The organism is Pseudoalteromonas rubra, assembly GCF_005887095.1.
Lineage (GTDB): Bacteria > Pseudomonadota > Gammaproteobacteria > Enterobacterales > Alteromonadaceae > Pseudoalteromonas > Pseudoalteromonas rubra_E.
On record NZ_PNCI01000022.1, the window covers coordinates 1 to 57,671 of the forward strand.

Here is a 57,671-nt window from a genome sequence, read left to right on the forward strand (position 1 = left end):
CAGCGCAACCCCTTTTTTGAAGAAAAGTGAGAAAAACGGTGCGTTCGGACAAAATACAACCAAAACACCTCTTTTTAGACCTTTATTGTACAAAAAGAGCGCTTAATCGCGCTCAATTTTCAATATCCAGCCTGCTTTATCCTGATACCCAGCTTCTAACTCCAGTTCGCTACGCATCAATGGGTGATCATGCAACCAATTATCAGGTAATGTCAGGGTCAGTGTCTCAGGCTCAGTTGCCGTAATATAGAGATCGGGCAAAACATCATTTTGACGACGCATGGATAGGATCACCGCAATCCGGAGTATCCTGACAAGTAACTCTATAAACCCTTGTTGATTACCAAACTGAGTAAAAGGCCCTTCTTCTACATCAAGCCTGTGGTTACCCACTAACGTCACTACCATCTGCTTTTGAACCCGGGAGTACCCTGGCATGCCGGTGTGTTTCAAAATGTAGGCGCTGTGTTGATGATAAGATTTGTAGTCAATAACTAAACCAATCTCATGCATTGACGCTGCAGCACGTAACAGGCCACACGCACTTTGAAAGTCAAACTGCATAGGCGCTTCTAATTGCTGAAGCAAAATTTTGCATATATCAAACACACGTGTAGCCTGCCCAGCATCAACATGATATCGGGACATAAAGCCATCGAGTGTACGTTTACGAATATCAGCCTGATTGAGCTGATCGATCATGCTGTACAGGATGCCTTCACGTAAGGCACCACCTGCCAGGCCCATTCGTTCAATCTGAAGCGCTTCGAACAGTGCAATTAATATTGCCAGCCCAGAGACAAAGACTAAACGGCGCTCTTCACTTAATCCTGGTAACTCAAGTTGCTCAATATTTTCAAACTGGATTGCTTGCGCACGAATTGCCTGAAGTTTATCCAGGGTCAGCATTTCATCTAAGCCGAGAGCCGCGAAAATCTCCTGAATTGCCTGAACAGTGCCGGATGCACCGATAGCAAGCTCCCAGCCAGAAGTTTTATACTGAGCTGCATAAGGTGCAACCACCTTATGAGCAGCCGTCGTTGCCGCATTAAAATTGCTCTCACTAAGCGCGCCGTCTGCGAAGTAGCGTTCTAAGTAGGTGACACAGCCCATATTCAGGCTATGATAAAGCTTTGCCTCAAAACCCTGACCAATAACGATTTCGGTGCTCGCTCCACCTATATCGACAACAAGCTGGCGCCCCTGACAGGCAGAAGTATGTGCGACGCCTTTATAAATAGAGCGGGCTTCTTCTTCCCCACTGATGATAGAAATAGGATGACCAAGAATTTGTTCAGCTTTTTGCTTAAACACATTCGCATTCGTTGCCAGGCGCAATGTCGCGGTGGCCACAATCCGTATATTGTCAGTCGGGATATCTTGCAGTCTTTCAGCGAACAAGGACAAACATTCCAGGCCCCTCTGCATTGCTTCTTCGCTCAGCAAATTTTGCTCATCCAGACCTGCAGCCAGTCGAACTTTACGTTTGACTCGCCCAATTGTATGCACGCCACCGGCCATATGTTTTGCAATCAACATATGGAAGCTGTTTGATCCTAAATCAATCACCGCATACACATTTTCATGTGGGGATCTCTGAACCACGCTTACTAACCTCTATCTACTTCTACCAAAATGCCCGATTAATTTCGCGGACGCGGTTTTTGGTAACTACCTTGTCGACGGTTACTACCATTGCGATTACCGCGCTGACCGGATGGATTTCTGCGCCTTTGTTGTCTGGCAGGCGCTTGAATGTCATCTAGTAGTGCAGACTTATCGTAGTGAGAAACCGGAATTGCATGGTCAATGTATTCTTCAATCTCATGTAAGTTATATGCATACTGCTCGCAGGCAAAGCTAATCGCATGCCCTGATGCGCCAGCTCGACCGGTACGACCAATACGGTGTACATAATCCTCACAATCGTCTGGCAGGTCAAAATTGAGTACATGACTCACCTCGGGAATGTGCAAACCACGTGCTGCCACATCCGTTGCAACCAGTAGGTCCAGTTCACCCTTAGTGAATTTAGATAAAATCGACAAACGCTTCTTCTGATTGACGTCGCCGGTTAACAGTCCAACTCGATGTCCATCATTTTTTAGCCATTCATACACGTTTTCACAACTGTGCTTGGTATTGGCAAATACAATGGCCTTATCGGGCCACTCTTCCTCAATCAAGGTAAGGAGTAAAGGAATTTTGTCCTCTTGCGACGGGTGGAACAGCTCTTCTTGAATACGTTTTCCTGTTTTAACATCTGGCTCTATCTGCACATGAATTGGGTTATGCATGTGTTCGAATGCCAACTCCTGGACACGATAAGACAGCGTTGCAGAAAACAGCAGGTTAAGTCTTTGCTGCGTATCCGGCATACGATTAAACAAGTATCGAATATCTTTGATAAAGCCCAGATCAAACATGCGATCCGCTTCATCCAACACAACAACTTCAATGTTATTAAGGTTATAGGCACCTTGTTTGTAGAAATCGATCAGGCGTCCGGTGGTACCAATCAGGATATCCACCCCTTTTTCTAATTGTGACCGTTGTTTTTCGTATTCTTCGCCTCCATATACTAAGCCAAGCTTTAACCCACACGCTGGTGCCATGATTTGGGCGTCTTTGTGGATTTGGATCGCAAGCTCGCGTGTCGGGGCCATAATTAACGCACGTGGCTGACCGGCAACCTGAGCATCAGGCTGGCTTTGCAACAGTCGATGGCAGGTCGCAGTTAAAAACGCAAGCGTTTTACCTGTACCTGTTTGTGCCTGACCGGCAATGTCTCGACCCTCACTGATGTAGGGCATGCACTTTGCTTGGATTGGCGTACAATATTCGAAGCCACTCGCTGTCAAACCGGCGACCACTTCCGGTGCTAAAGCAAAGTCGATAAATTTTTTATTGGTCAAATGTGTCTTAGTCATAGCAATTAAGCATAACGTTTAAACTTGCAATAAGAAACAAGAGTGTTTAAATACGCATTAAATAATTGACCTAATTCTAACGGAGAGCGCAATGAGCGACAAAATTATTCAATTAACTGATGACAGCTTCGAAGCAGACGTGCTTAAGTCGGATACCCCTGTACTGGTAGATTTCTGGGCTGAATGGTGTGGTCCATGTAAAATGATTGCACCTATCCTGGACGAAATTGCAGACGAGTTCGAAGGTCGCGCAACTGTAGCTAAGCTTAATATCGACCAAAACTCACTAACACCGCCTAAGTTTGGTATCCGTGGTATCCCAACTCTGCTACTGTTCAAAGACGGTGCAGTTGCAGCCACTAAAGTTGGTGCGTTGTCAAAAACACAACTGATCGAGTTCCTAGAGAACAACATCTAACTGAACACTTATATTAGGCATTAGCATACGCTGATAGCCGATAAGTCACAGTCTGAATGTATCAGGTAGCGCTGCATCGGCCCTACCTGATTAAATTTGTATAAAGACTGGACGACTGCTCCCCTAGCTGCTAACTTATAGAGCCACTAACCTTAAGCAATTTCAATTCAATCCCTCGTACCACGAGAGAACAACTTTTAAATAAAGAACCCACCAATATGCATTTACGCGAACTGAAAGACAAGTCAATCAATGAGCTTGTAAAACTTGCCGAGTCTATGGGACTCGAGAACGTTGCCCGTCTAAGAAAACAAGACATCATTTTCGCCATCTTGAAAGCGCACGCTAAAAGCGGCGAAAACATCTATGGTGGCGGCGTGCTGGAAATTCTTCAGGATGGCTTCGGCTTTTTACGCTCATCGGAAGCCTCCTACTTGGCAGGCCCGGATGACATTTATGTTTCGCCCAGCCAGATCAGACGCTTTAGCCTGCGTACCGGTGACAGCATTAGCGGCCTGATCCGCCCACCAAAAGATGGTGAGCGTTACTTCGCACTGCTAAAAGTGAATGAAGTAAACTTCGACAAGCCAGAAAACTCCAGAACTAAAATCCTGTTCGAAAACCTGACGCCAATTCACGCCAACGAGCGTATGGTGATGGAACGCGGTAATGGTAGTACAGAAGATATCACTGCCCGAGTACTGGATCTGGCATCACCTATCGGTAAAGGTCAGCGTGCACTGATTGTTGCACCACCAAAAGCCGGTAAGACCATGTTGCTACAAAACATTGCGCAGTCTATTTCTTACAACAACCCAGACGCAACGCTGATGGTACTGCTGATCGACGAGCGCCCGGAAGAAGTAACTGAGATGCAACGCCTGGTACAAGGTGAAGTTGTCGCCTCAACCTTCGATGAGCCAGCAAGCCGCCACGTTCAGGTAGCTGAAATGGTTATTGAGAAAGCGAAACGCCTGGTCGAGCACAAAAAAGACGTTATCATCCTGTTGGACTCTATCACGCGTCTTGCTCGTGCCTACAACACCGTAATCCCTTCGTCAGGTAAAGTGCTGACCGGTGGTGTTGATGCCAATGCACTGCATAAGCCAAAACGTTTCTTCGGTGCTGCACGTAATGTTGAAGAAGGTGGCAGCCTGACCATCATCGCAACAGCCCTGATTGACACGGGTTCTAAAATGGACGAGGTCATTTACGAAGAGTTTAAGGGTACCGGTAACATGGAACTGCACTTAAACCGCAAGATTGCTGAAAAGCGTGTCTTCCCGGCCATTGACTTTAACCGCTCAGGTACACGTCGTGAAGAACTGCTTACCAAGCCGGACGAACTACAAAAGATGTGGATTTTACGCAAGATCGTTCATGAAATGAGTGAAATCGATGCGATGGAATTCCTCATCGATAAGCTGTCTATGTGCAAAACAAACAACGAGTTCTTTGACTCAATGAAGCGTAAGTAATTATTCACGCTAGAAAAGAAAGCCTGCCGATGCAGGCTTTTTTTATGTCTCCGCTGCTGACACACTCCTGTAGGTGTTCTATATATATGTAGATGTGCACAGACACTAACAGCAGCTCAGGGCAAGTCCTGTCCCCCTGGTCTTTGTTTTTGTCTAAGCGCACTACGCGTACAACAAGACTCATCAAGCAAGCCCGAGAAAGGAAGAACACACCCATGCGTTTAGTAGCCAGTGCCATGGCCGTGACTACAGTGAATATAGCCGTCGTGCTGGCCTGTACAGCCATCTTTTCACTCCCTCTCAAAGTGACAGTCACGCTCACCTTCCTCATGCTGATTGCTTCTTTCTTCGCCGCCCTATGGCTAGACAAGAAACAGCAAAAAGGTGCCTATTTACATAGTTTTGTCAGTGCATTACACCATCAGGATACAATAGACCTGACTTTTCGTTTTGATGAAAAAGATAAAACCTTGCCCGAAGCCTGCCTGGCCATCAACGACAGTATGGCGATGATGGAGCATATTATTGGCGAAGTGTACGCCTCATCCTCACGGCTCTCACCTATGGCTGACAGCCTGCGCGATACCTACGCATCTATGACACAAAAAGCCACGATTCAGCATGCCCATGGTGAAGATCTCGCAACAGCGATTAATCACATGCTGACCGTTTCGAGAGAGCTGGATGACAGCCTGGAGAAAATTTACAGCTCAGTTGAAAGTGCCACACAAGCGGTAAAAAAAACCCGCATAGATACAGACAAAAGCCAGCAGAGCCTGATGACTCTGGCGGGTAATATTCAGGCGACCAGTGAACAGATCGCTTCACTGAAAGCCGATAGTGATGCCATTAGCTCTGTCATAGATGTCATCAATGCCATCGCAGAGCAAACCAACTTACTGGCACTAAACGCCGCCATTGAAGCCGCCCGGGCTGGTGAACAGGGCCGAGGCTTTGCTGTCGTGGCTGATGAAGTGCGTAATCTGGCAGCGCGCACCAGTCAGTCAACACAGGAAGTACGCAATATGGTCAATAAAATCCAGGCAGGGACCGACAGCGCACATGCCCAAATGCTTACCGCACTGGCAGAAACCGACAAAACCGTCAGCTTATCTGAGGCCTCCACAAAAGAGGTAGACCAAATTGAGCAGTCAATGATAGATATCAATGCACTGTCACACAGCATTCATACCCAGGTGAGCCAACAAAAGACAGTCTCCGATGAAGCTCAGTCCAGTATTGAATCAATGGTTGAGCTTAACTCTGATGCCCTTTCTGCCTCCAAGATTCAGGCTGTGTCAAGTAGCGACCTTATCAACCTGGCTGCATGTATTCATGAGAAACTGTCGATCTTCAAAGCAGAACGACCTCAGCCGGATGTGACTCACCGTACGGATACCAGCCGGTATAATTGTGACACAGAAACACAAGCCGTCACTTCAGACAAAAGCAGTCAAGCCAAAGAGCACAGCGCACTAGGTGACATCGAGCTGTTCTGAGTAGCTACACACTTTTAATTCGTCGCACAGGATCAGGAACAAGTCTTGATACAGGGCCGTTTGCTCTTGTTTTAGCGCCGCTTCGAACTGTGAAGCAATATCTGAGATATGAACGAATTCAAACATGCTTGCAGCACCATTTAATTTATGACAATGGTGCTGGAGTGCCTGCCAGTTTTGCTCCTGCCACAAATCAATCAACTTATATCTCTCTTGCTCCAGCGTTTGTGCAAAGCTCTGCTTGAGGTCGCTCATATCTATTGACAAATCCAGTGGTTGAGCTGCATGGATGCGTTGCAAAGACTGGGCAAGTGTTTGATAAAGCAGGTCGCTGTTGATTGGCTTGCTAAGATGGCCACTGAAACCCTGAGCCAGATAACCTTTGATTTCATGTTCCATCACATTGGCCGTCAGTGCATATACTTCCCCTTCAAAACCGGCCTGACGTAATAGTTGCAGTGCCTCCAGGCCATCCATTTCTGGCATCTGAATATCCATTAGTACAACATCCGGATAGGTGCTGAGACAGCGCTCTACCGCTTCCCGCCCATTGCCTACGGCATCAACCTCAAGACCCATCTTTTCTAACAGACGGGAGATCAGGGCACGATTATCATCGTGATCTTCAGCAAGCAGCACAGTGCCGGACAATTTCACATCTGACACCAAAGACTCCGGGGACGACATTTTTTCAAAGTCCTCAGGCTGACTGATATGACTCAGTCTGGCACAAGGCACACTCAGTTTAAACTGACTGCCCCGCTCAACTTCACTATAAACAGAGATCTCGCCCCCCATCATTTTAGCTAAATGCTGTGATAAGCTCAGCCCGAGCCCTGAACCACCAAACCGGCGCGTTATGCTGTTATCACCCTGCTGGAAGCACTCAAAAATCCTGGCAACCTGAGATTCCGACATGCCAATACCGCTGTCTTGCACGATAAATAAAATACCGTCCTCATGTTGTCTGATGATCAGCTCGACCTGCCCCTCCTGTGTAAACTTCACCGCATTGCTAAGCAGGTTGATTAAAATTTGCTTAAGGCGCACATAATCCAGCCGCACTAAATAAGGAGTAGGTAAGTTATTTTCGACCACTAACGCGAGCGATTTTTCCATACACGGGCGCTGAAACATATCGCAGACATCGGCAAGTAAACTCTCAATGGTAAATTCGGTGTACTCCAGCTCCAATCTCTGGGCCTCAATCTTACTCAGGTCCAGCACATCGCTGATCAGATCTTTTAAGTGATTCCCTTGCCTTGTCACCACCCCAAGTGATGACATCAAATGGGGATCATGTGCATAGTCTTGCTGCAGACTTTCCGCATGGCCCAAAATAGAAGTCAAAGGAGTACGAATTTCATGGCTGATATTCGCCAGAAACTGGCTTTTTATTTGATTTGCATTGCGCAATTCATCGGCAGTCTGTTGCAACTGCGCCGTTCGCTGGGCCACTTTTTTACTGAGTTCAATTTTCGCACGGCGCTCAGTCGCACGGTGGTAAAATGCAAAGACAGAAATCAGCGCCAGACATAAGATCAATCCACTCATCCATAACAATTGATTTTGCTGCTCATCCTGGAGTTTCTGCAACTCCTGTGCCTGCCTCATTTTTGCCAATTCTTGACTGAGCTGGCTTTCTTCAAACTTGCTCTGATACTTATTCAGGCGAGTGATCAGACCTTCATTCAGCAGGGCAAATTGCAGATCCCGGTAATAGTCTAGCGTTTCTGCCGCCGCCTGCATTTTACCTTTTGCTGCCTGAACCAGGGCCAGTAAATGCAAAAACTCTCGCTCCCGGAGGCGATCACCCAGCTTGCGTGTTAAGGTAAGCCCCTGATCGATACTCACCTCTGCAGCATCAATTTCTCCACGCATCAATTGCAGTCTGGCAGTCGGATGCAAGGCATGCATAACGCCAGCCTGGTTGTCGGCCTTCTCCGCGTAATACATGGCAAAGTTAACTTCCTGTTCAGCGGATGTGTAATCCCTGGTCAATAAACTTAGCTTTGCCATATTGACGTATTCAAACGCCAGGTGCCGGGTGTTATTGATACTGTGATAGTAATCAACGGCCGCTTTAACAGCGGTACGCGCTAGCTCAGGCCGGTTGGATTCTGTATAAATGACCCCTAGGTTACCTTGCGACAGCGCCACGCCATACTCATCACCCAGCCGTTCGAACAGTGTAATAGCGCGCTTGAGTAACTCCTCTGCTTTGTTGTAACGAAACTGGCGAATGTATACGCCGGCAAGATTCAGCAACATATCTGCTCTGTCTTGCTCATTACCATGTTGTTCGTACAACATATAAGCAGCCAGATAATGTTCCAGCGAGGCTTCCAGATCGTGGATCTGGATAAAAGACATACCCAGATTATTATGGATATCCGCCCGCTCTATTGGCTTGCCTCTTTGCTCAGCGACCACCAAAGCCTGTTGATAGTCGAGTACCGATGCCGAATAGTCCCCCTGGTAAAAGGCACTGATCCCTTGCATTTTAAAAGCATGGTATAAACTGTCTGACAATCCAGCTTCGCGGCTCAGGGCCTCAAGCTGTTCAAAGTAACGAATGGCCATCTCATAACGCGTGCTCTCAAGCGCGATCTTACCGATGGTTTTGAGCGTACTCGCCCGTTGTTCAGGCGTTAACTCTGGAAGCTGCAGTAAACGCTCCGCACCCAGCATCTGTTCCTGCCAGTTTGTCATCTCTGACAGCGCAGCAATTTGCTGCGTGATTGCAGGCGAAGAAACAGATGTGTCGGCATTAACTCTGAGTGACCATACTCCGATCAATAACACAGCAGTCACAGCCCACTTAAAACCCTTTGTCATCCCTGTCTGCCCCGTATTACTTGCAATAGACGTGTCAAAAAATAAGAATTGAACAAAGAAGATACACCATGTTTACAGGCGGAACAATGTTGAACCCCCTCCTTGATGCCACTTTTAGGATAATCACCCGTGAGCGCGCAACGCAATTACATCGACTAGCTAGCGCACTGGATAAAGAAATGGGGTTCCCCAGATTGGACGCTGACCCTGACAAAGCGCTTTTTAAGCGTAACTTTTTGTTGATGAATGCGCTCTATCAACTACAGCAAGAGTTTGCTGAGCAAGGGTATTATTTGCAGGTTGAGGCCATGGACATCCGCCTGCTTGAACAGCAAGCACACTCCACATTGCAAAAACAAGACCCTCTCAGGGATTATTATTTAGATTGGTGCAACTATGATACCAGTAAAGACGAGGTCGCCGCGCTGCTGACTCAATTCTGGCAGCGCTACATGAAACTGCCTGAGACGGGGGCCGAGCGGCACGTTGAGCTCATCAGTAAGTGGCAACTGCCATGCCCGTATTCCCGACGCCAGCTCAGTAAACGCTGGCGTACACTGGCATTTGCGGCTCACCCTGATCAGCAAGGGGAACAAGCCTTGTTTCAACAACTTCAAGAGGAATACGAGCTACTCAAATGCTATGCAGAAGCGGATGAATAATCTGCATCAATATGAATTGATATAACTACAGACTCATCCGTTTCGCTTTAAATTTTCGCCCCTTAAGCTTGCTCTCCTGTAATTTTCTGAGCGCAGGCTTGGCCCCTTCTCTGGCCACGGCAACAAATGCCTGATGATCCAGTAAATCAATGTTGCCAATCAGACTGGCACCGATCCCCTGCTCCGACGTCAGACAACCGACAATGTCGCCAGCACGAAGCTTGTCTTTCTTTCCCCCATCCACTTGCAAAGTAACCATCGGGGGCTTGAAGACGGGTTTGTCGAGCAAGCTCAAAGGCGGTGGTGTTACCGGTTCAAACGCCTGCTCATAGATTTCACTCAGTTTGGCGACTTTAAATGCTTCATTTTCGCCGTACAAGGAGCAGGCAAGCCCTTTTTTACCGCCCCGCCCGGTGCGACCTACCCTGTGTACATGGGTTTGCGGGTCCAGTGCCATATGGTAATTGACCACCATATCGACATCTTCAATGTCCAGACCCCGCGCTGCAACATCCGTAGCAACCAGTACTGACGCACTTTTATTGGCAAAGCGGATCAATGCACGCACCCGCTCAGCCTGATCCAGGTCGCCATGCAAAGTGACAACATTCACACCACTGCTCTTGAGCTCACTATATAACTTCTTCGTTTCGACTTTGGTGTTACAAAAGGCAATGCAGCTAACGGGCTTGTAATGCTGTAGCAACAGGCGCAGTGTGTTGAATCTCAGTTTGTTATTTTTGAGCGCAAAAAACTGCTGTTTAATTTGCCGGTTGAGGGTTTCTTCCTCTCCCTTAACCATGACAGGGTCACACATAAACTGTTGGGTCAGCGCCTCTATATCTTTCTGATAGGTGGCGCTGAACATCAATGTCTGACGCTCTGGTGGCAGATAAATGGCGATGTTTTCCAGCGCTTCAATGAAGCCCATTGCCAGCATTTGATCGGCTTCGTCCAGAACCCAGGTCTGCACCTGAGTCAGGTCGAGCGTCCCTTTATATAAATGCTCTTCAATCCGCCCTGGGGTACCAACCACAACGTGGGCACCATGCTCCAGTGAGCTGATCTGCGGACCTATGGGTTCACCACCACACACTGTCAGCACCTTAATATTCTGCATGCCACGCGCCAGTTTGCGGATCTCCGTGGCCACCTGTTGTGCCAGCTCTCGGGTGGGTGCCAGTACCAGGCTTTGAATAACCTGCTCTTCGGCCACCAACTTGTTTAACAAGCCAAGGCTAAATGCTAAGGTTTTACCCGACCCGGTTTTTGCCTGCGCTATCACATCCTGACGGGCAATAATGGCGGGTAATGCCTGCGCCTGAATGGGCGTCATGATGGTAAAACCGGCTTGCTGTAAGCCACTTTGAAGCTGCCGGGTCAACGGCACTTGATTAAACGACTGGGTCACACTATTACCTCGGAGAAACTCAATTTGCCAAGTTTAGCAAATCCCGCATAGCGCCGTCACTTCAGTAAGTAAAAACGCCCGTTCACCCCGAAAAAGTTTAATTTAACACCAATTGTTGCGACAATCTCAGGCGATGTAAATTACCAAGGGTTACTATGGATCAGACAATACGCTTTAGGCCTTTTAACAGGCTAATCAGCGCCGCCAGACACTGGCTGTTACCACTGTGTGCTTTAACCGCCAGTGCGGTTGCTCAGGCACAGGAATTCACACAAACACAACTCGAAGAAGTCGCCAAAGTGCGTACTCTGGCCAGTCAGAGCGATTTAAGCTGGCAATTGCTGGAATCGCTGACGACCGAGATCGGCCCACGCCTGCCCGGCACAGAAAACGACAAGCTGACGGTGGCCTGGGCAGAGAAACAGTTCAAGCGCCTGGGTTTTGACAAGGTCTGGCTGGAAGCCGCTACCTTTCCGGAATGGCGTCGCTATCACGAGTCGGCCAAGCTGATCGCGCCGAGCGAACAGCCACTACACATCACGGCATTGGGCAATAGCATCAGTACCCCTCAGCAAGGGCTGAGCGGAGAAGTCGTGTTGTTTGAAACCTTTGACGAACTAAAAGCTGCGCCAGCAGGTAGCCTGACAGGCAAAATTGCTTTCATCAATTACAAAATGAATCGGGATATTGATGGCAATGGCTATGGTCCGGCAGTCCAGGCTCGTAATAAAGGGGCCGTTGAGGCGGCAAAGAAAGGGGCCATCGCCTATATGATGCGTTCAGTCAGTACCGCTCATCATCGATTTGCGCACACCGGGGGCAGTCACTATGATGAGCAGGTCACTAAAATCCCGGCCAGCGCCATTGCAAACCCGGACGCCGATCAAATTGCGCGTCTGCTCAAGCATGGTCACACTCCTAGAGTCGAAATCAATATTCAGACCGAAGATCTCGGCGAAGGGACTAGCTTTAACGTGATTGGTGAAATCACCGGCTCAGAGTTTCCTGACCAATACGTCTTGCTTGGCAGTCATCATGACTCCTGGGATCTTGGTACAGGTGCCCTGGACGATGGCGCAGGTATGGCACTGACCATGGCTGCAGCCAAGCACATCGCATCAGTAACTCGCCCTAAACGCAGCATTCGGGTCGTCCTGTTTGCCGCTGAAGAGCTGGGGTTATGGGGTGCAAAAGCGTACTTTAAACGCCATGAAGACAAACTGGCGCAAATTGTCGCCGCTGCTGAATCTGACTTTGGTGCGGATGTGGTGTATGCATTTGAGTCCAAAGTGAATGCCGCTTCTCTGCCGCTGGTTCGCGCCATTGCTGAGCAGCTAAAGCCTTTAGGTGTTACCTACATTGGAGCCAATCGCGCACGTGGAGGTCCGGATCTGATCCCGTTAAATAACCTGACCTCTGCGCCGATTTTCGATCTGCACCAGGATGGCACCGATTATTTTGACTACCATCACACCGCAGACGATACGCTGGATAAAGTCGACCCAGCCAAGTTGAAACAAAATACCGCGGCCTATGCCGTCTTCGCACTGATGGCAGCCAATGGTAAAACGCGCATGCAGGGTAAATAAAGCACACTATTTTCTATAAGTAAGTGCATGCAGACCTCTGGCGTTGGGTATCTGAGACCAGCGCCATCTCCAAAACAAGCAGTGAACAATGGAGAAACTCACCGCAGGCCTGTTTACCTCTCAGATCTGATCAGCCGCTTTATGATCCGCTTTAAAAACGCGTTACTGCTGAAGATCATGATGCAGATACAGAGCAGCCAATCCAGCTCCTGAATCAGGCCGCTGCGCTGGGTAATCACAAAGCAAAAACACTACTCAGTGAGTTGTGTTCTAATACACGTTCGAGTGTTTAGCGGACGATACTCGCCCGCTCCGGGCGGCTGTGTTTTTGCTCCGCATAATTGAGTATGAACGCCTCAAATTGCGCTGCGTCTGCAGGCTTAGCATGCAGGAAACCCTGAGTGTAATCACACCCCAATTCCTGTAAAAAGTTAAGTTGCTCTGGCGTTTCAACGCCTTCCGCAATGACTTTCAAATGCAGCTTGCTCGCCATCGAAATAATGGCGCTCACCAATGCCCTGTCTTCTTCGTCATCAGGCAGATCACGAATAAAAGCACGGTCTATCTTTAACTTAGACAGGGGGAAGCGCTTCAGGTAACTCAGTGAAGAGTACCCTGTGCCAAAATCATCAATGGCCAATCCTACCCCCATTGCACGCAAGCTCTCAAGCTGACGCTGAATATGGCCGGAATTGTCGGCCAATACGGTTTCGGTGATCTCCAGCGTTAAAGCATCGGCTGCTAATTCGGTTTCTTTGAGTACTTTGGCAACCAGACTGGCAATGTCCTGACGCTTAAACTGTGTGCTCGAGACATTCACCGACACAAACAAAGGCTGACCGGTTTGCGTGATCCAGGACTTGGCCTGCGCGCAAGCCTGATAAAGCACCCATTCGCCAATGGTGATGATCAGCCCTAATTCTTCACAGATGGGCACAAAATCTGCCGGTGAGACCTGCCCCAGCTGAGGGTTATGCCACCTGAGTAACGCTTCACACCCGAGTCGCTCCTGCCCGACGATCGGCTGATATGCAAGATACAGCTCGCGATTAGTCAGCGCACGATGCAGCGCCCCTTCCAGCGCACTGCGCGCTTTGGCATGCTCATGCATCGCAGATGTGAAAAACTGAAAGCAATTACGACCATGCTCTTTGGCCTTATACATGGCACTGTCGGCATTTCTGAGCAGCACTTTGCGGTCTGCACCATCATCAGGATAGAAAGTAATACCCATACTACCGGACACAAAGGCTTCATGGCCTTCGAGAAAAAATGGCTCGCTCAGTGCGTGCAGTACTTTGGTTGCAAGCTTTTCCATATCGCTGATTTTTGCCATATCGGGCAATAAGAGGGCAAACTCATCTCCCCCTAAGCGCGCCACGGTATCTGAATTTCGGGTGCATTCGCGGATCCGGTTGGCCGCTTCAATGAGTAGCTGATCACCAATGTGATGCCCTAACGTGTCGTTTACCGCTTTAAAACGGTCCAGATCGATAAAACACACCGCCAGGCGGGTTTGTTTTTGTTTAGCCTGCGCCAACGCCAAGTCAAACTTCGTATGGTAATGATGGCGATTGGCCAGGCCAGTGAGGTTATCAAAGTTGGCTTGCTGCCACATCAACTGCTCATTGCGTTTGCGGGACGTAATATCGTTAAACAGGGCCACATACATGTCGATTTCGCCTGTGGCATCGAACACCGCTGATACCTGCAGCCAGCTGGGGTAGACTTCGCCGTTTTTACGCTTGTTCCAGATTTCGCCCTCCCAGTGACCCCGGGAAGTCAGTGCATCATACAGCTGAGCAAAGTAGGCGGCATCATGTCGGCCCGAGTTGAATATAGACGGGGTGTTACCCAGCACTTCTTGCGCTGTAAAGCCGGTGATATCTGTAAACGCCTGGTTGACCATCTGGATCTGATTATCACGATTGGAGACCAGCACACCCTCACTGGTCGTCGCAAAGACGGTACTGGCAAGTCGCTGTTCCTTCTCCCCGGCAAGACGCTTGCTGATATCCTGGATTAAATAAATCGACCCGGTTTCCACGCCAGTACTGTCCAGTACAGCCGTCTTACTGATCTCGACATCCCGACGTTGACCTGCCAGTTTGACTTCACATTCGATGGGCTCAGCCCCAAGATTATCCAGGCAGCTACATTCTTCCAGAATAAACCCAACAGGGCGCCCCTGTATGTTGCCTAAATCGCGCTTGGCTGCCTGATTTGCCGAAACCACAACATTGCTTGAGTTAGTGTAAATAAGATAATCGCCGATGGCGTTAAAAATGGCACTAAAGCGGTTTTTCTGTAACTCTGAGCGGCGTTTCGCACGTCGCAATCGCAGCGTAAACATCACTAACACCAAAATGGAACCACCCAAAATAGCAATGACACTGCCAAGCAAGATCAGCTGAACCGTATTGGCGTCTTTGAGTTCAGCGGTTTGTAGTGCAACTTGCTGCTCCAGGTTGGATTGATAGTGCCACAAATCTCGCTCTAGAGTGCGTTGCGCACTGATATCCTGGATCACCGATAGCAGCAGCGGCTGCCCCTCATCACTGGTAAATGGTGCAGAATACACACTCACCGTTCTGACTTCATCATTGGCAAGCTGGTGCTGAAATATAAAATAGTTGCGCCCTTCGCTCAGCGCAGACATCCGCTCCTGCTCCACCTGTTGAGGTGAAAACTGGTTGATCTGCTGGATCTGCATGTCTTCCAGTTGTGCCTGACTGTAACCGTAAAACAAAGCCGCGGCTTCATTCGCCTGAACGATATTTCCAGTTTTAGGTTCAATGAGTAACATCACGGCACTATGTTGCTCAAATGCACTTATCGGCAAAGCTTGCTGCGCCGCAGCACTTTTCGCTGCAGGAAAAAATAGGGCCAGGATGGCAATACATGAGCTGGCTAGTGTGGTTGTTATTTTCAAGCCGCCTCCAAACAAATACTGCGCAATGCAATCGACTATAACTGAAAGCAAAAAGCAAAGATACATAGAGGATCCAGACTATTGCGCCGAATCAATTATTTCTACCGATAGCATAATAGTAGTTAATAAAAGTACGAAACACACTCAGGGAGCACTTTTTCATCTGCTGTGCCCTGTGGCAGTAAACCAAACAGGCTCACCAAACGTAAATGTCTGTTCTACATCTGGCGACTTGTTATACTAGCGCCATTGAATCAGTGCAGCCCTAGATAGTGATGAAATATAAAGATTTAAGAGAATTTATAGCTCTGCTTGAAAAGCAGGGTGAGCTGGTGCGGGTGAGCCAGCCCATTTCCACCAAGCTGGAGATGACCGAAATAGCAGACCGTACATTGCGCGCCGGCGGGCCCGCTATCTTGTTTGAAAACCCCATAGGCTTTGACATGCCTGTACTCGCTAATCTTTTTGGCACACCAAAACGGGTTGCCATGGGGATGGGTCAGGATGACGTGGAAGCATTGCGCGAAGTCGGAAAACTGCTGGCGTTTCTGAAAGAACCAGAGCCACCTAAAGGGATCAAAGAAGCTCTGGGTCAAATCCCGGTATTCAAACAAGTACTCAATATGCCCACGAAGGAGCTTAAAAAAGCCCCCTGCCAACAGGTCGTATTGAGTGGTGATGAGGTCGACCTGACTCAGTTACCAATCCAGCATTGCTGGCCGGGTGATGCAGCCCCTTTGATCACCTGGGGCTTAACCGTCACCCGCGGGCCCAACAAAAAACGCCAGAATCTGGGTATTTATCGTCAGCAGCTGCTCGGTAAAAACAAAATTATCATGCGCTGGTTATCCCATCGCGGCGGTGCTCTGGACTTTCAGGAGTGGTGTCAGCAAAACCCCGGCGAACCTTATCCGGTCTCAGTCGCTTTAGGTGCAGACCCGGCAACGATCCTCGGTGCCGTTACACCAGTACCAGATACACTGAGCGAGTATGCCTTTGCAGGCCTGCTGCGTGGCAGCAAGACCGAAGTTGTCAAGTCAGTTTCTAATGATCTGCAGGTACCGGCCACAGCGGAAATCATTTTGGAGGGGTATATTCAACCAGGTGAAACTGCACCGGAAGGCCCCTATGGCGACCATACTGGCTATTATAATGAGGTTGATGACTTCCCGGTGATGACAGTCACCCACATCACGCATCGCGACAACCCGATTTATCACAGCACCTATACCGGCAGACCACCCGATGAGCCTGCCATTCTGGGCGTTGCACTCAATGAAGTCTTTGTGCCTATTTTACAAAAGCAGTTCCCGGAAATTGTCGACTTCTACCTGCCACCAGAGGGATGCTCTTACCGGATGGCCGTAGTTACCATGAAGAAGCAGTATCCTGGTCATGCCAAGCGCGTAATGCTGGGGGTGTGGTCATTCCTGCGCCAGTTTATGTATACCAAGTTTGTCATTGTGTGCGACGACGACGTCAATGCCAGAGACTGGAATGATGTGATCTGGGCCATTACGACCCGTATGGATCCTGCACGAGATACCACTATGATAGAGAACACACCTATCGATTATCTCGATTTTGCCTCTCCTGTGTCGGGACTTGGTTCTAAAATGGGCATGGATGCAACGAACAAATGGCCGGGTGAAACCGATCGGGAATGGGGTGAGCCCATCGTCATGGATAACGCGACAAAACAACGTGTCGATGAGATCTGGGATAGCCTGAAAATCATTAAATCGTAACGAATAAGACAGACTTTTTTCTGATTTGCTGATGATAGCCAAGTGGGAAACTGTCTGTCTCGGTGTGAAAGCGGTTACAGGGCAATCGCGAGTATGCTAAAGTGCACACACTTTCACCACCGTGCTTATTTTCTAAGGTAAAAAATGCAAGTACTCAAAGCCACAGTGGCCGAGATTTCGCCACTGACTGAATACGTATCTAAAGTTGTCTTAACACCCGAGCAGGATGCCGAATTTGCCGCTGGCCACTACCTGCAATTAGTACTTGGTGAAAAAGACAAACGTGCGTTCTCAATCGCCAGTAGCCCATCGAAGAAGCATGCGCTGGAGTTACACATAGGCGCATCTGGCGCAGACTCCTATGCCATGCAGGCGCTGGATCATTTAAAAGCAGCACACAGCAACCAAGCGCAGGTCAATTTAGAAGTCGGACTGGGCGTTTCTCAAATTCGTCCTGAACAGGCGCGCCCGCTGGTACTACTGGCAGGCGGAACCGGTTTTTCCTATGTTAAATCGATGGCCGACCACCTGGCGGAAATTAACTATGATCAGCCAGTCTTGTTCTACTGGGGTGTCAAAGAAGAATCAGCATTGTATGCCAGGGCCGAGATGGAAGCCTGGGCTAACAGCCGGGCAAACTTCCAGTTTATTCCTGTGGTAGAGCATGCATCAGAAACCTGGACAGGCCACACCGGCTATGTACACCAGGCGGTGATGAAGGACATTGTCTCTTTGGAACCATACAGTGTTTATATGGCTGGTCGTTTTGACATGATTGGCATCGTACGCGATGACTTCATCAACCATGGCGCACAGCGCGAATTTATGTTCGCCGATGCCTTTGCATTTATCAAATAATGCACCAGATGCGCGGTCTCTTGATCGCGCTTCAATCAAAAAAACCAATCGTTGTGATACAAATAATCCATTTTTAAAATAAACTTCGTTTATCCATACTGGGACTGTCACTTAACAGGAGAACCCACATGGCTAAACAATTTATCTCAGACATCATGTCTACCCAGTTTCCACTGATCACACCCGATACCGAAATCACCGACGCCATTGTCCAGCTCGAAAAATTCGCCCTATTTGGTGCGCCGGTACAAGATCATGCTGGTAAACTGGTGGGCTTTATTTCCGAACAACAGTTACTGGCCCCGCTGCTGCAAAGTAGTTATTTCTGTGATGGCGCCACGGCAGTCGGCCAATTGATGCGCACAGAGACCCTGTCGGTCAGCAAAACCACCACAGTGGTAGATTTAGCCATGCAGATGCAGCAGGACAAACCCAAGATCTATCCGGTCATTGAGCATGGCAAGGTGATAGCAGTGGTGACCCGCAGTCAGGTACTCAATGCACTAAAAGAAAACTACTTAAGCTGCTCAGCGCACTGAGCAGCAGGTATTTGAACGTACTTACGCCAGTTAGGTATATTTCTGTAACAGCGCCTGCTTATCCGAGTCACTTAAAAAAGCAATCTCAACCGCATTGGCTTGCGCCTGTCTGATATCCGCTTCACTGAGCCCTGCCAGTGGCGCGGCCCGCTCAAATTCGTTGTCCAGCTCCACCCCTTGTACTGCCGGATCATCTGTATTAATTGTCGCCAGAATGCCATGATCTAAGAATTGCTTGAGGGGATGGGTCTCAATGCTCGCGACGGTGCTGGTTTGCAGGTTACTGGTCAGGCAAGATTCAATGCCAATGCGGTTGTCGCGCAGATAATCCATCAGCTTAGGGTCTTCAATGGCTTTCACACCGTGGCCAATGCGCGTCGCTCCCAGCTCGTTGATCGCCTGCCACATACTGTTGGCACCCTCCGCCTCGCCTGCGTGAATGGTCACGCCCAGATACGCATCACGAACTTGTTTAAAATGGTCGTTAAATAATGTCCCCGGAAAACCGATTTCATCACCGGCCAGATCTACAGCAACTAAGTCATTTTTAAACGCCAACAGGGCATCGAGTTCATATTGGCATTTCTCAACACCAAAGGTACGCGACATAATACCAATCAGATTGACCTTAATATCACGCCCCTGAGTAGCCGAATGAATCCCGTCAACGACCGCTTCCACTACACCTTGTGGATGTAAGTCATGGGTTTTGGCCATATAATAAGGACTAAAGCGCAGCTCGGTGTAATCCATCTTCTGAGCAATGGCATCTTCGACATTTTCAACTGCAATACGGCGACAGGCATCATAATCGCCCAACACCTTGACGCCCCAGTCCAGCTTTGCCAAAAAGGCCATCAGGTTTGGCGCATTATCGAGTACCTGGACATGTGGCCTCAGGCCTTCCACATCGTGTGCTGGAAGCGGCATATTGAACTTCTGACCAAGGTCCAAAATGGTCTCTGGACGTACATTACCGTCTAAATGGCGGTGTAAATCAAGTAAAGGTAGTTTGGTATTGATCATAAGGCACTCGGATTGCAGATAAAATTTTTCAGATCATACGCAGCCTAAGTGTAGATTCAAGGACAAATATCCGCAAAGTCGATTATTTATACCAATCCACATTCATATATAGTCATCCCAATGGACAACTGCTTTTGCTACCGATTTTAAAAATTGTTATTGAGCGCGCACATAGCGCGTTGTTCCGAGGTTTTCTCAGATCAAGATAGGTGATATTACAAGCTGACGGGTGCCAGAGCAAAAAACCGGTCTGACGACCGGTGTTTTGCCTGTATAAATGATTTACTGGGTGGCCAGCAGGTAGGCCTTATCAAATTGCCCCGTTTTGGCATAGGCCTGTTCGGCTTGTTGCTGCCACAGCCCTTGCCAGGGTGATTGAGCCAATGTATCGAAAATCTTGGCTGCCAACTCATGCTCCCCTTGTGCATTAGCCAGACACGCCAGACAGAACAGCAGTTCAGGCTGATCCGGCTGTTTCTTTAACGCAGCCTGGATCAGTTTACGCAATTCAGGGTCCGAACTGGCGGCGTACTGTAACGCCTCTGCCAGTTGCTGATATTGACCTTTTTTAAGATATTTCAGTAGGTCGCCACGCACAGCATCAAATTGGCCATGACGCAGCGCTTGTTGGGTCAGCGCTGGCGCTGCTAAAGGCCGCAGCGCTTTAGGCAGCGCATTAAACGTGGTCTGCGCCGTGCTGTCATCGATTGCAAACAAAGCGTGCAGATACGTTTTCCAGCGCGCCTCTGACCAATCCAGCTGTTTGTACTTTTGCTGGAGCAATGCCAGTGCTTGTTCACTCTGCCCGGCCTGGATCAAAGCCTCAAGATAGCTTGCCACCACACTGTCAGACACCTTTTTATCGGCCATCTGTGCCCCCAGCAGGGTTAATGCCTGCTCACCCTGATTGGCTGCCAGCCAAAGTTTGGCAACCTGCCCTTGCGACTGGGGAGACATCGCCTGTAGATCTGCCAATGCCTGCGTCGGCTGCTGCTGTTGCAACGCAACCCGAGCCGCCATCGCGCGCTGCTGATCCTGCCAGTGAGTAGGCAAGTCACCGATCGCCAGGGCTTGTTGCAATTGCCCGTCATCGCCATTAATACATGCCCAGACAGCGGCTTCCAGTGCTTGCTGTTGACGTTTATTTTTGCGTCCTTTCAGCCAACCACGGCTGCGGGCGAAGGTTCGCCAGAGTGCACCGAGCAAGTTCAGCACCAAAGCACCGAGCAGCACAGCAAAAATCATCAAGACAGCGAGTGCAAACAAGGAGGTCTCTATGGTGTGGTTGTTCACCGCAATCAGCAGATAGCCTTTCTCGTCGATCAATAAATGGCCGGCTGCCAGCACGCCCAGAAGCACTAAAACAGAGATCAGTGTGCGTGTCATTGTAACCACTCCTTCACCGCCTGAGGGGTTTGTAACTCAAGGGTTGCAGGCGCTGCAAACTCTTTGCGTTGCAGTGCTTTCAGGCCAGCCTGCATTGCCACCACCGCACTGTCCTCAGTCCGGTAGTAACGCGCTAAGGTCGCGCCCGCCCCTTCCAGCGCGGTGAAATAAATACTCTGCTGTTGCTGCATCAATGCCGTCTGGGCCTGACGCAGATAACTACTCAGCTGAGCACGAATAAGCTGCTGTTCCTCGGCATCTAACAGCGGATCAATAACCGGTTTATCGTGACTGCGTACCTTTATGAACTGATCCTGGATTTTTAACCAGGAGCGCCAGGCATTGGCCTTCCAGTCACTCACCTGCTCTGTCAGTTCGCTTTGCTCAGATTGCTGCTCCGCTGGTTTAGTCATGACCTGTAATGGTAAGTCATCTGCCTGAGCCACATAGCCGTGCAGGTCCAGATACAGGGCTTCCAGCTGAGGTTTTGGCTGGGCATGCAACAGCGCCAGATCGGCAGCAATAGCCGTTTGCACCGCCGATGTATTGCTCTGCTCACGCATCAGATCGTTCAGACGAGTCAAGGTCGCGGCTGCAGCCAGGTAGTGCTTTTGGATATTGGCCTGAAACTCTGCACTGCGTATCAGAGAAGTTATCTCTGCTTTTTGGGCACCACCCAGTTGCTGTTTGGCTGCCTGCAGTGTGTTCTGTAAGCGTTGCTCGAGTTCACGCGTTTGCGCGTTAAGTTGCTGTGCAACCTGCTGCTCACGGTCAGTCACCTCGCCACGCAGCGCGCTAAGTGCCTGTTTGCTGGACGCCAATTCTGTACGTAACTGCTGATTTTCACTACCCAGTTGTGTCAGCGTTTGCTGATATTGGTGTAGCTGCTGCTGCCCCAGATAATACACTCCCCCCGCGCCGGCACCGGAAGCCAGTGCTACCAATAGAGCCAGAACAGCCGTTTTACTGATTTTTCCGGATGCATTGACGGATTTAGATGTTTTGCCCGAAGACTGAGGGCCTGAGTGACTTTGTTGTTGTTCTGTCATAGTTCCACCTTGGCGGGGCTGATTGTCCATAATGCAGGCCAGTAACGCATCGTTATCTGCCCCTGCACTGATGGCGATTTGTTTGTCCTCAATCGCGTATTGTTCGCGAAGGTATTCTGCACTGCGTTGACTAACCAGATAAAACCGGCGACTGCTAAGCCAGTTCAGTAATTCGCTCTGCTGGGTATTGAAGATGGCGTCAATGGCTGCATTGCTGGTGATCACTATACCGTCAATGCCCAGCCTTTGCCAGTGGTCCAACCAGATATCGGACCCTGTTGCAGCCGGGATCCGCTCATAGACTACACAATGCGATACCAGCGCACCACGCTGTTTGAGCATCTTACTGATCAGTGTGCGACCACCTCGACCCTTGACCACAACAACCCGTTTACCTTCAACCTGTTGCAGTGCCGATAAGGCAAGTAACCCCTCGGAGTCATGTTGCTCGGGCACGCAAGCCTGGCGATTAAAGCACGCTTCGATGGCTGCCGCGGTCTTTTCGCCCACCGCGAAAAACTGACAGTCGGCAGAGAAGTCGGGCTGATGCTGTGCCAGATAGTGCACCGCATCCTGAGATATGAAAATGAGTAGATCAGCATCTGTGACGGGAGCCAGTTCAGTATCACTGACCGGCAGCTTTACCAGCTCCAGCACGGGGGTGCAGTCACAACTGATCCCCTGTGCTTCGAGCTGATCGGCAAGCAGTGTTCCCTTGCCCGCCGGACGTGTGATGGCTAGTTTCACATTAGTTGTCCCGGTAAACCTCAGCCAAAATTTGGTCCGCACCTTGCGCCAGCAAAGACTCAGCGAGGCGGATCCCCAGCTGCTCAGCGTCGGCGACCGGACCGCTTTGCTCCCCTCGCAGGATCTGGCTGCCATCTACCGCGCCTACCAGACCACGCAAGGTCAATTGTTCACCGTCAATTTCGGCATATGCACCAATAGGGACCTGACACCCGCCTTCCAGGCGACGGTTCATGGCCCGCTCAGCCAACACACGCATGCGCGTTGCACTATGCTCAAGGGGAGCCAGCCAGGCCTGAACCTGTGCATCGTCACTTCGACATTCAATGCCTACGGCACCCTGGCCATTCGCGGGTAGCGAATCTTCAACCGTGACAAAACTGGCGATCCGCTCAGCCATTTCCAGTCTGATCAATCCCGCAGCGGCAAGAATAATGGCATCGAATTCACCGGCATCCAGTTTGGCCAGGCGCGTATTCACATTACCCCGTAAGTCTTTGATCACCAGGTCTGGACGTACCGCACGGATCTGACACTGACGGCGTAAACTGGATGTCCCCACAACGGCACCTGCCGGTAACTCAGCCAGCGATTGATAGGTATTCGAGACAAACGCATCGCGGGGATCTTCGCGCTCACAAATGGTATGCAGCTCAAGTCCGTCAGGAAACTCCACAGGCACATCTTTCATTGAATGTACCGCGATATCCGCACGCCCTTCCAGCATAGCCTGCTCGAGTTCTTTGACGAATAAGCCCTTACCACCAATCTTAGCCAGTGGCGTATCTAAAATCTTATCGCCTTTGGTCGACATAGGAACCAGTTCGACTTCCAGATCGGCGTGAAACTTTTCCAGTTCGGCTTTCACAAACTCTGCCTGCCACAGGGCCAGCGCACTTTTTCTTGTTGCGATACGCAACACATTCTTTTTCGTCGTCATGCTTTACTCAGTTTGCTCGCTATTGAGCGGTTGCAATAATTCTAAAAGTTTTCTGTGCCAACAGCCGGTCATCAGCGGTGATCGCTTCAATCCGCCACTGGCCACTTTGGCTTGGCATTATATTTTTGCTGGAGTAGGTCCGATGCCGATAGGCACTGATAGGCAGCTCAATTTCTGCCATCAACTGATCCTGATGAAACCACAGGTGCCGTATAGTTTGCCCCTGCAACCCTCGCACTTCGGTAAAGAAATACAACTTTTCCGAAAAGGCACTTTGCTCAACGCTGTCTTTAAGTACATTGACCGGCTCCCGATCAACAACCTCTGTGGTCAGTACCGCACGGCTCACGTGAGTGGTATCAACTTGTGCAGCCATGGCCACACTGGCAATCCGGGCGTCTTCAGCAAACTGTTTGGCCGTCTCACTGTCAAATCCATTGTCAGGTTCGTCCACCTGTACGCCTGCATGCGCCACCACGGCTTCATCGTTCAGCTCACCAGACTCTGACTCACCAGCCGCGATTGTCGCCGTTTCAGACTCAGTCGTACTAACGAGCTCGTCAGTCGGCTGGGCCACCAGCTCGGGGAGCAAATCTTCCGTGTCAGGCTGAACGTCTTCAACAGCTGCTACGCGTGCCGTATCAGTAACGAGCACATCGTCTGCAATAACGTCAGACACAGTGCTTGCTTGCTCAGGGCTCTGATACGCATCTACCACCTCAACGGGCTGTTCGTCCGCACTCACCGAGTTCACTATCCCATAAAACGTGGCTGCCAAGCCAATTGCAGCCACGCTACCAACCACACCAATGCGGCGCCAATGATATTGGTAGGTGACGGGCCTTGCCGGGACCTCGTTCGCTTTGGTTACTGCGGTTTTAATCACAATACGTTGTGTCATGGGTGCTCACTCTGTTGTCACGTTAGCCTGGCCAGTAACCAGGTGCGGATTGCCTCCAGCTCTTCCTGGCAAACCTGATGCTGCATCGGGTAATCCTGCCAGCTAACTTCGTAGCCTTGAGCTTGTAAGGTGTCAAAGGCTTGCCGTCCAGCCACCATAGGGACGACAGGATCTAAGCTGCCATGGGCCATAAACACGTTCAGGTCGGCCTGCACAGCTTCCTGTGCCAGCTTATCTGGTGCACACATATAGCACGACAGGGCCATCACGCCACCTAACCGCACTTTTAAACGCGGCGCCAGGTGCAATGCCATCACGCCACCTTGTGAGAATCCAGCCAGAATAATGCGCTCTGGTGGTATGCCAGCGTCCAGTTCAGCGTCAATCAGTGCCTGAACCAGCTTCGCAGAGTCTCTCACACCCGCTTCGTCGGCTCTTTTATCCAGATCAAAAGATTTGATGTCATACCAGGAGCGCATCACCATACCATTATTCACGGTCACTGACTGCTCTGGCGCGTGCGGGAAAATAAACCGCACACCCAGCTCGGCAGGTAGCCTTAACTCAGGTGCGATCGGTAAGAAGCCCTCTCCGGAATCGCCCAGACCATGTAACCAAATCACGCTTGCCCTGTGGGTTCCCTGGGCCGGGTACTCTACAAATGACAGCATCAGTCGTGCTGCCACTCTATGGTCTGACCCGCCTGGCGTGTTGCTGCATCGCTCATAAACTGCCAGAACTCGGCACCACTGCGGTTATCTATCCACTGCGTATCGCGCAGCTCAAAATGATGCCCGTTAAACTTAGTTGCAACCCACACCTGGTGCAGTGGAGCTTGCTTGTTAATCACTATTTTGCTGCGGTCCGGAAAAATGATCTCCAGGATCCCGGATGCCGATTCATAATCCAGGTCAACCTCACAGTCGTCAATTTGCTCCTCAATGGTCAACATTAACGCGTCGGCTAACTCGTGATACTCATGATCTGTCATAGCTTGATCCTTACTGTGCAAACCCCGAAAGTCCGCTACTTTAGCGGAATTAAATTTACTTTCTAAGCTGCTTTTTTTACCAATTCTGTTACTCTGCGATTATAAAGGCACTGACATCATTAATCTAATGAAAGCGACATACACTCAATTTAGCCTATTTACCCTGATCTTGACCAGCCTCTTGCTGCTAAGTGCATGCGGTCAGAGTGGGCCTCTATATTTACCTGAACAACGCCCCCAACCGACCAATGCGCCCGAGCAAGCACCTCAGCATGCTCAGGATATCGCACCGTCTGAGGACGATGATACGAAACAGGAGTCGTAAATGGATTTCTTTCACTACCAGGATAATCAGCTGCATGCAGAGCAGGTCGCCATTCGGGACATCGCCGAGCACTATGGCACGCCCTGCTATGTGTATTCTCGAAAGACGCTGGAGCGCCACTACCACGCGTTCACCGACGCGGCCGCAGGGCACCCACATTTAGTCTGTTATGCTGTTAAAGCAAACAGCAACATCGCGGTACTGAATGTACTGGCAAGGCTGGGTGCCGGGTTTGACATAGTCTCGCAAGGAGAGTTAGCTCGGGTGCTCAAAGCTGGCGGCGATCCGGCCAAAATCGTGTTTTCCGGCGTAGCAAAAACCGCACAGGAAATCGCTTTTGCACTCAAAACCGGCATTAAGTGTTTTAATGTCGAATCCGAGGCAGAATTGCGTCGTATCAGTCAAGTGGCCAGTGAACTCGAATTGCTCGCGCCGATTTCAATTCGGGTCAATCCGGATATAGATGCCAAAACACATCCTTATATTTCGACCGGGCTAAAAGAAAACAAATTCGGTATTGATATTAAAGAAGCCTTCAATGTCTATCAGCTTGCCTGTGCTTTGCCCGGCATTGATGTTGTGGGCATTGATTTTCACATTGGCTCCCAGCTCACCGAAGTCACTCCGTTTATTGCTGCTCTGGATAAAGTGCTTGCACTGGTAGAGACACTCGCATCGGCTGGCATTACGCTCAGGCATCTGGATATTGGTGGCGGTCTGGGCGTGCCCTATGACAGCGAAAAGCCACCCCACCCCAGTGCCTATGCCGCTGAGGTTAAAGCCCGGCTCGCCGAGTACCAACATCTGGAACTGATCTTTGAGCCAGGCCGTGCTATTGCCGCAAATGCCGGGATCCTGGTTACCAAAGTTGAATACCTTAAACCAACCAAAGACAAGCACTTTGCCATTGTTGACGCCGGCATGAATGACATGTTGCGCCCTTCTCTGTATCAGGCGTGGCAACAGATCATTGCCGTGACACCGCGCCAGGATGATACGCCGCTGTACACCTATGATGTTGTAGGGCCGGTGTGCGAGACAGGCGATTTTATTGGTAAAGATCGACCACTGGCAATTCAGCCTGGTGACTTGTTGGCCCAACGTGGTGCCGGTGCCTATGGCTTTACCATGAGCTCGAATTATAACTCACGCCCGCGCATTGCAGAAATCATGGTCGATGGGGATGCCTGTCACCTGATCCGCGAAAGAGAGACGCTGGAATCCTTGTGGCAAGGCGAGCAAGTGCTTCCGTAATGACGCGCGGCATGGCAAAGTAAGGTTATCACAATCATAAAATAGGTGCGGTACCTGCTGGCCACCGGCACCAAATATAGATAAGGCTTTATGTTTGTAAATTTTTCTAAGATGCATGGTTTAGGCAATGATTTTGTGGTCGTTGATAATGTGACCCAGAATGTTTTTTTGTCACGCGACCAGATCCGTAAACTGGCACACCGTAATTTTGGCATCGGCTTTGACCAGCTGTTACTGGTTGAGCCGCCCTACTCACCTGATCTGGATTTTCATTATCGGATCTTCAATGCCGACGGTACCGAAGTAGAACAGTGCGGTAATGGCGCTCGCTGTTTTGCGCGCTTTGTCCGCATGAAAGGCCTGACCAATAAGCATAAAGTGAGTGTGTCTACCAAAGGTGGCAATATTACTCTGTTCACCGAAAAAGACGGCCAGGTTACGGTCAATATGGGCAAACCCGAATTTGCACCAACGCAAATCCCATTCAAAGCAAAGCAACAGGAACAAACCTATATTCTGCGTGCACAGGAACACACTGTCTTCTGCGGTGTCGTGTCTATGGGTAATCCACATTGTGTAATAGAGGTTGAAGATATCGACCAGGCAGAGGTTAACACGCTTGGTCCCCTGCTTGAGCAACATGAACGTTTTCCAAAACGTGCTAATATTGGTTTTATGCAAATTATCAACCGTGAGCACATTAAATTGCGAGTCTGGGAGCGGGGCGCGGCTGAAACATTAGCCTGCGGCAGCGGCGCATGTGCCGCAGCAGTCGTCGGTATTGCTCAGGATAAACTGGCCAGCACCGTGCGGGTCGATTTACCGGGCGGTAGCATTCAGGTGCGCTGGAATGGCCCGGGCCAGAGCGTTAAAATGACCGGTCCTGCGGAACACGTATTCGACGGACAAATCGCCTTATGAGTAATGACGCAGGCTCACTGACACATCAGCAGGTTCAGGACTTTCTCCACCACCACCCCGAGTTTTTGCTGCAACATCCTTACCTGTTGCTTGAGCTGAATCTGCACAACGAATCTCAGGGCGCACCTAATCTGGCTTTATTACAGCAGCGCACTTTGCGTGAGCGCAATCAGCAACTTGAAAAACAGATCGCACAGATGGTTGCGCATGCAAATGAGAATGAACAGATTTATCGTCTGTTTAGTGAGTGCCAGCGACGCCTGTGGCAGTGTCAGGATGTGTCTTCACTGACCGATTTACTGAGTCATGAGTTGACTCAATTACCCAAAGTCAGTCATTGCCAGCTGATCAATTTACAAGAAGACAATGAACAGGTGCGTGCCGTCAGCGCATTGCAACGCAGCCGTCTCAAAGATTCGAGCTGTTATCTGGGTCGCCTGAGCAAGACCGAACGCACCGGGCTGGTCGAAGACGCTCAGTGTCAGTCCTTTGCGTTATATACGTTAGGTGACAGTGAGGCCCCCAAAGCCCTGCTGTTATTTGCCAGTCATTGCGCCGATCACTTCGCCCCGGGTAACGGCGACCTGTTCGTCAGTGAACTGGTCACTTCCCTGGCACTTCGATTACACCATCTGGCATGAGCAAACCGCATCTCGATGTGAATCCAAATGACCTCGGTCCGGGCTGGCTGGAACCGATTGCTGAGTTTGCTGCTTACCTGCAGTTTGAACGTCACTACTCGGCACATACGCTGGGCCAGTACCGACGTCAACTGTTGCAGGCCGCCGCTTTTTTTGCACCTCATTGTGACCACTGGCTGGCAGTCAGCAGTGAGCTGGTCAGGCGCTATTCGATGCAACTGCGCACCCGCCAATACAACCCGCGCAGTATCAACCTGAAACTAAGCTGCATACGAAGCTTGTATAAATTTTTACAGCACAAGCACCAGGCCCACGCCGAAACGCCGAATCCGGCTCAGGGGTTACGCGGTCCTAAATTTCAAAAGCCCCTGCCAAAAAGTCTGGATGTCGACCAAATGGCGCAGCTTCTGGATATTCAGGACGATGATGTTCTGGCACTGCGAGACAAAGCCATTATGGAGCTGATGTACTCCAGCGGACTGCGTGTCAGTGAGCTGGTTAATGCCAACCTTCACGACATCCGTGATGGCGAGATCCGGGTGCTGGGTAAGGGCAATAAAGAACGTGTCGTACCGGTTGGCACCAAAGCGCTGGAGGCCATCACACTCTGGCTCAAATATCGCCCTCAGTTTGCCACGGCAGAGGAGCCTGCGTTGTTTGTCAGTAAGCGCAAAACGCGCATTTCAGCGCGTCACGTGCGTGCCAGAATGCAGGAATGGGGGATCCGTCAGGGGATCTCAGGCACCATTCATCCTCACAAACTGCGCCATTCCTTTGCCACCCATTTACTCGAATCCAGTGGTGACCTGCGGGCCATTCAGGAAATGTTAGGTCACGCCAGTTTATCCGCCACTCAGGTTTATACTCATGTCGATTTTGGCCATCTCGCCAAAGTGTATGACAACGCCCATCCCAGAGCACGCAAACAGCGTAAAGACTGAGTAGGTCTTTGACCATTAATTAGGTAAACTCTGGCAGACTTTCAGTAAAGAGAAGTGTTATGCGATTTAACCGTGCCATTGATGAGATCCAGGTTCTGAGCTTCGACCTGGATGATACTTTGTATAACAACCACCCAGTGATCGCCGCTGCGGTTCAGGCCATGAACGACTACGTCAATACACTTGCGCCCTGGCGTGCTCAGGGGCCAGAGTTTTGGTTAAAGTGCCGTAAACAGGTTGCACTTCAGCACCCTGAATTGACCAATGACGTTACCCGCTGGCGTCAAGTGGCATTGCGCTTTGGTTTACAGCAAGCCGGCTTCAGCCCTGCTGAAACAGAGACGCATGCCGAAGCGGCCTATCAGGCGTTTGCAACAGCACGCAGTCAGATAGACGTTGATCAGTCTGTGCTTGACCTGTTAGCCAGCCTGAGAACACGATTCCGGCTGATCGCCATCACCAATGGCAACGTCGAGGTGGAGCGTTTTAACCTTGCAGGTCAGTTTGAGCAGGTACTGATGGCCGGCAGAGATGGTCGCGCCAAACCCCATACTGACCTGTTTGATGCAGCCTGCCAGCACTGCAATGTGGCGCCTAATCAGCTACTGCATATTGGTGACAGCCTGGATACCGATGTGCAGGGCGCAAACCTGGCGGGTTGCCGCAGTGTGTGGCTCAATAATCAGGGAGTCCGGTATCGTTATCAGGGGCTGGCAGATATTGAAATCTGCGATATTCATGCCCTGTCGTTATTACTCACTTAACACTATCCGTCGGTTGTGCGCTCGGCCACAGGTGACCCTACTTCTGTTGCAAACTTTTAACAAATCACGTACTAATAAGACTTTCGTATAATAAAACAACAATCGGAAGTCTATTATGTCATCGCAGGATACTCATCTTGATACGGGGTTTTTTGGCCACCCGAAAGGCTTATCTACGCTTTATTTCACTGAAATGTGGGAGCGAATGAGCTACTACGGCATGCGTGCGCTCTTGGTGCTTTTTATGACCGCCTCTTTACAAGAAGAGGGCCTTGAGTTCACCGTTGCAGCGGCTGCCGCTATCTACGGATTGTACACCGGTGCGGTGTACTTTCTGGGGTTGCCCGGAGGCTGGATAGCAGACCGTCTGCTGGGCGGTCAACGCACAGTCTGGTATGGCGGTATCATCATTATGTGCGGCCACATTGTACTGGCCATTCCAGCCCATGAAACTTTTTTTATCGGTCTGATCCTGGTTGCAGCGGGTACCGGCCTGCTGAAGCCGAATATCAGCGCCATGGTTGGTCAGCTGTATCGCGATGAAGATGAGCGTCGTGACGGAGGCTATGCCTTGTATTACATGGGGATCAATGTGGGCTCAGTACTAGGCTACACCATTTGCGGTTACTTTATGGAAAACCTGGGCTGGCACTGGGCATTTGGTGCCGCCGCAGTCGGCATGGGCGTTGGCCTGATCCAGTATCGTAAAACATTGGGTTATATCGCACATGTTGGCGATAAACCCAGCAGCCCGCTGCCTCCAGAGAAAGCCCGTAAAGCCTGGTCAGTCATCATTGCCGTTATCGCCGCCGTTGCCGGTGTGGTGGCACTGACCTACACAGGTGTGCTGGTCATCAATCCGGTTGTTGTCGCCCAGTACGTCGCAATCGCTTTTACCCTTATCTTTTTGGCCTATTACGGATTTATTTATTTTGCGGGCGATCTGGAGCATGATGAAAAGCGTAAGATGTGGGCACTGTTCCTGGTCTGCGTGGCCTCAGCCTGCTTCTGGTCAGGGTTTGAGCAAGCCGGTTCTTCATTGAATCTGTTTGCCAGAGATTATACCGACCGACTGCTTGGCGGATTTACGATTCCGACAGCCTGGTTTCAGTCCACTAACTCCTTTTTTATCATTGTACTGTCTCCGTTTTTCGCCGCACTGTGGATCAATCTGGCTAAACGTATGATCTCGCCCTCATATACAGTAAAATGCGCGATTGGCCTGGTGATCATGGCCAGCGGTTTTATTGTTATGTTTTTTGCAGCTCAGTATGCAGCTCAGGGCCTCAAAGTTGCACCTATGTGGCTGGTAACCACCTACTTCCTGCATACCGTCGGTGAACTATGCCTGAGCCCGGTAGCCCTGAGTGCGGTGAGTAAACTGTCTCCTAAGCGGTTTGCTGGCCAGATGATGGGCGTGTTCGTTTTAACCTACTCGATAGGCAATATCATCTCTGGTTTGCTGGCAGGAAATTTCGATCCGGAAAATGTCGAGCAAATGCCAAACTTATATCTTCAAATTAGCCTGTTTTGTATCGGCGTGGGGATCCTGGTTGGCCTGTTTGGCTTGCGTGCCAAAATCTGGGAAGGCCAGAACCAGCAACAAACCGCATAATGTGCGAGGGCCGGTTCAAACCGGCCCTTTCTTAGCGTTTGTAAATGACACTACCAGCAACGACTTTGTCATGTTCCACAAAAAAGTGTCCAAACCAGACATCATTCTTGATGGTGACAACACCATCTTCGAGTGTCTCCAGCGCTTCCCCCAAGCTTGCTGCATTCGCATTATAATACAGCTCTCCCAATAGCCAGGGGTTCATACTAAATAAGGTATTAGCCTGCCACAACTCTGCATTTCGAATGTTGATTGGCTCCAGTAACTCTAGCTGTTTGATTTGCGCGAGAGAGTTCATTGTCATGATTTGGCTACAGCCTGTCATATAGATGCGATAGCCTTGATGTGAAACGATATTAACCAGATCAGGCTTATGTTGTTGTATATACTGCTCAATGGAACCACTGTCATAACAGTGTGGGTTGGACCACTGCGGAGGGAGTGCTGGCAAACGGCCAATTTGTAATGCTTCAAGCCGAATACCGGTTTCGTCATCGGATAGCTTTACACGAGAAGCACTGACCAATGGGAACATTTTTTCAAGCTGCAGCAATTGATGCTCATTCAGGAACTCTTTATGAGGAGATTGAATAGCGTCGCCAGACACATCAATTACGAAATCCAGAGGGTGCATTTCAATTAGATTGTGCACAGATGTCGGGAACAGGAATTTTGCATATTGATAACCAATCAACTTATCCTGTTCGAAAAAAAGGACATGATTGCGGCCAATCGCAGCCATGCGCAAATCGGCTGCAAACTGCCAGGTCAAACTAAACCGCCCCATCAGTTGCTCGACTTGGTCATAGCTAGTGCCCAGCTCAATACCAAATACGCTATTGACTGTAATCTGCGTTTCAGGCACCGTGACTGTTTTAGGAGAGTCCAGCACTTGCAGTGACATTTGGTGATCTATACCGTCAGACTTTTGTGCCAAGAATCGATCATTTAGCTTGGCTGCTGATGAAACAAGGTGATGACTGCGGCACTCAACCACCGGCTCAACCGTTAGTGCCCCTTGTATAATGGCTTTGTTGATCCGGGATGCCACAACTGCATGGCTAGTAAAATACAATGAATCAACTTGAACCCCATTAGGGAACTTAGTTGACTGACTGAGTAGCTGCTCATACAGCATTTCCTTCACTATTTGTGTGACTTCAAGATCATTCTGAGAAAGGCGCTGAGTATACTCTGCACGAAAGGTAATCGGCTTTTCCGTGTCATCCAATGTACAATCACTACCTATGGAGTAAATGCTCTGGGCCGAAGTTGCGCCTGAAAAAACGAGAAACAACATGCTAGATGCGAAAAAATTGTGTAACTTCATAGTACTTCCTTCTACGTTGTTATTTTTGATTTCCAAATTTTAATAGAACATAATTTATTCAACGAATCAACGGAGTTGTCATGCAGACCATCGCCATCACCGGCGCGACCGGGTTACTGGGACGCACGCTTGTCAAAACGTTAGAAGCCCATTACCACATTGTTGGCTGTGGATTTCGCCGGGCCACCCCACCTCTGGTGTCTCTGGACTTATCAGACAAAGACGCGGTCAGCGCTTTTCTGGATGAGTACGTGCCGGATGTACTCATCCATGCCGCCGCAGAGCGCAAGCCAGATGTTTGTGAAAACGACCATGCGCAAACGCTCGCTTTGAATGTCGCAGCCAGTGAACATCTGGCAAAACAGTGCAACCAGCGTGGCATCCGATTGTTTTTCATCAGCACCGACTATGTTTTTGATGGCGTAAACCCGCCATATGTCGAACAAGCCACGACCAACCCGCTCAATTTTTACGGTCAGAGCAAACAACAAGCCGAGCTGGCCGTTTTAGCAAGCGATCCCACACATTGCGTTATACGAGTACCTGTCTTGTATGGTGATGTCGAATATCTGGCGGAATCCGCAGTCACGGTGATCGCCGAACAACTCAAATCGGACCCACACAGTGCCCTTGACGACTGGGCGATCCGCTACCCGACTCATGTTGAGGATATAGCTTTGACTCTGGCAGATCTGATTGCATTGCCAAAAGCGCAATTAGGTGGGATTTATCATGTGTCCGATACTCAGGCACTGACCAAGTATCAGATGGCTCAGCTCATTGCATCCGCGCTGGGGTTAGACGGATCAAGCCTTGTTGCCTTACCTGAGCCCACACAAAGTGCGACTCGTCCTCATAACTGTGCACTCAAAGACACCCGTTTACACACACTAGGCATAGCGCATCACCGAGACTTTGCTGCTGCGATAGGTGCCGTGCTTAACCAACATTTGCAGGGATAATACGTCATGCGGGTGAAGTCTGCGCTTCTGGGCCTTTCTTTGGCACTCAATGGTTATCTGGGCTGGCAGCTATATCACTCATCAACAGCGGTGCCCCCCGGTGCCAAAGTCCCGCTACCGGCTGCGCCTGCCCCCGTTCTACCTGCCAGCTCAGACCGAATACCTGCCTCACTTACTCAGGCCCAACAGGCATTTCAGCAGGGTCGCTATGAACAGGCGCTGGCCTATCTGTTACAGACACATCAGACCCACCCTGGAGCATCAACCCGTCATGCCAAGCAATGGTGGCAATGGATCACTGCACACCTTGAGCAAAGCAGCGAGGCGCAGCTGTTTGCCCAGTTAGCTCTGGTGCAGGGTTACCTCAGGGTCGATCCACAAGCGCTTGTGGTACAGCGCCTTGAAATTCGCCTTTATCAGTCGCTGCAACAGCCCGATGAAGCGCTCACGCGACTGATGGTCGCCTACCGAAGCAACCCCACGTACTCTCACTGGCAAACTCTGATTGATGACTTGCTGATACCTCGTCTGGTTGAACTGAATCAGCAGCAGAAGTGGCATGAACTACTGATGCTTGCAGCGCCCTGGTACGATGAAAAGCCGCATATGCTGGCACTACTGACGCACCAGATAGAGGCGCACCTGGCATTGTTGCAACCTTCCGAAGCGCTGTTTTTGATTGCACAGGCAAACGATACATTGCGCCACCACCAGGATATAGAAGCGCTTTACAATCAGGCTCTGGCACTACAACAGGGTGTGACGCATGTGCCGCTACGCCGTCTGGGCAGTCACTTTGTGCTTGAAGCTCAGCTTGCAGGCAGCACCATTGAGCTGATGATCGACACAGGGGCCAGCGTGACCTCACTTACCAAGCAGCAATTTGCCGCATTGGATCAGGCAGTTGAATATCTCGACACCAGAACGGTGTCCACGGCCAATGGCCTGACTAATGTGGAGTTCTATCAAAGTGAGCACATGCAGATTGGTGACCAGATCAAAGGCCCAATGCAGTTTGCAGTGATGGATGAGATGCGCGCTGGTCCGGGACTACTGGGCATGAACTTCCTGCGCCATTTTGATTTTGACATAGACCAGCATAATGCCGTGCTGATTTTGCGTCCTCGCAGTCAACCTTGATATACTGAACTTTTTGCTCTCAGGCCATTTCAATTATGCAGCCAATGCGCTTAGCCAAATACCTGAGCCACTGTGGTGTTTGCTCCCGCCGCCAAGCTTCTCGTTTGATCGACGCTGCTGAGGTCAGGGTGAACGGTCACCCGGCAAATCACATTGATCATGTTACCGACGCCGACCATATTACTGTGAGTGGCACACCGATCACAGGTCCAGCCCCTAAACAATTATATCTGTATCACAAACCGGTGGGCATCGATTGCAAACTGCGCGCAGATGACCCCAGCAGTCTGATCCACCACCTTCCACCTGGTGCGCGGGTCTACCCCATTGGTCGCCTGGATAAAGACAGTCGCGGACTGTTACTGCTTACCAACGACGGTGAACTATGCAATCGCCTGATCCACCCGGACCACCACCAGGAAAAAGAATATCGCGTCGTCGTCAACAGACCATTTGATCCACACTTTTGCGCCCGTATGAGTGCCGGTGTCCCCGTCGATGGGGTGATGACGCAAGCTTGCCGGGTAGAACCGCTCACAGAGGATACCTTTACTATCGTATTGAAGCAGGGAATGAATCGTCAGATCCGCAAAATGGCACGGCATTGCGGCTATCGGGTGATCGATTTATATCGAACACGTATTGCAAACCTGGTACTGGATGCAGAGGCTCTGCCTGCGGGGCAGTATCAGCCCATTCCATTCACTCAACTGGTATTAGAAGAAAACAAAAAATAGTACCGCCCAACCAACATACTGGGCGGTAAAAGTAGCATCGGTTCACAGTATAGCGAGCTGCTGACAGCAACACACTGCGGCATATTGTCGCACCACTATTTTTCCTCATTATGCTGAATATTTTTCAAGGCACTGGTAATTCGCACCTTGCCCGGTTAGTTTCTGTGTTCCGATATCATCAGAGTTCATACCCTATGGAGTGGATAGCGTTTACCTGTCTGGCCGCATTTAGTCAGGCCTGGCGTAATGCCCTGCAAAGTCGCCTCAGTGAACATGCCAGTGTGGCCAGCGTGACGCTCGCCCGCTTTCTACTCGCCACCCCGCTGGCTGCCCTGTATCTGCTGGGTCTGTATCACTGGCAAGCAGCTCCGGCGCTGACAATATCGGCGCCATTGCTAGGCTATGTACTGGGTGCCAGTATCATGCAGATCATCGCCACAGGGCTGATGGTGATGCTGTTCAAACGCAACAACTACGCCGTCGGTGTGGGCCTGGCTAAAAGCGAAGCCCTGCTTGCGGCAGTGCTGGGGATGGCTTTTTTCGGCTCACACCTTAGTCCATTGGGCTGGCTGGGTGTCCTGCTCGGTGGGGTGGCAGTCCTGATGCTTAGCGGCGTGACATTGCGCCACTTTGCCCCCGCCACCGCACTACTCGGACTGGCCTGCGGAGGCGCATTTGCGCTGACCTCTTTGTGGGTCAGAGAGGGCAGCCTCACCGCGGGGCTGCCCTTTCCACATAGCGCTGCCTGGGTGCTGTTATTGGTACTCTCCTGTCAAACCCTGTTGCTGGCCAGCTATCTGAGTTATGCGGAGCACAACTCCTGGTACACGTTGTGGCAGCAGCGTCGGCTCACCAGTGCCATCAGTGTTACCAGCTGTATCGGATCTATCGGCTGGTTTAGTGCGATGAGCCTGCAGCATGTGGCCTATGTCAAAACACTCGGTCAGATTGAGGTCTTCTTCACTCTCGCCATCGCGTTTTGGTGGTTAAAAACCCCCGTTGCCAGACGTGATACTCTCGGACTGTTGCTTATCGCCCTGGCTGCCATTTTGGTAATGATGGGCTAGGTTTCTGGTGCAAAGTAAATTTTCAGGGAAAAATAGCCGGCACTTTCTATACTGAAGATATCGCAACAATCATGACTGAGTGCCTTACGTGCCGATTGCACAACATTTTTATAGTCAGCCTGATGAGGTTGAACTGGTCAAAGTGAAACTGTTTAAGCAGGTCGCTTATTACTGTTTATGCTTACACCTGCTGTTTATTTTTGCCTTCTGGTACAGCCATGTTTATATTCTGGCCATCGCCAATATCGCCAGCGTTGCCGCCTGGGCATCAGGTATACATCTGCTCAATCGGGGGCACAGCCACCTGGCCCTCAGGGTGTTTTGTATCGAAGTGACCGTCCACTCCGTGCTGGTCTGCGCCACGCTCGGTATGGACTATGGTTTTCAGTATTACCTGTGGACCATTGCCTGCATGTTACTTCTGGATCTGCAATTAAAGCTGCGACTCGCCATCACTTTGTCTTTAAGCTTAATTGTGTTGTTTGCTGTCCTGTTTGAACTTTATGGCACGGTCAATACCACCTTTGTATTCCACGACTACGCCCGACCCATCCACTTTATCAATGTATTTATCTGCGGCCTGCCCATGATTTACGTTATTGGGCAGATCCGCGAAAGCACCTTTATTCAGCGTCGGCAGCTGGCGACTCTGGCCGCGAGAGATCCACTTACTAACTTATTCAATCGCCGCTATGCCAAGGAGCTGATCTTAAGGGCCCATGCCAGTTGTGCGCACAACGACCAGTCGCTGTGTGTGGTGATGGCCGATCTGGATCATTTCAAACAAATCAATGATCAGCTGGGTCATGATATGGGTGACGAAGTACTGCAAACCGTGTCAGATATTCTGCACAAACATGTGACCGATCAGGATATTGCTGTGAGATGGGGCGGAGAGGAGTTCCTGTTGGTACTGGTCGACTGCAATCTGGAACAAGCAGTTCATCGTTTGGAAACACTGCGCCAGACTCTTGAAATGCAGCAGTTCAACGGCAATGAGCTCACCGCAACCATGAGCTTCGGTGTGGCTCTGTGGCACACCGCCCTGCCCTTTTCAGTGGCGCTACAATTGGCCGATGACGCGCTGTATACCAGCAAGGCACAGGGCCGCAATCGTGTGACCGCAGCCCAGGCCAGTTAGTTCATGGGGGTAAAGGTGATACGGTGGCTGATTTTACCCGGTAACAAGGGCACCGCTTCACCTCGTGCGTAACCATTAAATCCAGCCCGATAAAACGGCGATAATGGATGACCACTTTGACCACCAGCAACGCTCATGATCGCTTTATCAAGGTGCCCGGGCTGAGCTATAAATCGTTGGGAAGCGCCAAATGCGGGTTTTTGTACTGCTGGCATATAGCTGTCACCAAACCCCGGGACCACTGGCATATCCAGCAAACCGCTGAGCAGTGGGATCTGTCGGCTAAATGGGTGTTTGACTTCAAGCTGATTTACTCGCCCCCACTGCCATGCTGCCATTTCGCTCCCTTCAGACTCCCGCAGTTGTACTTTGGCCGCCTCATAGGCCGCGAGTAACAGGGCGTCCCAGTCACTGTAGTTTTGCAACCACTGCGAAGGTTGCTGAGATACCAACTGCCACACGGCTGGCTCAAGATATCGTTTAAGAGGCGACAAGCTGCCATCAGCCTGTTGCAGGGTATTTTCTACCGGGGCAAACAACAGGTCAATTGTCTGATCTCGAAATCGCCTGACCAGTGTATAGCCGACCGAGTCTGGACAGGCACAAGCCTGCCAGTCAGCCAAATAGGCAAGATCGCGTGAGTAGCGCGCTTTACGACTCTCAAGTAACTCGCTCAACAACTGGTGCCAGGGCATCAGAAAGCGCGCCTCATTATCGAGCTGTAAACGCATAAAATCGGCTTCGTTAAACTGGGATTGTGCCATCAGCCGGTCGCGGATCTGCTGAGCCCGAGCACCCAGTGCGTAACCCCCATCACCAAATCGCTGGTGTTGTTGTGCCGATACAACCCGGGAGTTCGCAGTCCAGATCTTGCCATCCGCGGGATTTTTCACGACCGGACGGTGCACTTCGTTACTTTGCCAGTCCATACTGTAATCCTGGCTGGCAACGGCCAAATCACTGGGGGACTGTCGGGCTGGCACAGCACCGGTCGGCCGCCAGGCCGCATTTCCGCTGGCATCGACAACCACCAAATTCTGAACCGGAATAGCGATATGTTCAGCCCGCCGTAGTGCATCATCAACAGACACGGCTTGCTCCAGCCCGGTCAAGCCAAGATTAACTGCGTAATCCCGGTGTGCCACCCAGCTCAACGCATACGCGCCGTCCTGGATCTGCTTAACAGGGCCGTAGTCACTTAACGTCAAAGCAAATTCCTGACGCTTCCCATCGGGTAATCGCAGCACTTCTGTAACCTGCCAGGTTTTATCAACATCCGGATTGAGCTTGATCCAGTCTGCGGTATCCAGATAGCCATTGGTGAATCCCCAGGCAATATGATTGTTACTGCCCACCACAATAGCTGGTGCACCTGGTAAGGTCACACCAGATACCTGGACGGGAATGCCAGCGGCAGTGTTGTAATTAAGTTGTGCCCGATACCAGATGGCTGGTGTGTTCAGGCCTAAATGCATATCGTCCGATACCATTGCTGCCCCCGTATCAGTATGATTCCCGGTCACCGCCCAGTTGTTACTACCATAAAGCGGTAGCTCCTTAATCTGATACCAAACATCAAAGTGTGCAATGTCACTTATTTTTGGTATAATAACCCCATCTTGATGGACTTCACTCCCATCGAGTGCAGCCTGGTAGTTACTGGGTTGAATAATAAAATCCACCATTTTCTGCCCAAGTAAAGACTCAACTAAAATAAGCGCCTCATCCCTTTTCAAGGTACTTTCTTGTAAATCCAGGTACATACTAAAAATGACCAGCAGACTATCCTCTGCTTTCCAGGGCCTGGCCTCTGCACCTAACAAGAGATATTCAAACCCTTTCATACCACTTTGTGCTTGCCCTTCATTTACGCCCTGGGCATAGCGCGCAAGCAAGGTCTGATCTGACTTGGGTAGCTGCTGCAAGATAGTCTGGCTTCGAACACGAAACTGGTGAAACCGTAAACGCTTGTCAAGCTCAATGGCCGCTTCTCCAAATAATTCACTCAGTTCTCCAGCGGCATTTCGACGCAATAAATCCATTTGAAAAAAGCGATCCTGACCATGTGCAAAGCCCAACGCATAAGCGGCATCCTCGCGGTTTTGCGCCGTAATCACACTTTGACCCAGCGCATCTCGTTCCAAGGTTAACGGTGCACCTATCGCCGTTGACTGACCCTGCCCGTCGAGCGCAGGCAAGCTTAATGATAAGATCCCGTACACGACCGCACTGCCAGCCAGTGCCAGCAACACCAGAGTCGCAACAGTACGTCTTAACCAAGTCAGCATACTCTCTCCTTATTGTGAGTGATTAATGACCTAGCCAGCTTAGCGCTAAATACCCTGTATTGCATTACCGTATTGCATGACAGATCTGTGAATCCCGTTTGGAACATGTCGTCACTGGCGATAAAAAGAGTCGCCGCAACAAGTGCTTTGGTTCGCGCTCGATACCACGGTGGGCGTACCATCAGCGTCGGCAGGATTTTTCAGGTATAAATTACCTTGGGTCTTGGCGAGTTTTCATACAGACAACTATAGTTAAATGATTCAAGGATACTTTTTCACGTTTACATGCAGACCATACACGTGCTGTCGTCAAGGAAAGCCTTTTTAACCCGCTTTATAGTGGGCGCACTTTTATTGGTGATCCTGGCAGCAGGCTGGTACATCGATGGCATCAACGAACGCCGCCTGATTGAGATTGAGAAAAACCGCACTTATGAAGAGCTCAATGTTTATCGCACTCAGATAGAAGGCACGTTGGCTGCGAATATTCAGTTGGTTCGGGGGCTCGCCATTGCCCTTGCGCCTCAACCAAATCTGGATCAGACACAGTTTGAGCGCTTTGCCGCCCCCTTGTTCGAAACCAGCAAAGTATTGCGTAATGTGGGCGCGGCACCCGATATGGTACTGCAAATGGTGTACCCGCTCGAAGGAAATGAAAAAGCGATTGGGCTCAATTACCTCACCCACCCACAGCAAAAGAAAGACGCCACTAAAGCCAGAGACACTCGTAATATCGTCCTGGCCGGACCGTTAGAGCTCATTCAGGGCGGCATGGCGCTGATCGCACGGATCCCCGTGTATGTTGATAACGACAGTTTTTGGGGACTTCTTTCGGTCGTTATTGATATGCCCAAACTGTATGAACAAGTGTCACTAAATAAGCTCGAAGGAGATTATCTGATAGCGATCCAGGGCAGAAATGGCCTGGGCGATAGCGGTGAATACTTCTATGGCTCGCCTACCATTCAGGAGCATAATCCGCTGGCATTTACCATTCATGTGCCATCGGGTAGCTGGGTAATGTACGCAGCTCCGCGCTACGGATGGCAGGCTTCATCAGCCGCATTATGGCCTTTTCGACTGGCACTGCTGACCATAGTGATATTCTTTTTCTGCGCATTTTCGTTTTATACACGCTTGCTTTCGGAGTTAAAAAACAAAACCAATGCGTTGACCAATATGGGCTCGCTGGCGAAAGTGGGTGCCTGGTCGGTTGACCTGGCGTCTCATCACATCACGCTGTCGGATGTAACACGCCAAATCTTTGCCGTACCATCACACTTTCAGCCCACCTGGATGAGTAGTACCGAGTTTTTCAAAGAAGGGCCCCATCGCAAGAAGTTTCAGGATCATATGACTCAGGCGATCAAATATGGCAAACCCTTTGAGGATGAATTCATCGTCCAACCACACAAAGGGCAAGAATGTTGGGTGCTCATCAAAGCTCAGGCAAAACAGCACAATGGCTGGACCACACAGGTATTTGGCTCAGTGCAAAACATCAATGATCGTAAGCTAATGGCGATAGAGCATGAAAAAGTGGCCAGAAATAATGAGTTGCTGGCCCAACTCAGTACCCATGAGGCCATCCTCAACAATCACACCGATCGCGCCCAGGAATTATGTACAGATGCTGTTTGCCAGGCCGCTCGCGCATCTCGTGCCAGTATCTGGCTACTCAGTGACGATCATACACTGCTTTATCCAACCTGTTTCAGCAATACCCGTCGAGACAGCTTGCAGCACTTCCCCCCCTGGCGCAAAGCGACCTTGCCAGGCCTGTTTTCTGCGGTGCTCAGCAAGCAAATTATAGAGGCCAGTACAGCAACCAAACACCCAATCACCCGACCTCTGGCCGACCAATACCTCGACCCTTTTGAAGTCGAAGCCATGCTCATCACGCCCATTCTGCATCGCGGCGCTGTGTGCGGGATACTCTGTACTGAATATGGTGATCCTTACCCGGACTGGACGGACAGTGACAGGCGCTTTGTGCATGCCATTGCCGCAATGCTGGCCAGTTTATTCAGCGGGCAACAACAGCAGCAGGCTAAACGTAAAGCGATTATAGAAAAAGAGCTGGCTGAACAATCCGCCAAAATTAAGGCCGACTTTCTGGCCAGTATGAGCCACGAAATCCGCACCCCGATGAACGGCATTATTGGTATGCTGGAGATACTTGGTAATTCGCAACTCACAGACACACAACAGCGTAATCTGTCGCTTGCTCAAAGCTCAGCGGAGTCACTGCTCACTATCATTAACGACATACTGGATTTCTCCAAAATTGAAGCCGGCAAACTGAATATTGAGCAAATTGAATGTGACCTGATCCAGATTATCAGTGACTGTTTTGCGGCCTTTGCGCCACGAGCCAATGACCAGCAGACTGAACTCTTTATCGATAGTCGAAATATGCAATATCAGTACGCTAAGACTGATCCGCACAGGCTCAAACAAGTGCTCAACAACCTGCTTAGCAATGCCGTCAAGTTTACCGAAGGCGGTAAGGTGACTCTGACATGTTATACCGAGCGCACCAGTGACCAGTCACGCTTATGGTGCAGTGTCGAAGACACAGGCATTGGGATTAGCAAACAACAGCTGAGTAAAATTTTTGATTCTTTTACACAGGCCGATCCCTCAACCACGCGCAAATTCGGTGGCACGGGGCTGGGGCTCACCATAGCCAGACAGTTATGTGAACTGATGGGCGGCGCTCTCAACGCTTACAGCAAGCCCAGTATTGGCAGCACCTTTACGTTTTATATTGAGCTCAGCGATCCACAACCCATTCGGGCGTTGGACGCCAAAAATGACAGCCTGTATGTTATTGATGCGCACTCACCTTCCGATCTGGCTGCGCGGCATATGCTGGATGCCTGGCATATCCCAACTGAGCACTTTGAGAACGTGGCGCAAATGCTTGAGTTTTACAACACCAAAGAATCGCATAAGCCTGCTCTGATCATTGCCACAAAAGTGCTCAGCCACTCGTCGGACTCAGACATACAGAGCCTGATAAAGCTGATAAAAGTCAAGCAGCTCAACTATGCGCTGCTGTGCCACACCATGCAGGAAACTGAAGCCTGGCCTCAGTTTTCATCCAATAACCTGCTGCTTGCGCCCCTGACCCCAGCCAATGCCTTATCTTTAGTGAAACGCAAAGAGCCCATTGCCGCAAAAATCGCAGAAGACGTCTGTCTGGATGTCGATATTCTGCTTGTAGAAGACAACAAGATAAACCAAACCGTAGCAACCACCCTGCTCGAAAAGCTGGGCGCCCATGTCACGTGTGCTCACAATGGTCTGGCGGCGATTGGCCACCTCAAGGTACGAGAGGAGCCTTATGCTATCATTCTCATGGATTGCCAAATGCCAGAGATGGATGGCTACACAGCCACCAAAGAGATCCGTGCAGGCATAGCGGGCGAGCAACACCAGCAAACACCTATCATTGCCCTGACGGCGAATGCCATGGAAGGTGATGAAGAAAAGTGTCTGGCTGCCGGTATGGACGCCTACCTTAGCAAGCCCATCAATTTTAATGCCCTGAGCAAAATGTTACAGCGCTGGGTCGATGAAGCCAAAACCTGCTGATAAGGCTAATGAAAGTGCACTTCATTCATCTGAGGCCACTAGGCAAGGCCGCTCAAATCGCATAGAGTTAAGCCATGAAAAAACCTGATCTGCTGCACACGACCGGCAGCACATTATACTAGGGAAGAGATATGAATTTATCCAAGATCGAACAGCGGATCATTGGCTGTCTGCTGGAAAAACAGACGACAACGCCAGATCAGTACCCACTCTCACTCAATGCACTGACCAATGCGTGCAATCAGAAATCGAACCGGGAACCTGTGATGTCTCTGACCGAATCTGACGTACTGGACACCCTGGCTCAGCTTGAACAAAAGCGTATCGTCGTGTGTGACGAAGGGCTATCCGGCAGGGTAAACAAATATCAGCACCGTTTTTGTAATAGCGAGTTTGGTAGCCTGAAACTGACCGAACAACAGCGCGCCATTGTCTGCTTGTTGTTGTTACGCGGGCCCCAGACCCCCGGAGAATTACGCACCCGCAGTGGCCGTCTGGCAGAATTTGCAACGGTTGGCGAAGTAGAGGCTGCACTGAATGAACTGCAACAACAAGAGCTCGCCATGCGCCTGGCCAGAGAGCCCGGAAAACGAGAATCACGCTACCAACATCTGTTCGGTAACCCAGAGGATTACGAACAAACAGAAGTAAGTACATCAGAAGCAACTGTGAATCTGGATGAACTGCTGCAGGAAATCGATCAGCTCAAACAGGATCTACAAACCATTAAGCAGCACCTGGGCCTGTGAAAAACAGATCTAATCTGTAACAAATTCAAGTAAACTTAGAACAATCAGACATAATTGGACCAGCCGTAGAATACGGGTGGTAAGAGGAAACACCATGCGTGAAGCGATCATCGCTGAAATGAAAGTTCAGCCTACCATTGATGTCGCGGCGGAAGTCGCCCGACGTGTTCAGTTTATTAAACACACGCTGATTTCAGCCCACTGCCATAGTCTGGTTTTGGGGATCAGCGGCGGTGTTGACTCCTCAACCTGTGGCCGCTTGTGTCAGCTGGCGATTGACGAGCTGAATGCCGAGCAAGGTTGTCAGGATTATCAGTTTATTGCCATGCGCCTGCCATACGGTACTCAAGCTGACGAAGACGAAGCGCAGCAGGCGCTGGCGTTTATTCAACCCAGCAAACGCTTAACCGTTAATATTAAGGCGGCTGCTGATGCTATGCACGAGCAGGCACTTCAGGCTATGCAAGACAGCGACACAACAGTGCCCAACGCCACCCTGGTTGATTTTGTCAAAGGCAATGTCAAAGCCAGACAGCGTATGGTTGCACAGTATGAAATCGCTGGCCTGACAAGAGGTCTGGTGGTCGGGACCGACCACAGTGCGGAGAACATCACCGGCTTTTATACCAAATTTGGCGATGGCGCCTGCGATTTAGCACCGCTGTTTGGCCTTTCAAAACGACAAGTGCGGGCATTGGCCGACTACCTGGGTGCGCCACAATCACTGGTACATAAAACCCCGACGGCTGATCTGGAATGCGATCGCCCAGGGCTTGCCGATGAGGAAGCACTTGGCCTGAGCTATGATGACATTGATGACTTCCTGGAGGGCAAACCTGTCAGTCTAGATGTTGAGCAACTGCTGATCGGTATTTATCAGAAAACACAACACAAACGTCAGCCAATCCCCACCATCTACGACAGTGAATAAGTGACAGATGCAAGGCCCTGTGATCTGGTCTGCGTTATCTCACGTACAAGGCCAGACGCACAACGCGGGGCTTAACTCGGGTGCCAGCGCTGCTGCGCGCCCGATTGCGCACTTTACTCGTTAAACCTGCAAAGAAGGATACATGCCAATGACATCGCCGATTTTGATTACCGGAGCCGCACAACGTGTAGGGCTGGCGATGGTTCAGCACTTTATTGCTGAAGACATCCCCGTGATCATGACATATCGCACAAAACACCCGATCATCGATACGCTGATTGAACAAGGCGTGACCTGTATTCAGGCCGACTTTAATCAGCCGGGTGCCGTTGCAACACTGATCGCACAGGTCCAGCAGCATACCAAGGCGTTAAGCGCCGTCATACACAATGCATCGAGCTGGGACTGTGAATCGAGTAATCCGGATCACAATGCACTCTTTGATGCCATGATGCACATACATGCCAAGGTCCCCTATCTGCTTAATATGGGCCTGGCACCTTTGCTGCAAAACCATGAAAGTACGGCCGATATCATTCATATTACAGATTATGTGGTCGAAAAAGGCAGCCCAAAACACATTGCTTATGCTGCCAGCAAAGCAGCACTGGATAACCTCAGCCGCTCCTTTGCAGCTAAGTATGCACCTAAGATTAAAGTGAACTCAGTGGCACCGTCGCTGATCATTTTCAACGAGGATGACAGCGAAGAATATAAAGCTAAAACATTGAAGAAATCCATCATGGGCATTGAGCCGGGCTGTCGAGAAGTGATCGACGCCGTCGAGTTGCTGCGTAAAAGTAATTACATCACCGGTCGCACCCTGGCCGTTGACGGAGGCCGCCACCTGAAATAGCAGGCCTGAGCGAATCAACTACAGTGAGTTTTATTATGCATGAAGAATTAAAAAGCAGTTTCCAGCAAATTATCACCGCCGTTGGCGAGGACAAAGATCGTGAAGGGCTGCTTGATACCCCGAAACGTGCAGCTAAGGCCATGGAATATCTGACTCAGGGCTATCGCCAGGAGTTGAGTGATGTGACCAACAATGCCGTATTTAGCTCTGATGCTGATGACATGGTTCTCATCCAGGACATCGAGCTTTATTCAATGTGTGAACATCACCTGCTACCCTTCGTTGGTCGTGCACACATCGCTTACATTCCCAATGGCAAGGTGTTAGGCTTATCTAAGTTTGCACGCATTGTGGATATGTACGCACGCCGCTTCCAGATCCAGGAACAGCTAACCCATCAGATTGCGAAGGCAGTCGAAGAGGTTACCGGAGCCCGCGGTGTGGGCGTGGTGATCGAAGCCAAACACATGTGCATGATGATGCGTGGTGTTGAAAAACAAAATTCACAGATGCGTACTTCAGTCATGCTGGGTAACTTCCGTGAAGACGCCAAAACACGCAATGAATTCTTACAACTACTAAAACGCTAAGGACCACTTATGCACACGGCGATCATCAATATTACCAATCTGAGGTTACGCACTTTCATCGGGTTCAATCCCGAAGAAAGAGAAAAAAAGCAGGATGTTGTGATCAATATCGAGATCCATTACCCCGCCGACGCGGAGTGCTTATTTCATGATGAAGTCGGCCATGCGCTGAACTACAAAACCATCACCAAAGCCGTGATCGCCAAAGTGGAAGACGGCCACTTTTTGCTGCTGGAGAAGCTGGTTGCAGACATTTTGACTGAGTGCCACCAGCATCCGGATGTCAGTTATGCCAAAGTCAGGGTCGATAAGCCACATGCACTGCGCTTTGCGGATTCCGTGTCCTTAACACTAGAATGGCGCAAACCTGCATGACCTTTTCTGGCAGCGGTTTACACTAAGCCAGCTGCCAGCCCTATCACCATAGCATAGCGTAAGCCCTTACCAAGAAATACCAACAACAAGAAAAGCCCAAATCGAACGCGAAATACGCCCGCAATCAGGGTCAATGGGTCGCCAACTATGGGTAACCAGGCAAACAACAAGCTAAAGGTGCCATACTTTTGAAACTGCCTTTGCGCTTTATCCATGGCTGATCTGGAAACCGGAAACCAGCGCCGTCCCTCAAACCTGCTTACTGCGGTCCCCAAATAGTAGTTGACCACACTGCCCAGTACATTGCCCGCAGTCGCACTTAGCCACAATAACCACAGCGCGCCTTGTTGCTGTACAACCAGTCCTGTCAGCAACAGTTCCGAAGAAGCCGGTAGCAAAGTAGCGGAAATAAAGGCAGATAAAAACAACGAAGCATACAACATAATAATGGACGTCTACCAATGGCCGGTGTAATTCTGAGTTGGGTCTGTTTCTGAGGAGGGCAAGCGGATACATCGCTGAAACTTGCGCTCACCTGAAAAATACGCATTAATGAGGGTATTGTAACGCAAGGAACGTAATAATGATAAAACGACTCGCAATGGCTACTTTGGTTGTCGCACTCGGCGCTCAACTCAGTGCCTGTAATGCTACACCTAATCCCGTTCCCCACAGCAAAGGCTATGAAACCTATATCCACTCTGGAGAGCTGTTCAAACATACTCAACTGACCACTATTGATGGTCAGTCTGTCCAGCTGGCTGAGGGTAAAAAGCTGGTTATCCTGTTCGCCACCTGGTGTTCTGATTCCCAGCGTACCTTAACTGAATTGAAAGCCTCTCAATTACTGACGGATCCCACGCTCCAGGTCGTTGCCATTGGCCGGGAAGAAGACAACAAAACACTCAAAGCATTTCGTGAGTCATTCGGCATTGACTTTGCGTTGGTTGCGGATCCGGATAGACAGATTTATCAGCACTACGCAAACAAAGGGATCCCTCGTCTTATTCTGCTGGATGAACACAATAAAGTGGTAAAAACACTCATTGGTGAGCAGCCTGGCATTATCGATCAGGTCCGCTGGTAATGAATACTGATGTTGTCAGCATACTGACCATGGCGAAGGTGATCCAAACTGCCGTAGCCCCGGTGTTTTTAATCACCGGTATCGCGGCCACATTAGGCGTATTATCCAATCGCCTGGCCCGCATCACCGACCGCGCCAGATTGCTGGATCGCAAGCTCAACAATAGTCAGGATACACATAAAAAAACCGCCCCGGGAAACCCGGGGCGGTTTTTCAACTAATGCTTAGTTAGTTGCTTACTTACGCTTACGGCGACGTAGTGCTGCAAACGGTGCTGCAAGTAACGTCAACCAAGCCAGTGAACCTGAATCGTCGTCGTCATTGTCATCACCACCGGTTACGTTAGTCACGTTAACACGTACAGTTACAACTTCTGATACAAATTGTGCAGAGTCTTTCGCCTGAACCTGGAAGCTCACTTCTTTTTCAAATTCGAAGTCAATTTCGCCGCTCACACGGATGGCGCCATCAGCGTCAACAGTGAACAGGTTAGTACCAGTTACGATGAACTCAGTCACAGGTGATACGTCTGCATCTGGGTCAGAGTAAGCCAGTCTGCCAACAACAGTGCCCAGCTGAGCGTTCTCAGTTACAGAGAAGATTTGACCGTGGTCAACCACTGGTGCGTGTAGTGAAGGATTCAGTACAACATCAACCGTTACTTCAACCATCTCAGACTTCAGACCGACGCTGTCTTCAACCATCACTTTGAACGTGTAGCTTGGTACTGCCAGCTGGTTGATTTCACCTGTTGTTACCAGTTCACCTTTGTCGTTGATTTCGAACAGGTCTGTGCCTTCTACTTCACCGCCAACAATACCGTCAGCTGCACTCTCAAATACAGAGTAGTCAAGCATACCAACCACAGTACCCACTGGTGCACCGTCCATCATACTGAACGTTTGACCGTGTGCAACCACTGGCATTTCGTCGTGCTCATTGGTCACTTCGATTTCAATGTCAGTCATAGCTGAAGAACCCATAGTGTCCATCGCCATCACTTTCAGCTCAACGCTCTCAACGCCCATCTCAAAGTCTAGGTACTCAGAGCTTACCAGTGAGATAACCCCTTTGCTGTCGATAGCGAAGCTGTCTGCATGCATGCCATCCAGACGATAGCCCAAGATTGGGAACGCAGGAGACTCATCACCGAAGCTCACAGTTGCAACAGGCATTGGCTCAGCGTTTTCGCTTACGCTCAGGTCACCGTCAACAACCAGCTCAGGTAGTGCAGGCACTTCCAGGTCACCAGGTACAACCGCAATTACGTCTGTGCCTGAAGTTGAAGTAAATGCAAACGGCATATCGAACTCAACAGTCGCTTTCGCACCAGGTGCCAGCTCTTTCAGCGCTTCGCCTTCACCGTCTTTCAGTGCCACAGTTGGGTTCATACCGAAGATGAAGCCACCGCTCGCTGAATCCGTTGGCGTGCCCCAGATACCAGACTGCCAGTGTGCTTCACCAACGAATGCATCAACACCAACTGGCATACCAACCATATCTGCACTCATACCTAACAGGTTAGAACACGCTGTGAAGGTCACAGTGTCTTCACCTGACTCGTGCAGCATAGGTGTGCCCCATTCCCACTGGTCATCGCCATTGACGATTGAACCAATCAGCGTACGGCTGCGACCACGTACAGCAGGAGTGTTACCTGTGTCGTTCAGCTTCGTCATGAACTTGTCAGCGATGCCGTCGTTGTTGAAGTCGAACTCAAGACGGTAACCGGCCTGACGCAGGTGGTTGATGCCATCTTGTAACTGCAGTGAGAAAGAGGTCGAAATACCAGAGTCACAGTTGTCGTTCAAGAATGCAGCCGTAGTCACTGACTTGATGTCAAAACGACGGTTGTTATCTTCGCTGGTCAAAACAACTTGTTCAGCTGTACCAGAGATAGCCACAGCACCCGTGTTCTCAACCATCAGCGATGACATTTGCTCACCCGCTTCGATGCTGAACTCAGCTTCTGCTGCTGCTTTTGGTAGCACGTGGTAAACAACGTGTAGGTCGTGGTCACCGTCAGTTGCCGCATCATCAAAGATTAGCGCACCGTCGTACTCAGCCAGGTCTAGTGCTTCAACACTTTTCGCCAGTTCATCGTTGTCGAACGGGTTCATGACGCCAAACTCAGGTAGCTTGCTTGGATCAATGGTCATGTCAACGTCGATCAGGATTGTCTGGCCCGCAGGTACAACAACCTGTGCAGGATGTTCGAACGTTACAGCACCTGAATCCACATCGTTCTGATAACGGTGGTCCATACGCAGGTTATATGTACGCTCTTCGTTTGAGTAGTTACGTAGTACTACAGACTTAGTATACGTTTGTGTCTCTGCAAGACGCTTAGCACCGAATGACAGGGCCGCTTGCTTAGTGTCAAACTCAGGCAGGTCTACCCAAGCTGCAACCGGAGACGCAATGGCTTTTTCAACGTCAACCAAACCAGCACCGATGCGGCTGATAGGCGCCAGCGGTGAGTCAGGGTTTACGTTTGTTGATTCAACTGTGATGTTCAGGTCAGCGGTGTTCATCAGAATCGCTTTAACTTCCAGAGCACCAAGCTCAGGACGCGCTTCTTTCACTAGCGCCACAGCACCGGCCGTGATTGGGCCAGACATCGAGGTACCAGACTTACGGTGTAGCTGATCACCCGTACCCGGAGCCGCAGCCAGGATGTTTGAACCTGGAGCCGCAATTTCAGGCTTCAGCAGGCCGTCCATTGAAGGACCACGTGATGAGAAGTCAGATACGCCGCCCGGAGACGCTTTAACAACACCAGAGACACTGTAAGTGGCTTTACCGCCATCTTTCATTTGCTCTTTAAGTTTTGCACCCGCTGCGAAGTTCAGACCTGCTGACGGGATAGTCACAGCGTCGTCGCTACCACCCATAGGAGCCGGTGTACCATCGTCGTTGTTGTTTGCGATGAATACAAATACTGCGCCACGCTCTTGAGCATTCAGTACTTTCTCAGTGAAAGCACATGCACCACGGTCGATAAGGACAGCCTTACCAGTAAAGTCCATGTCTGCGAATGGGTTAGCATCTTCGTCTAGATCACAGCCGTTTTGGTTCGCTTCAGGGTAAACCAACTCTGCATTGTCTTGAGTAAAGTCAAACGCAACCTGAGGACCAAAGCTTGCAGGTTGAACGACTGTTGCTTCGCCAGCAACCGTTGCTTCACCGAACAAACGCTCAAAAGTTGGGTGCGTCAAAGAGGCTACAGACAGCGCGTTAGGCGTTGTACTTGGACCACCAACACGGAACGGAACGTCATCATCGTTACCCGCAGAGATAATCATGTTTGTGCCTAGCTTAACAGCACGGTGGATCAGGTAAGCTGTACCAGATGACACATCCGTATCACCGAACTCGCTACCCAGTGACATGTTCATCAGGTCTACGCGGTCGCTAATGTCGCCGTCACCATTTGGATCCATTGCAGACTCAAGCGCTTTTACTTGCGCATCGAAAGGACAGCCACCACCACATACAGAGTAAACGTAAAGTTCAACGTCTGGGGCAATACCTGTTAAATCGTGAGATACGTGTGTACCGTGGTCAGACAGCTCATCTGCCTCTGGGCGGTACGTAGGATCGTCTTCAATCGGATCTGGGTCATCACGCATGTGGTCGTAACCACCTACAACCATACCCTGTGGCCAGCTTACAGTTGTTGGATCTTCAGCAGCCGCTTTATAGTCTTCTAGTGTACCAGCAGCTTCGTTGAATGCTTTGTGGGTGTAGTCGATACCAGTATCTAGTACAGCAGCGCGAACACCTTTACCTGTTACGTCTAAATCGTTACGTACTTTGGTCGCACCGATGTAGTCAGAGCTTGCTTCAACAAACAAACGGTCTTCACGTAATGGAAGAATACGGTCAACCATCTCGTTTTTGCTTAGCGCTTTCAGTGCATCTTCAGACGCTTGTACGATCAGTGTTGAGGCCAGTACTTTCGTTGAGCCTAGGATTTTCACCCGTGGGTCAAGTGCACGCATCTGCTCTTTCATGTGGAACTGAGCTTGTTGCACTGATGAGAAAGTTTGCTTCGCAGCTTCAGCGCTGTAGGTGCCGTCAGACATCAGGTCAACCGCTGTAGATTGTTTCAGAACAACCAGGAACGCTTCTGCTCTTTCCTGTTGCGGGTTGCTGATTGCTTCAGCTTGTACCTTTAAAGAAGCAGGAGCTGCTGGAAGCTGCGTTGCAGCCGTGGCAGATGCTGCCATCAATGCACCAGAGACAGCTGTTGCTACCGCGGTGGCTTTAAATGAATACTTGGCCATAGTTTCCCCTAGGACTTGTTGTTGAAATGATGTTTCTTTTAATTTTAGAGAGTAGATTCGCTCATCAATATAATGTGACTTCACGGTTAATTACAATATTAAACAAACAAAGAAGTTACAAAATTTGCAAGCAAATCACATGACTCACCATAACTACATGTTTATAAAGAAGTTTGAAACTGTAAACAAACGTAAACCAACCCATCATCATGTTGTCACATTGATGAGTTTGTAAAACCAGATGAACAAAATACACACAAATCGACTATCTAATCTAGTTCAGAATTTCAATCTCGTCTAAGAGACTTGCAATATCTTTTATAAAGCCTTAGAACAGAGTCAGTTTTTTTAACGAGGGGTCGAAATGAGAATTACACTTTTATTAACAAGCCTGTTAACTGGGCTGACTTTGAATGTTCAGGCAAATTCATTATTTGAAAAGCCAGAAGATGCAATTGAATACCGTAAAGCAGCGTTTCAGCTGATCCGTTACCAGATTGGGGATATGGGCGACATGCTTAAAGGCAAAGTCCCGTTTGACGCAGAACGCTTTAAGCAACGTGCAAATAATGCAGCTCAGTTGTCTGCCATGCCATGGGAAGCATTCCCGGCAGGGTCAGATAAGGGTGCAACAGACGCCCTGCCAGCTATCTGGTCTGACAGAGCAACGTTTGACAAAAAAGCGCAGGCATTTGCAGATTATGCGCAAAAGCTGGCGGTAGCGGCAGAATCGGGCGATAAGAAAGTCATTGGTGCAGCCTTTAAAAACTGGGCGAAGGGCTGTAAAGACTGCCACAACTCGTTCAAAGATTAAGCACCAAAACAAGTAAGGCAGCAAATGCTGCCTTATCATTTAACGCTCAGGCGAGGTAAATGCCCCGCAATCAAGCTCAGTCATCTAAGAAATCTAGATCATCCTCTCCCAGATTACGCTTCAGGCGTTTTTGTTCCAAATAATCATCCAGACGACGCTTCACCCGCTTCTTTTGCTGGGCCTGCAACACTTTGTCTAACGAGCCAAAGTCGTCTTCATAATCTTCTTCTAACGGATCATAGGAAAATGTTTTACCCACGATAAGCTCCAAAACTTAAATTCGCTAACTAGTCCGGCAGTTCATACAATAATGAGCCTGCTTAAGTTAGTATTTAGCGCTAAATTCGGGCGCTGAAAAGCAAGACATTTTTATCTATACGATAAAAATTTTTTATTATGAATTTGCGCAAAAAACACACTAGTCAAAAGCACCACTTTTTGGTCATATTGATGAAAAAAACAGATAAAGCATCGCACAGAAAAATACAGCGTTTTCATAATAATCAATAGGTTAATAAATTGGCATTGTTCTTGTTGGTTCTCTCTCGTCATCAACACACCAAGGACCACTATTATGAAAGCTATACTGCTTGCTTCAACGTTGGCGTTATCTACTCAGGTGGCAGCCCACACAGATAACCATTTTTCTGTCAGCACGGATGAGTGCGCTGTTGATTTTAAAAACGACGTACAGATCACCCCTGATCAGGTATATATCAAAAATGGCAATGGCCAGCCTGTGATGATAGATGCGCAGGGCTTCCTGTTTATTGCAGATCAACCCGTTTCGCTCAACCAGGATGAACGTATGGCCATGCAAACATATGCAGATACGCTCAGAGCGGAGCTACCCAAAGTAGCAAGTATCGCATTACAAGGTGTGGAGCTGGCCGGCGTCGCCATTGAAGAAGTGGCAACCGCGTTTAATCTGCACAATTTCGATTCCTTATCTGCTCTGATGGATGAACTGCATACGGAGATTGAGGGCGCGTTTTACCAGCAAGGCACCTTTGTCATGGGTGAGCAGGCCTTCAATGAATTCGGTGCGCAGTTTGAGCATCAGTTTGAAGAAAAAATAGAACAAGCAATAGAAGGCGCCATGATGGAATCCATTGGCAGCCTGTTGGTCGCCATCGGCTCAGAAATGGTCAGTTCAGGCGGCGATATGGACCGTTTTGAACAGCGCATGGAAAACCTGGGTGCCGAAATTGAACAAAAGATAGAGCACCAGGCGAAAGCGCTGGAGCAGCAAGCCGACGCCTTGTGTGGCAACTTCAAGACCATTGCAGAACAAGAATCTCAGCTCAGCGCCATGATCCCGCAAATGAAAGGGTATCAGTTGTTCGCGTACCGCTAAACCTAGGTTTATCCCTGCACAGTCAGCCACACTTGCATAAGTTCAATACTTAACGCATGTGTGGCTGCTTTTTCGCTTGTGCCACCAAAGTGCCCAGCGTACGCACATAGCCTTCCATATGCTCGCACCAGGGCAGACCATAGCTGATCCGCACACAGCTGCGGTAGCGTTCATAGGCGCTGAATATGGCACCCGGTGCCACACTGATCCCAGCCTGAAGCGCAAGCTGAAAGAACAGGCCGCCATCATAGCCCTCCCCCAGGTCCAGCCACAATACACAGCCCCCTTTGGGGTCGCTGACCCGGACGTGATCCGGAAAGTACTTTTGCACTGCCAGGCGCATTTTCTGCTTGTTGTCATAAAGTCGCTTGCGTAACTGGCGCAGATGCCGCTGAAACTCGCCACTGGCCATAAAATCTGCCAGCGCCCATTGATTCATCATAGGGGCCGAGCAACTCAACGCGCGCTTAAAACGTTTTGCCCGGGCACTGTATGGCCCCGCCAGCATCCAGCCCACCCGGTAGCCAGGCGCAACAGTCTTAGAAAACGACGAACAGGTCAATACTTCACCCGGCTGGGCAAAGCACTGCGCAGGTCTGATCCGCTGTTCGCCAAAATACAGGTCTCCATACACATCGTCTTCAATCAGAGTCACATCATGAGCACGCAATAGTTGCAGCAACTGCTGCATCCGGGATTCGGGCATCTGGCTACCCAGCGGGTTATTGATACTGGTAGAAAATACACAGGCTTTAATGGGGTGACGTGCCAGCGCGGCACTGAGGTCGTCAAGCCACAGCCCATCGTCCGGACAGACCGGGATTTCAATCGCTTTCAGACCAAGGTTTTCGACCAGCTCAACAATGCCAAAGTAACAGGGCGATTCTATCGCGACAATATCACCAGGCTGGGTCACACATTGCAGGGCAATGGCTATGGCCTCCTGCGCCCCGTTGGTGATGATCAGGTCATCACTGTTCACGGTCAGGCCCAGTGCCAGATATTGCTGCACAATTTGCGTTTTTAGCATCATCAGGCCATCAATGGCGCCATAGTCGAGCATTCTCTCCTGAGCCTGGCGCATGGCCTGGCGCATACTTCTGGCCAGAGCCTGTTGCGGACTGGCAGCAGCTACGGGGTTGGCAAGGCCCAGCGGCGCCACATCGGGAAGATGGATCCCCTCATATACCTGCTCAATCAGTTGTTGTTTGTTCACCATCACAGGTTTTGCCGGCAACTTACTGCGCTTAGGCGTGGCGGTGGGGTGGCCGCTTTGCAAAAAGTAACCAGACTTTTCCCGGGCCACAACCTGACCCGACATTTCAAGCTGCTGATAGGCTTGCTGCACCGAAGGAATACTCACACGTAGTCGACCCGCCATCGCTCTGAGTGACGGCAGTTTATCACCGGGATTCAGCAACCCCTGCTCCACCATCTCACGTATCACAGTGATCACTTGCTGATATAAATAATCGGGTTTAAGGCTGGGCTGACTCATGGCACGCTCAATCTGTATAGGTTCAAAAACACATTTTTTGTATCTGGCATATACAGAATATATCGTTAAACTGGCCACGCTGACTAGTCCTTGTTGTGAGATGAAAGAATGAACAACGTCTTTTTGTATACGATCACTGTCCTTATCTGGGGCTCAACCTGGCTGGCGATTGAGTTTCAGCTGGGCACGGTCGACGAAGTGGTCTCTTTGTTTTACCGCTTTGCAATTTCTGCGGCCTGCATGTGGTGCTATGTGCTGATCAAGCGCCCCCCGATGCGCTACTCGCTCACGGATCATGGCTTTTTTATGCTGCTGGCTCTGGGTAACTTTGGGCTAAATTATCTGTTGTTATACTGGGCGCAGGGCAGCCTGACTTCTGCCATGGCGTCGATTGCCTTTTCGTTGCTGCTGGTTGCCAATATCGTCAATACGCGGTTGTTTTTTGCCAAACCCATCG

At 50.0% G+C, this 57,671-nt stretch carries 49 protein-coding genes and 1 pseudogene (1 of these 50 running past the window's edge); 32 read left to right on the forward strand and 18 right to left on the reverse strand.

Annotated features, from left to right (window positions below; all coding sequences use genetic code 11):
• Positions 1-102: 102 nt before the first annotated feature.
• Together gppA and rhlB are read right to left on the reverse strand one after the other, a co-directional pair.
• Positions 103-1,605, reverse strand: a complete 1,503-nt coding sequence (gppA, locus tag CWB99_RS10580) for a guanosine-5'-triphosphate,3'-diphosphate diphosphatase (protein ID WP_138553030.1) — start codon at positions 1,603-1,605, stop codon at positions 103-105.
• 38 nt (positions 1,606-1,643) lie between these two features.
• The gene (gene rhlB, locus CWB99_RS10585) at positions 1,644-2,930 is read right to left on the reverse strand and encodes an ATP-dependent RNA helicase RhlB (RefSeq protein ID WP_138553031.1); all 1,287 of its coding nucleotides are present in this window, start codon (positions 2,928-2,930) and stop codon (positions 1,644-1,646) included.
• Positions 2,931-3,021: 91 nt separating this feature from the next.
• On the opposite strand from rhlB, the gene trxA reads away from it, so the two are divergent.
• From trxA to CWB99_RS10600, 3 genes are all read left to right on the forward strand, one after another.
• A complete protein-coding gene (gene trxA / locus CWB99_RS10590; RefSeq protein ID WP_010387092.1) occupies positions 3,022-3,348 on the forward strand; it encodes a thioredoxin TrxA in 327 nt (108 codons plus the stop codon).
• 218 nt (positions 3,349-3,566) lie between these two features.
• Positions 3,567-4,826 (forward strand): transcription termination factor Rho, encoded by a 1,260-nt coding sequence (gene rho / locus CWB99_RS10595; protein WP_010387091.1) that lies wholly within the window; start codon positions 3,567-3,569, stop codon positions 4,824-4,826.
• Positions 4,827-5,041: 215 nt separating this feature from the next.
• The gene (locus tag CWB99_RS10600; protein ID WP_138553032.1) at positions 5,042-6,325 is read left to right on the forward strand and encodes a methyl-accepting chemotaxis protein; all 1,284 of its coding nucleotides are present in this window, start codon (positions 5,042-5,044) and stop codon (positions 6,323-6,325) included.
• Here CWB99_RS10600 and CWB99_RS10605 read toward each other — a convergent pair.
• Positions 6,302-9,163 carry an ATP-binding protein gene (locus tag CWB99_RS10605; RefSeq protein WP_138553033.1) on the reverse strand — a complete coding sequence of 954 codons (2,862 nt, stop codon included), beginning with the start codon at positions 9,161-9,163 and terminating at the stop codon, positions 6,302-6,304. The two genes, CWB99_RS10600 and CWB99_RS10605, sit on opposite strands and share 24 nt — an antisense overlap.
• A gap of 86 nt (positions 9,164-9,249) precedes the next feature.
• On the opposite strand from CWB99_RS10605, the gene CWB99_RS10610 reads away from it, so the two are divergent.
• Positions 9,250-9,825: a DNA-J related domain-containing protein gene (locus tag CWB99_RS10610; protein ID WP_171045312.1), complete on the forward strand. Its 576-nt coding sequence runs from the start codon at positions 9,250-9,252 to the stop codon at positions 9,823-9,825.
• A gap of 25 nt (positions 9,826-9,850) precedes the next feature.
• On the opposite strand, the gene dbpA is transcribed toward CWB99_RS10610, so the two are convergent.
• Positions 9,851-11,236, reverse strand: coding sequence for an ATP-dependent RNA helicase DbpA (dbpA, locus tag CWB99_RS10615; protein WP_138553035.1), 1,386 nt, complete (start codon positions 11,234-11,236; stop codon positions 9,851-9,853).
• A gap of 155 nt (positions 11,237-11,391) precedes the next feature.
• Between dbpA and CWB99_RS10620 the strand changes: the two genes are divergently transcribed.
• Complete coding sequence (locus CWB99_RS10620; protein WP_249331826.1) at positions 11,392-12,825, forward strand: M28 family peptidase; 1,434 nt, start codon at positions 11,392-11,394, stop codon at positions 12,823-12,825.
• 27 nt (positions 12,826-12,852) lie between these two features.
• Positions 12,853-13,038 (forward strand): hypothetical protein, encoded by a 186-nt coding sequence (locus CWB99_RS10625; protein ID WP_138553036.1) that lies wholly within the window; start codon positions 12,853-12,855, stop codon positions 13,036-13,038.
• A gap of 76 nt (positions 13,039-13,114) precedes the next feature.
• Here CWB99_RS10625 and CWB99_RS10630 read toward each other — a convergent pair whose 3' ends face one another.
• On the reverse strand, positions 13,115-15,757 hold the full coding sequence (locus tag CWB99_RS10630) for a sensor domain-containing protein (protein WP_138553037.1): 2,643 nt from the start codon (positions 15,755-15,757) through the stop codon (positions 13,115-13,117).
• Between the two features lie 275 nt (positions 15,758-16,032).
• On the opposite strand from CWB99_RS10630, the gene ubiD reads away from it, so the two are divergent.
• The 3 genes from ubiD (at position 16,033) to CWB99_RS10645 (ending at position 18,902) form a co-directional block, all read left to right on the forward strand.
• Entirely contained in the window at positions 16,033-17,505 is a 1,473-nt protein-coding gene (gene ubiD / locus CWB99_RS10635; RefSeq protein ID WP_138553038.1) for a 4-hydroxy-3-polyprenylbenzoate decarboxylase, read from the forward strand.
• A gap of 144 nt (positions 17,506-17,649) precedes the next feature.
• Entirely contained in the window at positions 17,650-18,363 is a 714-nt protein-coding gene (gene fre / locus CWB99_RS10640; RefSeq protein WP_138553039.1) for an NAD(P)H-flavin reductase, read from the forward strand.
• A 128-nt stretch (positions 18,364-18,491) separates the two neighbouring features.
• Positions 18,492-18,902 carry a CBS domain-containing protein gene (locus CWB99_RS10645; protein WP_138553040.1) on the forward strand — a complete coding sequence of 137 codons (411 nt, stop codon included), beginning with the start codon at positions 18,492-18,494 and terminating at the stop codon, positions 18,900-18,902.
• A gap of 30 nt (positions 18,903-18,932) precedes the next feature.
• Here CWB99_RS10645 and add read toward each other — a convergent pair whose 3' ends face one another.
• The 7 genes from add to cyaY form a co-directional block, all read right to left on the reverse strand.
• The gene (gene add / locus CWB99_RS10650; RefSeq protein ID WP_138553041.1) at positions 18,933-19,928 is read right to left on the reverse strand and encodes an adenosine deaminase; all 996 of its coding nucleotides are present in this window, start codon (positions 19,926-19,928) and stop codon (positions 18,933-18,935) included.
• Between the two features lie 282 nt (positions 19,929-20,210).
• Positions 20,211-21,314, reverse strand: coding sequence for a heme biosynthesis HemY N-terminal domain-containing protein (locus tag CWB99_RS10655; RefSeq protein ID WP_138553042.1), 1,104 nt, complete (start codon positions 21,312-21,314; stop codon positions 20,211-20,213).
• Positions 21,311-23,110, reverse strand: coding sequence for a uroporphyrinogen-III C-methyltransferase (locus CWB99_RS10660; RefSeq protein WP_171045313.1), 1,800 nt, complete (start codon positions 23,108-23,110; stop codon positions 21,311-21,313). The genes CWB99_RS10655 and CWB99_RS10660 overlap by 4 nt, the downstream gene beginning before the upstream one ends.
• A 1-nt stretch (position 23,111) precedes the next feature.
• A complete protein-coding gene (gene hemC / locus CWB99_RS10665; protein WP_138553044.1) occupies positions 23,112-24,050 on the reverse strand; it encodes a hydroxymethylbilane synthase in 939 nt (312 codons plus the stop codon).
• 19 nt (positions 24,051-24,069) lie between these two features.
• Complete coding sequence (locus CWB99_RS10670) at positions 24,070-24,951, reverse strand: DUF2914 domain-containing protein (RefSeq protein WP_138553045.1); 882 nt, start codon at positions 24,949-24,951, stop codon at positions 24,070-24,072.
• A gap of 17 nt (positions 24,952-24,968) precedes the next feature.
• Positions 24,969-25,622, reverse strand: coding sequence for an alpha/beta hydrolase (locus CWB99_RS10675; protein WP_138553046.1), 654 nt, complete (start codon positions 25,620-25,622; stop codon positions 24,969-24,971).
• Positions 25,622-25,942, reverse strand: coding sequence for an iron donor protein CyaY (gene cyaY / locus CWB99_RS10680; protein WP_010387071.1), 321 nt, complete (start codon positions 25,940-25,942; stop codon positions 25,622-25,624). Before cyaY ends, CWB99_RS10675 begins: the two co-directional genes overlap by 1 nt.
• A 127-nt stretch (positions 25,943-26,069) precedes the next feature.
• Between cyaY and lptM the strand changes: the two genes are divergently transcribed.
• The 7 genes from lptM (at position 26,070) to CWB99_RS10715 (ending at position 32,403) form a co-directional block, all read left to right on the forward strand.
• On the forward strand, positions 26,070-26,267 hold the full coding sequence (gene lptM / locus CWB99_RS10685) for an LPS translocon maturation chaperone LptM (protein WP_138553047.1): 198 nt from the start codon (positions 26,070-26,072) through the stop codon (positions 26,265-26,267).
• The gene (lysA, locus tag CWB99_RS10690) at positions 26,268-27,521 is read left to right on the forward strand and encodes a diaminopimelate decarboxylase (RefSeq protein WP_138553048.1); all 1,254 of its coding nucleotides are present in this window, start codon (positions 26,268-26,270) and stop codon (positions 27,519-27,521) included.
• A gap of 90 nt (positions 27,522-27,611) precedes the next feature.
• Positions 27,612-28,442 carry a diaminopimelate epimerase gene (gene dapF / locus CWB99_RS10695; protein WP_138546627.1) on the forward strand — a complete coding sequence of 277 codons (831 nt, stop codon included), beginning with the start codon at positions 27,612-27,614 and terminating at the stop codon, positions 28,440-28,442.
• Positions 28,439-29,083: a DUF484 family protein gene (locus CWB99_RS10700; protein ID WP_138553049.1), complete on the forward strand. Its 645-nt coding sequence runs from the start codon at positions 28,439-28,441 to the stop codon at positions 29,081-29,083. Before dapF ends, CWB99_RS10700 begins: the two co-directional genes overlap by 4 nt.
• Complete coding sequence (gene xerC, locus CWB99_RS10705) at positions 29,080-30,024, forward strand: tyrosine recombinase XerC (RefSeq protein WP_138553050.1); 945 nt, start codon at positions 29,080-29,082, stop codon at positions 30,022-30,024. The genes CWB99_RS10700 and xerC overlap by 4 nt, the downstream gene beginning before the upstream one ends.
• Positions 30,025-30,083: 59 nt before the next feature.
• The gene (locus tag CWB99_RS10710) at positions 30,084-30,788 is read left to right on the forward strand and encodes an HAD-IA family hydrolase (protein WP_138553051.1); all 705 of its coding nucleotides are present in this window, start codon (positions 30,084-30,086) and stop codon (positions 30,786-30,788) included.
• A 115-nt stretch (positions 30,789-30,903) separates the two neighbouring features.
• A complete protein-coding gene (locus tag CWB99_RS10715; RefSeq protein WP_138553052.1) occupies positions 30,904-32,403 on the forward strand; it encodes a peptide MFS transporter in 1,500 nt (499 codons plus the stop codon).
• Positions 32,404-32,434: 31 nt separating this feature from the next.
• On the opposite strand, the gene CWB99_RS10720 is transcribed toward CWB99_RS10715, so the two are convergent.
• Positions 32,435-33,733, reverse strand: coding sequence for a hypothetical protein (locus CWB99_RS10720; RefSeq protein WP_138553053.1), 1,299 nt, complete (start codon positions 33,731-33,733; stop codon positions 32,435-32,437).
• 80 nt (positions 33,734-33,813) lie between these two features.
• Between CWB99_RS10720 and CWB99_RS10725 the strand changes: the two genes are divergently transcribed.
• The 5 genes from CWB99_RS10725 to CWB99_RS10745 all read left to right on the forward strand — a co-directional run bounded on the left by CWB99_RS10725 (position 33,814) and on the right by CWB99_RS10745 (position 38,780).
• A complete protein-coding gene (locus CWB99_RS10725) occupies positions 33,814-34,695 on the forward strand; it encodes a dTDP-4-dehydrorhamnose reductase family protein (protein WP_138553054.1) in 882 nt (293 codons plus the stop codon).
• Positions 34,696-34,701: 6 nt separating this feature from the next.
• Positions 34,702-35,835, forward strand: coding sequence for a retropepsin-like aspartic protease (locus CWB99_RS10730; protein WP_138553055.1), 1,134 nt, complete (start codon positions 34,702-34,704; stop codon positions 35,833-35,835).
• Positions 35,836-35,879: 44 nt separating this feature from the next.
• Positions 35,880-36,572: a pseudouridine synthase gene (locus CWB99_RS10735; RefSeq protein WP_432760831.1), complete on the forward strand. Its 693-nt coding sequence runs from the start codon at positions 35,880-35,882 to the stop codon at positions 36,570-36,572.
• 194 nt (positions 36,573-36,766) lie between these two features.
• Positions 36,767-37,639, forward strand: coding sequence for a multidrug transporter (locus CWB99_RS10740; RefSeq protein ID WP_138553057.1), 873 nt, complete (start codon positions 36,767-36,769; stop codon positions 37,637-37,639).
• Between the two features lie 88 nt (positions 37,640-37,727).
• Entirely contained in the window at positions 37,728-38,780 is a 1,053-nt protein-coding gene (locus CWB99_RS10745; RefSeq protein ID WP_249331829.1) for a GGDEF domain-containing protein, read from the forward strand.
• Here the strand turns inward: CWB99_RS10745 and CWB99_RS10750 are convergent.
• On the reverse strand, positions 38,777-41,068 hold the full coding sequence (locus tag CWB99_RS10750) for a penicillin acylase family protein (RefSeq protein WP_138553059.1): 2,292 nt from the start codon (positions 41,066-41,068) through the stop codon (positions 38,777-38,779). The two genes, CWB99_RS10745 and CWB99_RS10750, sit on opposite strands and share 4 nt — an antisense overlap.
• 285 nt (positions 41,069-41,353) lie before the next feature.
• Between CWB99_RS10750 and CWB99_RS10755 the strand changes: the two genes are divergently transcribed.
• From CWB99_RS10755 to folX, 6 genes are all read left to right on the forward strand, one after another.
• On the forward strand, positions 41,354-44,668 hold the full coding sequence (locus CWB99_RS10755; RefSeq protein WP_249331831.1) for an ATP-binding protein: 3,315 nt from the start codon (positions 41,354-41,356) through the stop codon (positions 44,666-44,668).
• A 131-nt stretch (positions 44,669-44,799) separates the two neighbouring features.
• Positions 44,800-45,417, forward strand: a complete 618-nt coding sequence (locus tag CWB99_RS10760; RefSeq protein ID WP_138553060.1) for a YceH family protein — start codon at positions 44,800-44,802, stop codon at positions 45,415-45,417.
• Positions 45,418-45,511: 94 nt separating this feature from the next.
• Positions 45,512-46,348: an ammonia-dependent NAD(+) synthetase gene (nadE, locus tag CWB99_RS10765; RefSeq protein ID WP_138553061.1), complete on the forward strand. Its 837-nt coding sequence runs from the start codon at positions 45,512-45,514 to the stop codon at positions 46,346-46,348.
• A 148-nt stretch (positions 46,349-46,496) separates the two neighbouring features.
• Positions 46,497-47,204: a dihydromonapterin reductase gene (gene folM / locus CWB99_RS10770; protein WP_138553062.1), complete on the forward strand. Its 708-nt coding sequence runs from the start codon at positions 46,497-46,499 to the stop codon at positions 47,202-47,204.
• A gap of 35 nt (positions 47,205-47,239) precedes the next feature.
• On the forward strand, positions 47,240-47,794 hold the full coding sequence (gene folE, locus CWB99_RS10775) for a GTP cyclohydrolase I FolE (protein WP_046005883.1): 555 nt from the start codon (positions 47,240-47,242) through the stop codon (positions 47,792-47,794).
• A gap of 9 nt (positions 47,795-47,803) precedes the next feature.
• On the forward strand, positions 47,804-48,169 hold the full coding sequence (gene folX / locus CWB99_RS10780) for a dihydroneopterin triphosphate 2'-epimerase (protein ID WP_054017373.1): 366 nt from the start codon (positions 47,804-47,806) through the stop codon (positions 48,167-48,169).
• A 17-nt stretch (positions 48,170-48,186) separates the two neighbouring features.
• On the opposite strand, the gene CWB99_RS10785 is transcribed toward folX, so the two are convergent.
• Positions 48,187-48,612, reverse strand: a complete 426-nt coding sequence (locus CWB99_RS10785; protein WP_138553063.1) for a YqaA family protein — start codon at positions 48,610-48,612, stop codon at positions 48,187-48,189.
• A 140-nt stretch (positions 48,613-48,752) separates the two neighbouring features.
• Between CWB99_RS10785 and CWB99_RS10790 the strand changes: the two genes are divergently transcribed.
• Both CWB99_RS10790 and CWB99_RS10795 read left to right on the forward strand, forming a co-directional pair.
• The gene (locus CWB99_RS10790; RefSeq protein ID WP_138553064.1) at positions 48,753-49,256 is read left to right on the forward strand and encodes a TlpA family protein disulfide reductase; all 504 of its coding nucleotides are present in this window, start codon (positions 48,753-48,755) and stop codon (positions 49,254-49,256) included.
• Positions 49,256-49,429: pseudogene (locus CWB99_RS10795) on the forward strand (DUF2721 domain-containing protein); the annotation flags it as partial. The gene CWB99_RS10790 and the pseudogene CWB99_RS10795, both read left to right, overlap by 1 nt.
• 63 nt (positions 49,430-49,492) lie before the next feature.
• Here the strand turns inward: CWB99_RS10795 and CWB99_RS10800 are convergent.
• On the reverse strand, positions 49,493-53,545 hold the full coding sequence (locus tag CWB99_RS10800; protein WP_138553065.1) for a S8 family serine peptidase: 4,053 nt from the start codon (positions 53,543-53,545) through the stop codon (positions 49,493-49,495).
• A 364-nt stretch (positions 53,546-53,909) separates the two neighbouring features.
• Here CWB99_RS10800 and CWB99_RS10805 point away from each other — a divergent pair, with 364 nt between their 5' ends.
• Positions 53,910-54,359 carry a c-type cytochrome gene (locus tag CWB99_RS10805; RefSeq protein WP_138553066.1) on the forward strand — a complete coding sequence of 150 codons (450 nt, stop codon included), beginning with the start codon at positions 53,910-53,912 and terminating at the stop codon, positions 54,357-54,359.
• A 76-nt stretch (positions 54,360-54,435) separates the two neighbouring features.
• Here the strand turns inward: CWB99_RS10805 and CWB99_RS10810 are convergent, their stop codons facing one another.
• The gene (locus CWB99_RS10810) at positions 54,436-54,618 is read right to left on the reverse strand and encodes a PA3496 family putative envelope integrity protein (protein ID WP_138553067.1); all 183 of its coding nucleotides are present in this window, start codon (positions 54,616-54,618) and stop codon (positions 54,436-54,438) included.
• 315 nt (positions 54,619-54,933) lie between these two features.
• On the opposite strand from CWB99_RS10810, the gene CWB99_RS10815 reads away from it, so the two are divergent.
• Positions 54,934-55,716 (forward strand): YggN family protein, encoded by a 783-nt coding sequence (locus CWB99_RS10815; protein ID WP_138553068.1) that lies wholly within the window; start codon positions 54,934-54,936, stop codon positions 55,714-55,716.
• A gap of 49 nt (positions 55,717-55,765) precedes the next feature.
• On the opposite strand, the gene CWB99_RS10820 is transcribed toward CWB99_RS10815, so the two are convergent.
• On the reverse strand, positions 55,766-57,214 hold the full coding sequence (locus tag CWB99_RS10820) for a PLP-dependent aminotransferase family protein (protein ID WP_171045314.1): 1,449 nt from the start codon (positions 57,212-57,214) through the stop codon (positions 55,766-55,768).
• A gap of 108 nt (positions 57,215-57,322) precedes the next feature.
• Between CWB99_RS10820 and CWB99_RS10825 the strand changes: the two genes are divergently transcribed.
• Positions 57,323-57,671, forward strand: partial view of a DMT family transporter gene (locus tag CWB99_RS10825; RefSeq protein ID WP_138553070.1) — the 5' end (the start) only. The gene runs 572 nt beyond the window's last position; the window shows 349 of its 921 coding nt (coding positions 1-349); it begins with the start codon at positions 57,323-57,325; its stop codon lies off the right edge, out of view.

Bases quoted from the DNA above. Each gene is read 5' to 3' on its own strand.
- CWB99_RS10820 (WP_171045314.1), bottom strand. From the start codon at position 57,214: ATGAGTCAGCCCAGCCTTAAACCCGATTATTTATATCAGCAAGTGATC.
- trxA (WP_010387092.1), top strand. From the start codon at position 3,022: ATGAGCGACAAAATTATTCAATTAACTGATGACAGCTTCGAAGCAGAC.
- CWB99_RS10720 (WP_138553053.1), bottom strand. From the start codon at position 33,733: ATGAAGTTACACAATTTTTTCGCATCTAGCATGTTGTTTCTCGTTTTT.
- CWB99_RS10750 (WP_138553059.1), bottom strand. From the start codon at position 41,068: ATGCTGACTTGGTTAAGACGTACTGTTGCGACTCTGGTGTTGCTGGCA.
- CWB99_RS10710 (WP_138553051.1), top strand. From the start codon at position 30,084: ATGCGATTTAACCGTGCCATTGATGAGATCCAGGTTCTGAGCTTCGAC.
- CWB99_RS10740 (WP_138553057.1), top strand. From the start codon at position 36,767: ATGGAGTGGATAGCGTTTACCTGTCTGGCCGCATTTAGTCAGGCCTGG.
- CWB99_RS10625 (WP_138553036.1), top strand. From the start codon at position 12,853: ATGCAGACCTCTGGCGTTGGGTATCTGAGACCAGCGCCATCTCCAAAA.
- CWB99_RS10700 (WP_138553049.1), top strand. From the start codon at position 28,439: ATGAGTAATGACGCAGGCTCACTGACACATCAGCAGGTTCAGGACTTT.
- lptM (WP_138553047.1), top strand. From the start codon at position 26,070: ATGAAAGCGACATACACTCAATTTAGCCTATTTACCCTGATCTTGACC.
- nadE (WP_138553061.1), top strand. From the start codon at position 45,512: ATGCGTGAAGCGATCATCGCTGAAATGAAAGTTCAGCCTACCATTGAT.
- CWB99_RS10800 (WP_138553065.1), bottom strand. From the start codon at position 53,545: ATGGCCAAGTATTCATTTAAAGCCACCGCGGTAGCAACAGCTGTCTCT.
- CWB99_RS10815 (WP_138553068.1), top strand. From the start codon at position 54,934: ATGAAAGCTATACTGCTTGCTTCAACGTTGGCGTTATCTACTCAGGTG.
- CWB99_RS10735 (WP_432760831.1), top strand. From the start codon at position 35,880: ATGCGCTTAGCCAAATACCTGAGCCACTGTGGTGTTTGCTCCCGCCGC.
- CWB99_RS10655 (WP_138553042.1), bottom strand. From the start codon at position 21,314: ATGACACGCACACTGATCTCTGTTTTAGTGCTTCTGGGCGTGCTGGCA.
- dapF (WP_138546627.1), top strand. From the start codon at position 27,612: ATGTTTGTAAATTTTTCTAAGATGCATGGTTTAGGCAATGATTTTGTG.
- CWB99_RS10610 (WP_171045312.1), top strand. From the start codon at position 9,250: ATGTTGAACCCCCTCCTTGATGCCACTTTTAGGATAATCACCCGTGAG.
- fre (WP_138553039.1), top strand. From the start codon at position 17,650: ATGCAAGTACTCAAAGCCACAGTGGCCGAGATTTCGCCACTGACTGAA.
- add (WP_138553041.1), bottom strand. From the start codon at position 19,928: ATGATCAATACCAAACTACCTTTACTTGATTTACACCGCCATTTAGAC.
- cyaY (WP_010387071.1), bottom strand. From the start codon at position 25,942: ATGACAGATCATGAGTATCACGAGTTAGCCGACGCGTTAATGTTGACC.
- CWB99_RS10645 (WP_138553040.1), top strand. From the start codon at position 18,492: ATGGCTAAACAATTTATCTCAGACATCATGTCTACCCAGTTTCCACTG.
- lysA (WP_138553048.1), top strand. From the start codon at position 26,268: ATGGATTTCTTTCACTACCAGGATAATCAGCTGCATGCAGAGCAGGTC.
- CWB99_RS10730 (WP_138553055.1), top strand. From the start codon at position 34,702: ATGCGGGTGAAGTCTGCGCTTCTGGGCCTTTCTTTGGCACTCAATGGT.
- ubiD (WP_138553038.1), top strand. From the start codon at position 16,033: ATGAAATATAAAGATTTAAGAGAATTTATAGCTCTGCTTGAAAAGCAG.
- CWB99_RS10605 (WP_138553033.1), bottom strand. From the start codon at position 9,163: ATGACAAAGGGTTTTAAGTGGGCTGTGACTGCTGTGTTATTGATCGGA.
- xerC (WP_138553050.1), top strand. From the start codon at position 29,080: ATGAGCAAACCGCATCTCGATGTGAATCCAAATGACCTCGGTCCGGGC.
- CWB99_RS10755 (WP_249331831.1), top strand. From the start codon at position 41,354: ATGCAGACCATACACGTGCTGTCGTCAAGGAAAGCCTTTTTAACCCGC.
- rho (WP_010387091.1), top strand. From the start codon at position 3,567: ATGCATTTACGCGAACTGAAAGACAAGTCAATCAATGAGCTTGTAAAA.
- CWB99_RS10790 (WP_138553064.1), top strand. From the start codon at position 48,753: ATGATAAAACGACTCGCAATGGCTACTTTGGTTGTCGCACTCGGCGCT.
- folX (WP_054017373.1), top strand. From the start codon at position 47,804: ATGCACACGGCGATCATCAATATTACCAATCTGAGGTTACGCACTTTC.
- folM (WP_138553062.1), top strand. From the start codon at position 46,497: ATGACATCGCCGATTTTGATTACCGGAGCCGCACAACGTGTAGGGCTG.
- rhlB (WP_138553031.1), bottom strand. From the start codon at position 2,930: ATGACTAAGACACATTTGACCAATAAAAAATTTATCGACTTTGCTTTA.
- CWB99_RS10620 (WP_249331826.1), top strand. From the start codon at position 11,392: ATGGATCAGACAATACGCTTTAGGCCTTTTAACAGGCTAATCAGCGCC.
- CWB99_RS10670 (WP_138553045.1), bottom strand. From the start codon at position 24,951: ATGACACAACGTATTGTGATTAAAACCGCAGTAACCAAAGCGAACGAG.
- CWB99_RS10760 (WP_138553060.1), top strand. From the start codon at position 44,800: ATGAATTTATCCAAGATCGAACAGCGGATCATTGGCTGTCTGCTGGAA.
- CWB99_RS10725 (WP_138553054.1), top strand. From the start codon at position 33,814: ATGCAGACCATCGCCATCACCGGCGCGACCGGGTTACTGGGACGCACG.
- CWB99_RS10600 (WP_138553032.1), top strand. From the start codon at position 5,042: ATGCGTTTAGTAGCCAGTGCCATGGCCGTGACTACAGTGAATATAGCC.
- CWB99_RS10785 (WP_138553063.1), bottom strand. From the start codon at position 48,612: ATGTTGTATGCTTCGTTGTTTTTATCTGCCTTTATTTCCGCTACTTTG.
- folE (WP_046005883.1), top strand. From the start codon at position 47,240: ATGCATGAAGAATTAAAAAGCAGTTTCCAGCAAATTATCACCGCCGTT.
- CWB99_RS10715 (WP_138553052.1), top strand. From the start codon at position 30,904: ATGTCATCGCAGGATACTCATCTTGATACGGGGTTTTTTGGCCACCCG.
- hemC (WP_138553044.1), bottom strand. From the start codon at position 24,050: ATGACGACGAAAAAGAATGTGTTGCGTATCGCAACAAGAAAAAGTGCG.
- CWB99_RS10805 (WP_138553066.1), top strand. From the start codon at position 53,910: ATGAGAATTACACTTTTATTAACAAGCCTGTTAACTGGGCTGACTTTG.
- CWB99_RS10675 (WP_138553046.1), bottom strand. From the start codon at position 25,622: ATGCTGTCATTTGTAGAGTACCCGGCCCAGGGAACCCACAGGGCAAGC.